Genomic DNA, 56,713 nt, shown 5'->3' on the forward strand with positions numbered 1-56,713 from the left:
CTGCTCTGGTTGCTGCGGTCGCGGCCGGTGTGGTGGCAGCGGGTGACGCTGGCCGGCGCGAGTGGCGGGCTGATTCTCGCCGGGGCCGTGCTGTCCCGGAACCCCTGGCGATCTGTCGACGGCTACGTCGGGTTCTCCGCGGGGGTGCAGCTGCTGGCTCTGATCGCGGTGGGGCTGGTGGCCGCCTCGGTGGTGAGGTTCGGCGAGGATTCCGCCCACGAAGGGCGATCGGGCTTCTAGCATCGGCACGGTGGCTGACTTGAACACCGCGGGCGGCGTGATCGACACCGGCGACCTCGGCGTGACCCTGATGCACGAGCACGTCTTCATGATGACCACGGAGATCGCGCAGAACTATCCCGACGCGTTCGGTGACGAGGCGCGGCGCGAGGCTGACGCGGTGGCGCGGCTCAACGAGCTGAAGGCGCGCGGGGTGGACACCATCGTCGATCTGACGGTGATCGGGCTGGGTCGGTACTTGCCCCGCATCAAGCGCATCGCCGCCCAGACCGAGCTCAACATCATCGTCGCCACCGGGCTCTACACCTACAACGACGTGCCGATGTACTTCCACTACCTCGGGCCCGGCGCCGAGCTGGGCGGCCCCGAGATCATGGCCGACATGTTCGTTCGCGACATCGAAGAGGGCGTCGCCGACACCGGGATCAAGGCCGCAATCCTCAAGTGCGCCACCGACAAACCGGGCGTGACTCCCGGCGTCGAACGGGTGCTGCGGGCGGTGGCCGTCGCGCACCGGCGCACCGGGGTGCCCATATCCACCCACACCGACGCCGCCACCCGCCGCGGACTCGAGCAACAGCGGATCTTCGCCGAGGAGGGCGTGGACCTGTCGCGGGTGATCATCGGGCACTGCGGCGACACCACCGATCTGGACTACCTCGAGGAGCTCATCGCCGCCGGCTCCTACATCGGCATGGATCGCTTCGGCATCGACGTCTACCTGCCGTTCGAGGACCGAGTGAACACCGTGGCGCAGATGTGCGAGCGCGGGCATGCCGACAAGATGGTGCTCTCTCACGACGCGGCCTGCTACTTCGACGCCCTGCCCGAGGAGACCATTCCCTTGGCCCTGCCCAACTGGCACTACCTGCACATCCACACCGACGTCATCCCCGCCCTGCTGGAACGCGGTGTCACCCAGGAACAGATCGACACCATGCTGATCACCAACCCCCGCAACATCTTCGAGCGGCGCGGCGGCTACTGAGATGACCGACACCATCCCCGTGCAGCTGGCCGCGCTGGCTGCCGCGGATCCCGACGCCCCGGCTGTCACCTGTAGTGGCCGCACGGTGAGCCGGGGTGAGCTGGACAGGTCCACCAACCGGCTGGCCCGGGCGTATGCCGCGTTGGGCGTCGGTCAGGGATCGTATGTGACGGTGGCCGTGGCGAATTCGATCGAGTGGGTGCAGGCCGTGATTGCCTGCTGGAAGCTGGGTGCGGTGCCGCAGCCGCTGTCGCCGCGGTTACCGGACGCCGAGTATGCGGCGCTGCTGGATCTGGTGCCGCGGGCGCTGGTGGTGGGCCGGCCCGATCCGCGGGGTGTGGTGGCGTCGGTGCCTGCGGGGCTGGAGTCCTCCGAATCCGAGGACCCGCTACCGGAGGTGGAGTCGCCGGTGTGGAAGGCGATGGCCTCCGGTGGCAGTACCGGGCGGCCGAAACTGATCGAGGCCGGTGGCGGCAGCCGGGTCCCCGCGGCCATCGGCTATCCGCTGGGCGCCGAACCCGGGGATGTGAACCTGGTCTCGGTTCCGTTGAGCCACAACACCGGATTCACCACCGCCGTGATGGGGCTGCTGCTGGGGCATCATCTGGTGCTCATGCCCCGCTTCGAGCCGGCCGAGTTCCTCCGGTTGGTGACCGAGCACGGGGTGACGTTCCTGGCCACCGTGCCGACCATCATGCAGCGGCTGCTGCCGGTGTACCGCGCCGCGCCATCGACCTACGATCTGTCGTCGATCCGGCGCTTCTGGCATCTGGCCGCCCCGTGTCCGCCGGCGGTCAAGGAGGCCTGGATAGAGCTGGTAGGCCCCGAGGCGGTGTGGGAGCTTTACGGCGGTACCGAGTTACAGGCACTGACGTTCATCTCCGGGACGCAGTGGCTGACCCATCGCGGTTCGGTGGGTGTGGTGGTGGCCGGGGAGATGACCGTGCTCGACGACGACGGCCGGGTGTGTGCGCCCGGTGAGGTCGGCGAGATCTACATGCGGCCGGCGCCGGGCAGTTCGCCGACCTACCGGTATGTGGGGGCGTCGGCGAAGTCGCGTGACGGATGGGATTCGTTGGGCGATCTGGGCTACTTTGATGCCGACGGCTTCCTGTATCTCAGCGACCGGCGGGTCGACATGTTCACCGTCGGCGGTCGCAACACCTATCCCGCCGAGATCGAGAACGCACTATCAGCGCATCCAGATGTGTTGTCCTGCCTGGTTGTCGGCGTGCCCCATGACGATCTGGGCCAGGTGCCGTATGCACTGGTGCAGCCGCTGGGCCCGCTGAGCGCCGAGGAGCTCCTGTCATTCGTCGGGTCACGGCTGGAAAGCCACAAGGTGCCGCGGACCATCGAGTTCGTGGACCGGCCCCTGCGCGACGATGCCGGCAAGGCGCGACGCTCCGCCGTGCGTGACGAGATCCTGGCCCGCCTGTAGGCCTCATCCCTGTTGCCGAGCGTGCGTGTTTGTACGGGGGCGCGCCGTGGTTTGTGTGCAGTGTGCGCACGCTCGGCACGGGTGAGTCCGGCTCTGGCACTTCTGCAGGGCGGTGCGGGTGTCGGTTGCTCGAGTGTGGAGTTGTGACCCACTTTCTGAGGCGCGGCGCGGATCAAGTCCACACTCGGGCCGTGCCCCACCTCTACCGCCGAGCGTGCGTGTTTGTACGGGGGCGCCGTGGTTTGTGTGCAGTGTGCGCACGCTCGGCACGGGTGAGTCCGGCTCTGCCACTTCTGCAGGGCGGTGCGGGTGTTGGTTGCTTGAGTGTGGAGTTGTTACCCACTTTCTGAGGCGCGGCGGGGATCACGTCCAGGGCGTGTCAGATGGTTTGTGTAGGAGCTGCATGAGCCAGATGGAGCACGATGATGTCCATGGTTGTTCGGCAGGACAGTCAGGCCGGTGACGGCGATAACGGCGAGGAAGTAGACCGGCTGGAGTCAGGCCGGCAGGCGTTCGAGGCGTTGAAGGCCTCGGGCGGTTTCGACGACGTACTAGCCAAGATCGACGCGGGTGAGCTGCAGTTGACTGGCGAAGGTGGCTTTCTGCAGGAGATGGTCAAGGCGGTCCTGGAGCGCGGCCTGCAGACGGAGCTGACCGGCCATCTCGGCTACGACAAGGGCGATCCCGCTGGGCGGGTACTTCCCAACGCCCGCAACGGTTTCAGCGCCAAGACAGTCTCCAGCGAGGTCGGCGACGTCACCCTGGCCATTCCACGTGACCGCGACGGCAGCTTCATTCCGATGCTGGTTCCGAAGGGCTCGCGGCGCATCGGTGGACTGGATTCGATGATCATCAGCCTCTATGCCGGCGGGATGACCGTCCGCGACATCGAGCATCACCTGGCCACCACGATCGGCACCGAGATCTCGCGGGAGACGATCAGCAAAATCACCGACGCGGTGCTCGAAGAGGTCCTGGAGTGGCAGCGCATGCCCCTGGATCCGATGTACCCGATCGTCTATCTGGACGCTCTGGTGATCAAGATCCGCGACGGTCATCAGGTCCGAAACAAGTCCGCTCACATCGCTGTCGGAGTCGATATGGACGGGATCCGCCACGTGCTGGGGATTTGGGTCCAGCCCACCGAGGGAGCGAAATTCTGGGCTGGAGTGTGCGCTGAGCTGGCCAATCGTGGCGTTAAGGACGTGCTCATCGCCTGTGTGGATGGGCTAACCGGCTTCGGCGACGCGATTGCCGCGACGTGGCCGCAGACCATCGTGCAAACATGCACGGTGCATCTCCTTCGGTCGTCGATGCGTTTTGTTGCCTACGGCGATCGCAAACAGGTGGCCTCTGCGTTGCGCCTCATTTACACCGCACCCACCATCGATGCCGCGGAAATCGCTCTGCACGAGTTCGCCGCGTCCGCTTGGGGGAAGAAGTACCCGACTACGGTTCGAGCCTGGGAGGCGGCCTGGGACCGCTTCATTCCGTTTCTGTCGTTCCCGCCGGCCGTCCGCAAAATTATCTACACCACCAACGCCATCGAGTCGCTGAACTATCAACTCCGCAAAATCATCAAGAATCGTGGTCATTTCCCGAATGATCAAGCGGCAGTGAAGCTTTGTGGCTTGCGATCTGCGATATCGAAGACAAACGCTCCCGAGAACGCGTTCGTCACCGCGACCGAACGACGCCCCAGCGGTACAAGCAAAGTAACCGTCTCGTCGAAGGCGCCATCGTCACTGGGTGGAAGCACGCACTAGGCGCCCTGGTCCTGGCCTACCCAGACCGGCTAGAGCCATACATTTACTAACCAACGTACTAACCAACGCGGCTCATACACAAAAGTCTTGACAAGCTCCACGTCCACACTCGAGATTCGTGCAAAACTCATCTGTCACTGCTGTTTTCGGCGGCCAGTTTTTGTCGGACCCCGTCGTTATCGTGGAGGCATGTTCGCAGGGTTGCCCGATTGCGCAGCGCGGTCGCAGATGACCGACGTGCAACTCGACGATGCGATCACCACCTACACCGCCCTGGCCGCCACCGTCGCCGCCCACCGGCTGCTGTTCATCGCCGAGAAGACCAGCCGCACCTACACCGACGACTACGACACCCGTCGAGGACACCGAAGCCGCCTGGAAGTCCGCTGCCGCGGAGATCTCGTTGGCCAGCGACACCAGCCACGGCCGCGCGTCCAACGACATGGAAATCGGCCTCGCGCTGGCCACCCGGTTGCCCAGGATCGCTGAACTGTTGCTGGGCGGGCAGATCTCGGAATACATCGCCCGACGCATCGTGCACCGCACCACCAACATCATCGACCCCGACGTACTCGCCGTCGTCGAAACCCACCTCGCCGAGGCCGCCACCACCTGGGGTGCCCTATCGGTCAAGAAACTCGACAACGCCATCGACATCTGGGTGAATCGGTACGACCCGGCGGCGGTGCGCCAGGTGCGGGTGCGGGTCCGCGACCGCGGTGTGGAGATCCTGGAAACCAAAGACGGGGTCACCGAGGTCCTGCTGCGCCTCACCGGTGCCGATGCCGCGTTGTATTGGCAGCGGATCACCGCGATGGCCAAAGGGGTCTGCACAGACGACCCCCGGACGCTGAATCAGCGCCGCGCTGATGCCCACGGGGCGCTGGGGGCGGGGTTCTTCCACCTGGCGTGTCAGTGCGGGAACCCGGACTGCCCCGCCGCCGCCGACGATGATGGCCGGGCCTCGCAGGTGGTGGTGCACATCTACACCGAAGCGGCCACCCTCGACGCACAGCCCGATCCGTTGATGGACGGCGACACGCCGCTGCCGCCAGACCCTGGCCAGCCGCGCAGTGACATCACCCTGGTCTACCCCGACGGCACCCGCGTCCCCCTCGACGGCGAACCAGAACCCGCCCGCGAACAGGAGAGCACCAACGATGGCTCACCTGCCGAATGCCGGCCCGCGGAAGAACACGAAGCGCCCGGCGTGGATCAGGCTTCGCCCACCGAGACCGGGCCCGAGCCCGAGGTGGACGGGGAGGCCGGCAAGGCCACACCAGAACACGACGTTCCCGTCGCGGAACAGGATGCACCTGTCGAGGCCGACCATGCCGTGCCAGCACCCTGCGTGCCCAATCCGCCCCCGGGCATCCTGGTGGGCTTCGGGGCGATGCCGGCGCCGCTGATCGCCGCGCTCATCGCCCGCGGCGCACCAGTCCGCCACCTCACCGCACCGGGAACGGACCCCGAGCAGCGGTACCGCCCGTCAACAGCCCTGCAGGAGTGGACCACCGCCCGCGACCTGACGTGCCGGTTCCCGAACTGCGACCGCCCGGCCCAGTTCTGCGAATGGGACCACACCACCCCGTGGCCGGCCGGCAAAACTCACGCCTCCGGCGGCAAGATGTACTGCAAGCTGCATCATTTCGGCAAAACGTTCTGGGCCGGGTGGACCGACAGCCAAGCCCCCGACGGCACCATCACCATCACCACCCCCACCGGGCAGACCTACACCAGCAAGCCCGCCAGCCGCCTGTACTTCCCGGCCATCAGCACCACCTCAGCTCCGATCAACACGCCCCTGCCGACACCCACCCCGCCCGGCAAGATCAACCACATCCCCACATACCGAAAACGCAACCACGCCCGACAACGCGCCTACCGCATCAACGCCGAACGCAAACTCAACGACGCCCACGTCACCGAATGGAACAGACCACCACCGTTTTAGAGCAGCCGGATCGGCGCACCCCGCAGCCAGGCGTGGATGTCTTCCACCGCCTGGGAGTAGGCCGTGCTGTAGGCCGCATCGGTGACGAACCCGATATGCGGTGTCGCAACCACATTCGGCAGCGTCCGCAGCGGGTGATCGGCGGGCAGCGGCTCGGCATCGAATACGTCCAGCGCGGCGGCACCGAGAGTTCCCGAGGACAGCGCCGCCACCAGTGCAGCCTCGTCCACCAGCGGGCCCCGAGAGGTATTCACCAACAATCCGGTCGGGCCCAGCGCCGCCAGCTCCGCAGCACCCACCACCCCACGTGAGCGTTCGCTGAGCACCAGATGCACTGTCACAACGTCGGATTCGGCGAACAGCCGCTCTTTGGTCACCGGCTCCACACCCAGCTCACGAGCATGGGCGGCATCGAGGTTGGCGCTCCACGCCAGTACCGTCATCCCGAACGCCTGCGCATACCGCGCCATCTGACTGCCGATGTGCCCGAGGCCGACGATGCCCAGCGTCCGTCCGTGCAGTTCGGCCCCGACGGAGATCTGCCAGCCACCGGCCCGCAGGTCGGCCACCTCAGCGGGAATGTGGCGGGCCGCCGCCATCAGCAGCGCCCAGGTGTGCTCGCCGGCGGCATGCCGCGACATCCCGGTACCACTGACCACCACCCCACGCTCGGCCGCCGCGGCCAGATCGATGGCCGCATTTCGGGTGCCCGTGGTGACGATCAGCTTCAGCTGCGGCAGGGCTTCGATGACACTGCGGCCCAGGGAAGTGCGTTCCCGCATGGCCACCACCACCTGGGCGTCGGTCAACTCGGCCACCGTCTCGGAGTCAGAGGCAAAAGCCCGGCGGAACACCCGGATGTCGAAATGCGGACGCAGTGAGTCGAAGTCACCGAAGGACAACGCCACATCCTGGTAGTCGTTGAGAATGGCCAGCACGGGTTTCATCGCGCCTCCGCGGGTTCCGGTGTGTCGGTGACGGAGCTGTCCAGCGGCGGCGGCCTGCGCCGGTACTCCCACCGCCGCAACGCCTGCCGGCACGGCTGCTCCACCAAGGCATAGGACACCGCCGCCAAGGCGAACCCGAGCAGCAGTGTCAGCACCAGCACCGTGGGCATGTGCCCGTTGAACGCGAACTCACCGATCATCGGGAACACCATGGCCAGCGCGGCCAGATGCCACACGAACAGGCCATAGGACCACCGACCCAACGTCACCATGAGCGGGCTACCCAGAATGCGGTGGCGGGTGCCGGGCTCGTCGAGCACCAGCGGCGCCAACAGGGCCGCTGCCAGCACCGCGCCCATGGCGGTCTTGACGGCGAATTGCAAGGCGGTGCCCGGCACCAGCCCCTCGGGTCCGGCCACCGGCGACGCCGCCACCAGGAACGCGGTCACCGCCACGGCCGCCATCAGCAGCCGTCGTCGCGCCAACCGGTGCCACCACCCGACGGGGCTGACCGTCAGCTCGGCCACCAGCATGCCCGCGGCGAACCAGGAGGCGAACGCCGGCGGCCAGTTCAACGGATTCAGCCCGTCGGGGGCCACGTCCAGAGCCGACACCACCCACGCCCAGCCCCAGCTGGCCACCGCGACGGAGGCGATGGCGGGGATGCGGGCCCGCACCGGCAGCCACCGCGCGCACAACGCCAGCAGCGGCAGCACCAGGTAAAAGCTGACTTCGACCGACAGACTCCACATCTGGGTCAGCCCGGCGGTCAGCGTCAACGGCACATAGATCTGGGTCAGTGTCAGATTGGCCCACCAGACCGTCCAGCTGGCGCCGGTGGCATCGGGCATCAGCAGCAGGATGACGACCACGGCCACCAGGTACCCCGGCATGATGCGCACCAGCCGCGACCGCAGATAGTGCCCGGTGGGCGGAGTGCGGCGCAGACCGCGGGCGGCGGCGGCGTGCCCGCGCCAGAGCAGAAAGCCGGACAGGGCGAAGAACACGGCCACCGCGAGGTCGAAGCGGCCGAGCAGGCGACCGTCGACTCCGGAAGAATGGCCGGTCTGGAACGCAACATGGGTGACGACCACGCCGATCGCGGCGCACGCACGCATACCCTCGACGGCAGGAAGGAAGCTGCGCGTGCTCCACTCCTGCCGGTGTTCGGGACCTGTAGACATCGGGTCCAGTGTGCCAAGGGGTAACGAAGTCGGGTAAGCCAGCGCCTTAGAGTCTGCTGTTAGGGTCAACGGGGTTTGCCCCACCTGCGGTGCTACGAAAGGAAGGTACGCACAACGTGAACCGAGCAGTCATGTTGCGTATCGCCGCATGCGGCATCTTGGGTCTGGGCGCAGCCCTGCTGATCGCTGCGTTGCTGTTGACCACCTACACATCGGGCAAGATCGAGCAGATCCCGCTGAACATCGACAACTCGTTGATCAGCGACGGCACCGGGACCGCCCTGGACCCGGCGTCCCTGTCCGGTGAACGGTTCGTCATCGACCGCGACGTTCCTGTCGTCTCGCAGCAGCAGGTCAGTGTCGAGTCGCCGTCCAACGCCGACGTGGTGACGCTGCAGGTGGGCACCACGGTGCGCCGGACCGACAAGCAGCAGGACAACGGCCTGCTGCTGGCCATGGTCGACACCGTGACGCTGAACCGCCAGACGGCCATGGCGGTCTCCGACGACACCCACCCCGGTGGGTCGGTGCAGAAGCCGCGCAGCATCGAAGACACCAAGCCGCCGACCAACGTCGCGCTGCCCCACGACGGGCTGTCCTACCGGTTCCCGTTCAACACGGAGAAGAAGACCTACCCGTACTTCGATCCGATCGCCCAGCGCGCCTTCGACGCCAACTACGAAGGTGAAGAGGACGTCAACGGCCTGACCACCTACCGCTTCACCCAGAACGTCGGCTACGACGCCGATGGCGAGCTGGTGGAACCGGTCAAGTACGCGTCGCTCTACGACAACAACGAGGACAGCGAGACCACCGCCCGCGCCGTGCAGTGGGGCGTCGAGGCCGCCGATCCCGAAGAGCCGATCACCATGACGCGCTACTACGCCGCGCAGCGCACCTTCTGGGTGGACCCGGTGTCCGGCGTCATCGTCAAGGCCGAAGAACACGCCAACCACTACTACTCCCGCGACGAGCTGCGGCCCGAGGTCACCATGGCCGACTACACCGTGACGTCCAACGAGGAGACCGTCGAGTCGCAGGTGGCCGCGGCGCGCGACGAGCGCGACCGGATCGGACTGTGGTCGTCGGTGCTGCCCATCACCTTCACCGCCGCCGGGCTGATCGCCCTGGTGGGCGGCGCGCTGCTGGGCTCGTTCAGCCTGCGCGCCGAATCCGCCCTGATCGATCCGGGCGAGGGCGAATCCGGCGGCTTCTTCGCCGGGCTGGGTGGCAGGCGCGCCGAGGACACCGGTCCGATGCCCGCCGCCGAGGCCGAGACCGAGAAGCTGCCCGCGCAGCGACCGGACCTGCATCCCGACCCAGGTCCGCCCGACCGTCGGTAACCGGGTGGTGCCGGGGTGCGCGCTGGCACTGAGCCTGCTGATCACGGCACCGTTGCTGGCGCCCGGGTACCTGCTCCTGCGTGACGCGGTATCCACCCCGCGGTCCTACTTCTCCGACGCCGCCCTGGGGCTCACCGAGGCCGCGCCGCGGGCGCTGCCGCAGGACTTCGCGCTGGCCCTGGCGTCGCCACTCGTCGACGGCGGACTGCTGACCAAGCTCCTGCTGATCGCCGGCCTGTGGGCGGCAGGTTGGGGCGCCGCCCGGCTGGCCGGACACGTACTGAACGCGGGCCTGCCCGGGCAGCTCGTCGCAGCAACCGTCGCGGTGTGGAACCCCTACGTGGCAGAGCGCCTGCTGCAGGGGCACTGGAGTCTACTGCTGGGTTACGGCGCGCTGCCGTGGGTGGCGGTGACCGTGCTGCGCCTGCGCGCCGCCGAACCGGGGTACCTCAAGCTGGCGTTCTGGCTGGCCACGGCGGGTCTGACGCCCACCGGTCTGCTGCTGGCCGCGGCGGTGGCGGCGGTGTGTGACGGCTCCAGGGTCGCGACGAAGGCTGCCACTCGCCGCGGCGGTGACGGGCCTGTCTGTGCTGGCGGCGCTGCCGTGGCTGGTGGCAGCGGCGGTGGCGTCGTCGTTGTCGACATATCAGGCGGCCGGCGTACCCGGGGTGGAGGCGTTCGCGGCCCGCGCCGAACCCGGTCTCGGGACACTCGGCAGCCTCGCCGGGCTGGGTGGAATCTGGAACGCCGAAGCGGTGCCGGGATCACGCTCGACGCTGTTCGCATTGCTGGCGACGGCCGTGCTGCTGGTGATCGTGGCCCTCGGCGTCCCGGTGGCCGCCCGGGTGCGGGCCGCGGTGCCGCTGCTGATCTTGGCCGCGGTGGCGGTGGTGGTGCCTGCGGTGATGGCCACCCCGCCCGGACTGGCAGTCACCCGCGCAGTGGTGGAGACCCTGCCCGGGCTGGGGGTGTTGCGTGATGCCCAGAAGTGGGTCGCGCTGGCGATGCCCGGATACGCGCTGGCCGCGGCCGGGGCCGTGCAGACGCTGGCCCGGCTCCGGGTGAAACCAGCCGTTGCCGCGGTGGCGTGCTGCACAGCGGTGATCGTTGTCCTCCCCGATCTGGCCTGGGGCGTGTGGGGCAAGGTGACGCCGGTTCGCTACCCCGCCGGCTGGGCCGCTGTGGCCGAGCAGATCAACGCCGACCCGCGGCCGGTGGCGGTGCTGCCCGCAGACTCGATGCGGGTGTTCGAGTGGTCCGGGCCCGCGCCGGTGCTCGACCCGCTGCCCCGGTGGGTGCGGGCCGACGTGCTGACCACGGGTGATCTGTCCATCTCGGGTGACACCGTGCTGGGCGAGGGCGGGCATGCGCGGGCGGTGCAGAATCTGCTGCTCGAGGGCGCCGACCCGCAGCGGCTCGCCGACGCAGGCGTTGGCTGGGTGGTCTCGGAGACCGGATCGGCCGGCGAATTCGGTTCGGCGGCAAGCACTCTGGAGCGCCTTCCGGTGACCTACCAGGATGAGCAGATGACGCTGCACCGCGTCGGCGGTGATGCTCCCGGCGCCGGGACCGCCCAGCGTGCGGTGGTGCTGGCAGCGCACTGGGTGTGGCTGGCACTGCTGCTGGCGGGGCTGGCCGGGTTCTTGCCCGCCGTCACACGACGCCGCTGAGCCGCTGCCCGCGGTGCACCGCGTCCAGCACCGTCCGCATGGCCGCGGCGCTCTGCGGCCAGGAGAAATCGCCGCTGCGGGCCTGGGCCTTGTCGCCGAGCCCGGTGCGCAACTCGGCGTTACGCAGCAGTTCCTCCAGGCGCTCCACCAGCTCGTCGGGGTCGGCGACCAGGACACCGGTCACCCCGTCGACGATGGAGTCCGACAGACCACCCGAGGAGGCGTAGCCGATGGTGGGCACGCCGTGCTGGGCTGCTTCCACCACGGCCAGTCCCCAGCCTTCCTTGCGGGACGGCAGCACGTGCACCCAGGACCGTTGCACCACTTCGTGTTTGGTGGCGTCGTCGACGTGGCCGTGGAAGGTGACGGCATCGGAGATGCCGAGCAGCTCGGCGTAGTCCACCAGAGGTTGGTGCCACCACCCGCCGCCGACCACATCCAGGTGCAGGTCGGGGATGCGCGGGCGCAGCGCGGCCACCGCATCCAGGGCGTCCTCGATCTGCTTGTGCGGCACCAGCCGGGACAGCACCGCCACCCGCGGCGTCTCGGACCGGCGCACCTGCAGCGATCCCGGCGGCACCTCGTCGAGGCCGTTGCGCACCACGGCGATCCGGTCCTGACCGACCCCGAGCGCCGTCAGATCCCGCGCCGACGGCAGCGACACCGTGACGTACTGGTGACGGCGGTGCATCCACGGCGAGAGCCGCGACTCGATGAACCACCCCACCCGGCCCAGCACCGGACCCGCCACCGGCCACTGCTCGCGGTGACAGTGGTGCACCAGCAGGATCACCCGCCGGCCATAGGCCAGCCGGGCCAGGAACGGAATGCCGTTCTGGGTGTCGATCACCACATCGGGGCGCGCCCTGCGCAGCGGTCCCAGTCCGAAGCGGGCGGCCACCATGGCCAGGCCCGCCCAGATGTAGAGCGTGTAGGGGCTGCCGCCGCGGCTGATCCGCACCCCGTCGACGGTCTCCGACCGCGCGGCACCGTCATACCGGGCGGTGCGCAGCGTGACCTGGACGCCGGCCGCGGCCAGCTGCGCGCCGATGCGCTGCAGGTAGGCCTCGCTGCCGCCGCCCTGCGGGTGGCCGCTGTCCCGCCAGCACAACAGCAGCACGGAGCGGACTCCGTGCTGCTGGTCGCCGGCGAGTGTCATCGCCAGCCAGCCTAACCGGGTTGATTCGGTCGGCCCTGTCTCCCCGGCTCCTCCGTCGCCGCCTCGACGACCGACCGCGTAGGGTCCCCTCCGATGACGGCCACGGACCTGTTCGCGAGGCGCGCGACGCTGGCGAGGTCGCTGCGGCTGCTGTCACAGTTCCGCTTCGAGCAGAGCGATCCCGCCCGGTTCTACGGGGCGCTGGCGCAGGACACCGCAGTGATGGTCGACGACCTGTGGCGCGGTGTCACGGGGAGCGCCCTGGCCGGACGTACGGTCCTCGACGTGGGCGGCGGCCCGGGATACTTCGCCGACGCCTTCGCCGCGCGCGGTGCCGCCTACATCGGTGTGGAGCCGGACCCGCGGGAGATGCACGCCGCCCCCGGCCGGCTCGGGGGCGCGGGTACGTTCGTCCGCGCATCGGGCCTGGCGCTGCCGTTCGCCGACGGCAGCGTCGATGTCTGCCTGTCGTCCAACGTCGCCGAGCATGTCGCCCAGCCGTGGCGGTTGGGTGCCGAGATGCTGCGGGTGGTACGCCCCGGCGGGGTGGCCATCCTGTCGTACACGGTGTGGCTGGGGCCGTTCGGCGGGCACGAGATGGGCCTGACGCACTATCTGGGCGGGGCTCGGGCGGCCGCCCGCTACACCCGCAAGCACGGCCACCCACCGAAGAACAACTACGGATCGTCGCTTTTTGCGGTGTCGGCTGCCGACGGCCTGGATTGGGCGGCGAACACCGGCGCGCTGGTGGCCGCATTTCCCCGCTACCACCCGCGATGGGCCTGGGCACTGGTAGCCGTACCCGGGGTCCGGGAGTTTCTGGTGAGCAATCTGGTGCTGGTGCTGCGCCGGCCCTGAATTCCAGAACTGCAACAGGTTCTCGTTGCGCCGGATTCTCGGTAGTGTGACGCTCATGACACAGAGCGTTGATGCCGCGTACAAAACCGAGTACGACAAGCTGTTCATCGGCGGCCAGTGGACCGAACCTGCCACCGGCGAGGTGATCGAGGTCTTCTCCCCCGCCACCGGCGAGAAGGTGGGTCAGGTGCCGTTGGCCTCTGCGGCCGACGTCGATGCCGCCTGCGCGGCCGCCCGCAAGGCCTTCGACGAGGGCCCGTGGCCCACCATGGCACCGGCCGAACGCGCCGCCGTGATCGAGCGCGCGACCAAGCTGATCGAAGAGCGCGCCGACCTGTTCAAGCACCTGCTCACGCTGGAGACGGGACAGCCCGCGACGATCGTCGACATGATGCAGTACGGCGCCGGGATGTCGACGCTGCAGTACTACGCGGGTGCGGCCGACAAGTTCACCTGGCAGGACATCCGCGACGGCATCTACGGCCAGACGCTGGTGCTCAAGGAGCCGGTGGGTGTGGTGGGCGCGGTGATCGCGTGGAACGTCCCGTTCTTCCTGGCCTGCAACAAGCTGGGTCCCGCGCTGCTGGCCGGCTGCACCGTGGTGCTCAAGCCCGCGGCCGAGACCCCGCTGTCGGTCAACGCGATGGCGGAGGCCTTCGCCGAGGCCGGCCTACCCGAGGGCGTGCTGTCGATCGTGCCCGGCGGCGTGGAGACCGGCCGTGCGCTGGTGAACAATCCCGAGCTGGACAAGCTGACCTTCACCGGCAGCTCGGCGGTGGGTAAGGAGATCGGCAAGGTGGCGGCCGAGAAGCTCAAGCCGTGCACGCTCGAGCTGGGCGGCAAGTCCGCGGCGATCATCCTCGAAGACGCCGATCTGGACTCCACCCTGCCGATGCTGGTGTTCTCCGGACTGATGAACTCCGGGCAGGCGTGTGTGGGGCAGACCCGGATCCTGGCGCCCCGGTCCCGCTACGACGAAGTGGTGGAGAAGCTGGCCGCGGGCGTCGCGGGCATGCAGGCCGGGCTGCCCGACAATCCCGCCGCGATGATCGGCCCGCTGATCTCGGAGAAGCAGCGCGACCGGGTGGAGGGCTACATCAAGAAGGGCATCGAGGAAGGCGCCCGCGTGGTGGTGGGCGGCGGCCGGCCCGAGGGGCTCGACAGCGGGTGGTACGTGCAGCCCACGGTGTTCGCCGACGTCGACAACTCGATGACCATCGCGCAGGAGGAGATCTTCGGCCCCGTTCTGGCGGTGATTCCTTACGACACCGAAGAGGACGCGATCCGCATCGCCAACGACTCCGCCTACGGTTTGGCGGGCAGCGTGTACACCACCGATTTCGCGCGGGCGATCAAGGTGGCCAAGCGGATTCGCACGGGGACGTATGCGGTGAACATGTACGCGTTCGACCCCGGCGCCCCGTTCGGCGGCTACAAGAACTCCGGCGTCGGCCGGGAGAACGGCCCCGAGGGCATCGCGTCCTACACCGAGTCCAAGAGTGTGCTGCTGCCGTTCGGCTATACGCCGGAGTGAGTCCGAGCCGCTGAGGGACGAAGCGGCGAAGGAGCTCACGACCAGACAACCCGGAGTGAGTCCGAGCCGCTGAGGGACGAAGCGGCGAAGGAGCTCACGACCAGACAACCCGGAGTAGTCAGCTCAGCGGGAACGAGTGGTGCTCGTGGGCGACCAGCCAGCGTCCGTCGTGCTTGCGCAGTCCCAGGGTGAGGCGTAGGCGCAGCGCTGGTCTGGCGGTCAGCTCCACCGGTGTGCCACAACGCAGCAGGGCATGGGCGTACGCCACGCGGTCACCGGCGGTGATGTCGAGGTCGACGAGATCGAAGAAGGCCCCGCCGGCGATGTAGTCGAAAAATGGTTCCCAGCATTCGCGGTACGCGGCCATGCCCCGTACACCGTCGTAGGGCGGCGGGACGTCGAACATGACGATGTCGTCGGCATGGCCGGCGAGCGCCCCGTCCAGGTCGCGGGACTGGATGGCGCTGACCCATCCGTGCACCAGGTCACGGATGGCACAGTGGTCGTCGCTCATACCCGGATAGACCGCGCGGGCCCGGCGAACTCATCGCCGATCCCAGCGGGCCACCACGAAGTCACCGTTGGTGGCCGACTCCGCGAGTCGCCATTCCGAGCGCAGCGGCAGCACCGGCGCGCCGGCGCCCAGCGTGCACGGCGCATAGCTGACGATCATTGTGTCGATCAGCCCCTCGGCGACGAACTGCGCCGCGATCTGCCCGCCTCCCATCACCCAGACATCCTTGCCGCCGGCGGCCCGCACCAGTTCCGGGTGCAGATCCGCGGCGCTGCCGGCAAACGGCTGCACCGGATGCCCGGCGGCGATGATGTCCGGGCGGCGCGTCATCACCCAGGAGGGCACGTCATACATCCAGTCCCCCGGCTGATTCTCCAGCAGCCATTCGTAGGTGGCCGAACCCATCACGAGTGACCCGATGGACGCCATGAACGCGTCGATGCCGAACGGCCCCTCGTTGTCGATGGCGCGGGTGACCAGCCAGTCGAGGCTGCCGTCTGGGTCGACGATGAAGCCGTCCAGGCTCGACGCGGTGTAGTAGACGGTGCTCACTCAGTGTCCCCTCATCCATTCCAGTGGGTCGCCGCGATGGGTCTGCACGCCGAGCCCGGCCAGCATGGCGCGGGCCAGGTGTCGGCGGTGGGCCGAGTAGGTCAGAACGTGGGCCACGATCCCGAAGAGCTGGAACGACTCCGGCGGCTCGCAGAGCGCGTCGATCACCGTGTCGCCCATCCGGCCGTCGGCAGCCAGCCGGGTGATGGTGGCCTCCCAGTGCGCGCCGATCTGGTCGTGGTGGGCGGCCAACTCCCGGGGACTCGTGACAGCGGGGTCGGTGGCGTCGCGGGTCGGGAAGTCACGGCCTTCGATGCTGGCCAGCCACACCTGCTTGGACCACACCAGCGCACACAGCACCGCGCCCACGCTGGGCTCCGGCCCGTCCCATTCGAGCACCGTCTGCCCCGGTGAAACCTCATGGCGCCATTGCTCTTCGGTGAGCGCGGCGGCACGGCCGATGAGGTAACCGGTATCGGCGACGTCATGGGCCATCATCAACGCACCCACATCGGTCTGGACCGGGGTCGGCGAATCCAGCCACAGCGAGTGCGGCGGATGGAAATGCAGACCGTTGGGGGCGGGCAGGCGGAACTGCGCACCCACCTGCGACGGCGGGGTGCCGAAGCTGCGGCGGAAGGCGCGCGAGAACACCTCGGCCGACGACCAGCCCTCGGCGGCGGCGACGGCGGCCACCCCTTCGCCGCGTTGCAGCCGCCAGGCCGCACGCTCGAGCATGATCCGCCGCCGCAACGCGGCCGGGGGTTCGCCGGTGAGTCTGCGGACCTCGCGAGAGAAGTGGAACTCCGAGACGTAGGCACTGCGGGCCATGCCTTCGACGTCCTCGTTCTCGCCGGAGACGACCGCATCCAGCAGTTCCCGCAATCGGTCCCGGCCCCGCGGCGACGGTTGCACTGTCACACCCCGAGTATCACCACCGGCGCACCGCTTGGACATGACGATTCCTGCGCAGCCACGCGCTATGTTGGCAATCCGATGCAGGTGGACTGCCCGACCGACGAAGTGAGGGCGCGATGACCGAACTGACCGACTTGCGCACCCAGGTGCGCGAATTCGTGGCCGCCGACCGCGTCGAGCACGGCTGGACGCCCGAGATCGACGCCTGGCTGTGTGGCGCCGACCCCGGCTTCAGTTCCCGGCTGGGTGCGGCCGGGTTTCTGGGTCTCACCATTCCCGAGAAGTACGGCGGCCACGGGCTCGGGCATCTGCACCGCTACGTCGTGACCGAGGAGCTGCTGATCGCGGGGGCTCCGGTGGCCGCGCACTGGTTCGCCGACCGGCAGGTGGCACCAGGGCTGCTGACCTACGGCAGCGAGAAGCAGCGCACCCGCATCCTGCCGGAGATCGCCGCAGGTCGCTTCTATTCGGGTATCGGGATGAGCGAGCCGCAGGCCGGGTCGGACCTGGCCGCGGCATCCACGCGGGCCACCCGCACCGACGGCGGCTGGGTCCTCAGCGGCCGCAAGGTGTGGACCAGCAGCGCTCATCTGGCGCACGAGATCGTGGTGCTGGCACGCACCAGCCCGGCCGATCCCGAACACCGCCACGCCGGTTTCAGCCAGTTCCTGGTGCCCACCGACGTCGCGGGCCTGAGCATCGATCCCATCGTCACCACCGACGGCGAACACCACTTCAACGAACTGGTCTTCGAGGACGCGTTTGTCTCCGACGACGCGTTGCTGGGTGAGGAGGGCAACGGCTGGCACCAGGTGACCGCGGAGCTGTCGTTCGAGCGCAGCGGCCCCGAGCGCATCCTGAGCACCGCGCCCCTGCTGCTGCCGTTACTGCGTGCGCTGTCGGGCCGGGCCGACATCGACGACGGCACCGCTGCCGACATCGGCCACCTGGTGGCGCGGCTGGTGTCGTTGCGGCAACTGTCGGTCTCGGTGGCCCACGCGTTGGCCGCCGGTGAGCCCGCGGCCAACCAGGCCGCACTGGTCAAGGACCTGGGCACGCGGTTCGAACAGGAGTCGGTGAATCTGGCCGCCGAGTTGGCGGAGTTCGTGCACCGGGGTGACCGGGCGTACGCGGATCTGGCCGTGCTGCTGCGGGCGTCGCGGCTGCACTCACCGATGTTCACGCTCCGGGGTGGCACCAACGAGGTGCTGCGTGGAGTGATCGCGCGGGGAATGGGGTTGCGATGAGCGCGAGCGCGTTGTCCGGAGGGGTGTTCGCCGCCGGCTCGAACGACGAGCTGGCCGAGCTGCGGGCGCTGGTGAACGACATCGGTGAACAGGCGGCCGGGCACCGGCTCCCGGAGAGGTTCGACGTCGGCGTCTGGGCGCACCTCGAGGAGACGGGGCTGAGCCGGCTCACCACCGCCGAGGGCGCCGGCCCGGTGGAATCCGCTGTGGTACTGCGGGAACTGGCCCGGCATGCGGTGGCTGCGCCGGTGGCCGAAACCGACCTGCTGGCCGCGTGGCTGGCCGGCGCCACCGGCGTGGACGTGCCGCCCGAGGGACCTCTGACAGTGGCCATCGGCGACGCCGAGTCCGACGGCCGGCGACTGAGCGGAACCGTCGACGACGTGCCGTGGACCCGGGCGGCGGCGCGGGCACTGCTGGTGCTGTGCGCCGGTGGGCGTTGGTACGTCGCCGCGGTGGAGCCCGGTGATCTGGACATCTCCGACGGATACAACATTGCCGGTGAGCCCAGGGACACCGTGGGTTTCGAAGTCACCGGCACCGAGATCGACGCCGAGGTGGTGGCCGAACTGCGACGCCGGGGAGCCTGGGCTCGGTGTGTGCAGATCATCGGGGCGCTGGACGCGGCCGCGGAGATGTCGGTGGCGCACACCAGGGATCGGGTGCAGTTCGGCAGGTCGCTGAGCAAGTTCCAATCGGTTCAGCACGTGCTGGCCGGGATGGCGGGCGAGATCGAACGCGCCCGCGCCTCGGTGGAGCTGGCCGTGACCACCGCCGCCGAACACGGATTCGCTGATCCGGCAACCGATTACGCGGTGACGCTGGCCAAGGTGGTGACGGGCGAGGTGGTGCCGGTGGTGAACACCGCCGCACACCAACTGCACGGCGCCATCGGCGTCACCATCGAGCACCGACTGTGGACGTCGACCAACAGGTCCTATGCGTGGGCCGGTGAGTTCGGCAGCACGCGGACACACGCGCGCCGACTGGGCCGCGCTGCGTTGGCGGGCTGCCCGGACGACGGTGCGCTCTGGGATGCCCTGACCGGCAACGATCTGCGGGCCTGGTCCTAGGCAAGCCCGTCAGATCACCTCGGTGATGCGTTGGTGCACGTCGCCGAGGCCGCCCACGTCCAGACCGTACGTGCCCATCAGCACCTGCAGCACCTCGCTGGCGTTGCGTAGCTCCGTCTTGTCGGTATGCCCGTCGCGGTGGTGCACGCGCAGATGTCGTCCACCGAGGTTCCAGCGGGCGTCGTCGGTGACCATGGAGGCGGACAACCCGGTGACGAAGTGCGACTCGGGATAGGTTGACACATACCAACTTCCCACCTCGAGGTCGATCTGCGGAACGGGCCGGTCGGCGAACACGTACAGCGGGTGCCAGCGATCGCCGATCTGGGTCTCCAGCACCCACTCCAACCCGAGTGCGCGCAGCCGGTACGGCTCGTGGCGCGTCTGCTGCACCCGGCCCGGGGTGAAAGTCAGCGCCGCGGTCGGGGTCTGGCCGCCGAACCCCACGTCCACCAGGTAGCGCTGCTCGACGCCGGGGATCCGGACCGACAGCAGTTGGTGGGTCTGCGCCGCCGGCGGTCCGTCCAGCCCGTCCGGTCTCATCCACACCACCCGCGCGCCGCGGGCCTCGGCGTCGAAACCGAGTTCGGTCAGCACCACGAGGAACAGGCCGTTCTGCTCGAAGCAGTACCCGCCGCGGGCCCGGTGCACCATCTTGTCGAACAGGGCGTCGCCCCCGAGATCGACGACGGGGGCACCCATCAGCGGGGTGAGGTTCTCGAACACGATGCTGCGCTGATGCGCGGCGATCAAGGCATCGAGCGTGTCGACGGTCGGCTTCAGGGTGCCGTCGTAGCCGATGCGTTTCAGGTAGGCCGCAATGTCGACGCCGTGGGACATGGGCACCATGATGTGCCCTCAACCGGAGTTGAGGTCAAATGATTTCCGGGCCGCTGCGCGCGCTGCGTTAGCGTCAAGGCATGGATGATGACCTGGTGTCACGGATCGCCGGCGAGGATTTTGTCGCGCTGACGACGTTCAAGCGGGACGGCACGCCGGTGTCGACGCCGATGTGGATCGCGCGCGATGGCGACCACCTGGTGGTCTGGACACCGCGGGAGTCCTGGAAGGTCAAGCGGGTGCGTCGTGATCCGCGGGTGGAGATGAGGCCGTGCAGCCGGATGGGCAAGACCGAGCCCGGCGCACCGGTCCTGGCGGGCACCGCGGTGGTGATCGACGAGCCGGGTCATGTGTCACGGGCGGCCGGCCTGGTCAAGGCCAAATACGGGCTGCAGTTCCGCGTGATCACCGTCATCGAGGCGATCCTGGCGCGCGGGGCCAAACCGCGGGTGGCCTTGCAGATCACCCCGGCCGGGTGACCGCCGCTGCGGGGCCACCGGTACGATCGAAAACTAGAACACGTTCCACTTCGCCGAGGGGTGCCGATGAGCAGCGACGTCGCCAAATGGGATCCCGGCTTCACCGAACGGGTCATCGGCCTGCTGCGGCCACTCGTCAAGGGGTACCACCGGGCCGAGGTGCGGGGTCTGGAGTCCTTCCCCACCGCCGGTGGCGCGCTGGTGGTCGGCAACCACTCCGGCGGGCTGTTCGCCATGGACATGCCGGTCTTCGCCACCGGGTTCTACGACCACTTCGGGTATGAGCGACCGGTCTACACCCTGAGTTTCGACCTGATCTTCACCGGCCCCACCGCCGACTTCTTCCGGCGCATCGGCTTCATCCGGGCCAACCACGAGAACGCCGAGGAAGCCCTGCGCTCGGGTGGTGTGGTCCAGGTGTTCCCCGGCGGCGACTACGACGTGTACCGTCCCACCACCGAACGCAACAAGATCGACTTCGACGGCCGCACCGGATACGTGCGGGCCGCTCTCAATGCGGGTGTGCCGATCGTGCCGTCGGTGGCGATCGGCGGCCAGGAGAGCCAGATCTATCTGTCCCGGGGCACCTGGCTGGCCAGGACTCTGCGGCTGGACAAGCTGTTGCGGGCCAAGATCCTGCCGGTGGGTATCGGCTTCCCGTTCGGCCTGAGCGCGGTGGTCCCGGTGAATGCGCCCCTGCCGACCAAGATCGTGATGCAGGTACTCGACCCCATCGACATCACCGCTCAGTTCGGCGACGAGCCGGATATCGACGAGGTGGACGCCCACGTCCGACTGGTGATGCAACGGGCGCTCGACGAACTGGCTGCGCAGCGCCGCCTTCCGGTGATCGGCTAGCCGTGGCCGACCTCGCCTCCATCGCCGGCTTGGTGTCCACCATGGTGCGCGCCGGCGTCATCGCGCCGCTGCGACCCGACAAGTACCTGCGCATCATGGCCGCCGCCCGGCGTGACGGTCTCTCGGTGACAAGCGGTTTCGCGATGTCGGCACAGCGCTGCCCGGACCGGGCCGCGCTGATCGACGAGTTGGGCACGCTGACGTTCCGCGAGGTCGATCAGCGCAGCGACGCCCTCGCCGCGGCGTTGCAGGCGTTGCCAGGTGATACCGGCACCATCGCCATCATGTGCCGCAACCACCGCGGATTCGTCGAGTCGTTGGTCGCCGCCAACCGGGTGGGCGCCGACGTGTTACTGCTGAACACGTCCTTCGCCGGGCCCGCCCTGGCCGAGGTGGTGACCCGCGAGGGCGTCGACGTGGTGATCTACGACCAGGAGTTCGCGCCGAGTGTGGACACCGCGCTGGCCGGTCTGGACAACACCGTGCGGATCCTGGGGTGGACGGACTCCGATGCCGGCGACGTGGCGACCATCGCGGAGCTGATCGAGCAGCATGCCGGGCAGCATCCGCACAAGCCCTCTCGCGCAGGCAAACTGATCCTGCTGACCTCGGGCACCACCGGCACCCCCAAGGGCGCCGCCCGCACCGGTGGTGGGGTCAACGAACTGCGCGCCATCCTGGAGCGGGTGCCGTGGCACACCGACAAGACGGTGGTGGTGGTGGCTCCGATGTTCCACGCCTGGGGCTTTTCGCAGCTGGTGTTCGCGGCCTCCATGGCGTGCACCGTGGTGACCCGGCGCAAGTTCGATCCCGAGGCCACGCTGGCCCTGGTCGATCAGCACCGCGCCTACGGATTGTGTGTGGTGCCGGTGATGTTCGACCGCATCATGGACCTGCCCGCGGACGTGCTGCGTCGCTACAGTGGACGCACCCTGCGGTTCGCCACCGCGTCGGGGTCACGGATGCGTCCCGACGTGGTGACCCGGTTCATGGACACCTTCGGCGACATCATCTACAACAACTACAACGCGACCGAGGCAGGGATGATCGCCACGGCCACCCCCTCCGATCTGCGCGCCGCACCCGACACCGCGGGAAAACCGGTGGCGGGCACCGAGATCAGGATCCTCGACGACAGCTTCACCGAGGTGCCCACCGGGGAGGTGGGGCAGATCTTCGTGCGCAACACCAGCCAGTTCGACGGGTACACCTCCGGGACGACGAAAGACTTCCACGAGGAGTTCATGGCCTCCGGTGATCTGGGCCGCGTCGACGCCGAAGGCCGGCTGTTCGTGGTGGGCCGCGACGACGAGATGATCGTCTCCGGGGGCGAGAACGTTTATCCCATCGAGGTGGAGAAGACCCTGACGAACCATCCCGCGGTGGCCGAGGCCAGCGTGATCGGCGTCGACGACGAGACCTACGGGCAGCGCCTGGTGGCGTTCGTGGTGCTGCGCGACGAGGCACCGGTGGAGGACCTCAAGCAACATGTCCGCGACAACCTGGCCAATTACAAAGTGCCGCGTCAGGTCACGGTGCTCGACGAGTTGCCTCGCAACAACACCGGAAAAGTGCTGCGGCGGGAGTTACAAGCGATGGTCGATGGCTGAACGCATCCGGCGCAGGCGGTACCCCTTGGTGCGCGCCGCCGTCGAACTGGCCAACGCCGCCAACGGCTTTCGTCCCCTGGCCCGCAAAGGTTACGTCACCATCCCGGTGTTCTTCCTGGGGTGGCCCACCGGCGAGATGGCGCCGCTGTACCTCGCCGGGTCGGTTCTCGACGCGATCCGGCGCGGGGTCCGCGGCGACTTCCGCAGCACCCAGGGCCGCCTGGCGTTGGGAGTGACCACCGTCGCCTGGGCTGTGCTGGTGGCCATTCACCGCCGCAATGTGGCCGGTAAGCCGATTTTCGAGTCCGCCCTGCGTGATTCGCTCGGCGACGACTACCGGTCGGTGGCAGCGGCGTCGCAGCCGGCGCGCAAGCACGGCGGGGTATTCGCCACCGGGTGGTCGCGCCGCCGCTACGTCGAGAGCACCGTGCGCTACGGCCCGCACGGGCGGGCCAACCTGGCCGACATCTGGCGTCGTGCCGACCTGCCCCGCGACGGCAAGGCACCGGTGCTGCTGCAGGTCCCCGGCGGCGCCTGGTCCATCGGGATGCGCCGGCCACAGGCCTATCCGTTGCTCAGCCACCTCGCCGAACGCGGGTGGATCTGCGTGTCGATGGCCTACCGGGTGAGCCCACGGCACACCTGGCCGGACCACATCGTCGACGTCAAACGCGCGCTGGCCTGGGTCAAGGACAACATCGCCGACTACGGTGGGGACCCCGACTTCGTGGCCATCAGCGGCGGATCGGCAGGCGGACATCTGACCGCGCTGGCCGCACTGACGCCGGGAGAACCCCAGTGGCAGCCCGGTTTCGAGGACGCCGACACCTCCGTGGTGGCCGCGGTTCCGGTCTACGGCCGCTACGACTGGTACAGCACAGACGGCGAGGGCCGCCCGCAGTTCATCAAGTTCCTGCAGAAGTTCGTCACCAAGACGTCTTTCACCGGACACCGTGACGTCTACGTCGACGCCTCCCCCATCGAGCGCCTGCGTTCGGATGCCCCGCCCTTCTTCATCCTGCACGGTGCCGACGACTCGATCATCCCTGTGCCCGAGGGCCGCGAGTTCGCCGAGGCGCTGCGCGCGGTTTCGGGCAACACGGTGGCCTACTGCGAAGTGCCGCACGCCCAGCACGCTTTCGACTTCTTCGGCTCACCGCGGGGGCACTACACCGCCGAGGCCATCGAGCGGTTCCTGTCCTGGGTGCACGCCAAACGCTAGGCCGGCGTCTCAGGCTTGAGCCATGGCCTTGTCGATCACCGAGAGCTCGACCGAAAGCCCGGCGGCGCGCCGGATCTCGACGAACTCCTCGAGCATGGCGCCGGTGATCTCGTGCGGGTCGGCCACCGTGGCGCCGTCGGTGATCACCGAGATGTTGAACTCGTCGACGTAGCTCCACACCGTGATGTTGATGCCGCTGCCCGCCGTCAGCGGGCCGACGCTGTAGATCTCGGTAACCAGGGCGCCACCCACGCGCCCGTGCTCACGCGGGCCCGGCACATTCGAGATGTTCAGGTTGAACATCTTGCTCAGCCCGTCCTTCTGGTCGAGGCGCCGGAACATCACCTCGGCGGCCACGGGTGGCATGTAGTTCGACCACCGACTGATCAACTCCGGGCCGATCAGGTTGTTGCTCTCCTTGGCCAGCACCGCGGCCTCGTGCGCCAGGCGAACCCGCTCCAGCGGGTCGGCGTGCTGCACCGGGATGGTCATCAGCACACCGGTGAAGAAGTTGCCCGAAATCCGGTCCTTGGAGAAGTCGAAGCTCATCGGCACCGACGCCAGGAGCGGGTGGTCAGCCTTGCCGTCGTACTGCAGCAAGAGCTTTCGCAGCGCGCCGGCGGAGATGGCCAGCACCAGGTCGTTGATGGAGACCCCCAGGTGCTTGCTGGTCTCCTTGATGTCGGCCAGCGCCAGCGAGGCGGTGGCGAACATCCGCCGGGAGGTCAGCGGGTGGTTGATGAAGCTCGGTGGCGGGGTGAAGGGGCGGGTGAGTTCCGGGGAGAGTTTGTGGGAACTCCTGCGCACCCGGTTGATGCCGGCGGCGGTATAGCGCACAGTGGCGGGCACCCGGGCGATCTGGCGGAGGTGGTCGCGGAATGCGCTGCGCGCCAACTGCGCTCGGGTGGGCGCCGGGTCCGCGATGTAGGCGGACTCTTCGGGGTCCGGGCCGGGCTGCAGGTCCATACCGTGTGCCATCAGGTTGGCCGACGCCACACCGTCGGCCAGGGCGTGATGGATCTTGGCAACCACGGCGATGCGTCCGTCGGCCAGTCCGTCGACGAAGTACATCTCCCACAGCGGGTGGTCGCGGTCCAGCGGGGTACTGGCGATCTCTCCGATGGCGTCGTCGAGTTCGCGTCTGCCACCAGGAGCGGGGAGGGTGAGCGGCCGGATGTGGTACTCGAGATCCACCTCGCAATTCTCCCGCCACATGGGGCGGTGGAACTTCCACGGGATGTCGACCAGTTGGTAGCCGAACGGCGCCAGCTTGTGCAGACGGCTGCCGATCACCGCCCGGAACTCCTCGACACCGAAGGTCCGACCACCGAGATCACCGATCTCGATGATCGCGATCTTGAGCGTGTGCATGTGCACGGTGGGCGTCTCGCCGTAGAGCAGCATCGCGTCCCACCCGCTCAATCGCTTCATAGGAGCGACGATACAAGCGGGGGGCCCTCAGATCACCTCTTTGGCGGGGATGGTGGTCGTGGTGCGGTGGATGTGGTTCAGGAACAGCCCGATTGCCGTTGCCATGGCTCCGGTTCGGGCGCCGTCGGTCATGTCGAAGGCGTGCCCGGCGCCCGGCAGTTCCACGTAGCCGACCACCGAGCGCGACACCGCACGCAGGCGCTCGACGAAGCTGCGGGCCTGCGCCACCGGGATCACCGTGTCACCGGTGCCGTGGATCACCAGGAACGGCGGCGCGTCCGGATGTACCGCCGCCATCGGGGAGGCCTTGCGGAACACCTCCGGGTGGCGGTCGATCCGGCGTTTGACGACCACCCGCTCCAGGAAGTCGACGAAGCGGGCGCGTTCCACCGAGGAGCGGTCTTCCCAGCAGTACCTGCCGTAGATGCCCACCACCGCGTCCACGGAGGTGTCGGCCCCGTCGGTCAGATCGGCCTGGAAGGCCGGATCATCGGGCGTCAGTCCGGACAGTGCGGCCAGGTGGCCGCCGGCCGAGCAGCCTGCGATGGCGATGAAGGACCGGTCGCCGCCGAACCGGTCGACGTTGGCCCTGGCCCACGCAATGGCGGCTTTGACATCGTTGATGTGTTGCGGCCAGCGGTGATTCGGCGATACGCGGTAGTCGATCGACAGGCACACCCAGCCCTGGCCGGCCATGTGATCCAGCAGCGCGTACCCCTGCAGGATCCGGCTGCCGTGCACCCAGGCTCCACCCGGGACGAACAGCAGCACGGGTGCGGGTTCGGCAGGGAGTTGCGCAGGCCGCCACACATCCAGCCGTTGGGCCGGGCTGTCGCCGTACTGCACCGACGACCGGTAGATGCGCTTGCGGTGTTGCAGTGCCTTCCACAACGGCGGCGTGCGCTCGGGAGCCGGCCAGTCGATGTCGAGTTCGGCCGCGGGCACCACGCCGCGCAGGGCGGCATCGGAGGCGGCGTGTGTCTGATCGCGTTCCCGCTTCTTGATCTGGCCCGTGCCCGGTGTGAACCAGGACTTGACACTGGCTTCCAGGAATTCGGGAGCGTGGCGCACACCCCAGATGCTCATGGCGGTGATACCGCCGAGCGGTTCGAGATACCTGCCGACCATCGGCAGCGACGCCGCCCCCACCGTCAAGGCCAGCAGGTGGTCGGAGAGCCGAGCCTTCGTCACGTGGAGCTCCCCCTGGTCACCTGCCCGGTAGACACCGTCGCAAATCTGTCTACCACACCGCAGCCGACACCGCACCCCGGATCCGTGGCTTGCGACAGTCATTGATACAGAATGACTTTGGTGATTCCGGCAGATTCCGTGCCGGCGCTTGTACCCTCGGCGTGATGCCTCTCGCCGACGTCCATCCCGAACTGCGCACCGCCGCCCGCCGGCTGCCCAGCACCCTGATCAGCCCCGCGACCGTGCGCGCGGTGCGATGGCTGGAACGCCTGCAGCGGTTCCGGTCCTCCCCCGCGGTGGAGGAGCTGACCACCACCGAGGACATCACAGTCCGGCTCCATCGTCCGCCCCAGGGCGGCGACAGCGGTCCGGCGCTGCTGTGGATCCACGGCGGCGGCTACGTCGTCGGCACCGCGCGCCAGGACGACCGGCTGTGCGCCAAACTGGCCCGGGAACTCGGCATCACCGTCGCCTCCCCCGACTATCGGCTGGCGCCAGAGCATCCGTACCCGGCCGGGCTGCAGGACTGCTACACGGCACTGCAGTGGCTGGCCCGCCTGCCTGCCGTCGACCCGTCGCGCATCGCCATCGGCGGGGCCAGCGCCGGCGGCGGTCTGGCGGCCGCCCTGGCATTCCTGACCCGGGACCGCGGCGAGATCACCCCCGTTGCACAACTTCTCGTGTATCCGATGCTCGATGACCGCAGCGTCGGGCACACCCATCTCGACGCGCTCGAGACCCGGCTGTGGAACCGTCGCTCCAACCGGTTCGGCTGGTCGTCCTACCTCCGCGGGGCCGATCCGGCCATCGCCGTGCCCGCCCGGCGCACCGACCTGGCCGGCCTGCCGCCGACGTGGATCGGGGTGGGCACCCTGGATCTGTTCCACGACGAGGACGTCGCCTACGCCCAACGGCTGCGCGCAGCCGGCGTGCCGTGTGAACTCCAGGTGGTCCCCGGTGCCTTCCACGGGTTCGACCAGATCGTGGCGGGATCGTCCATCGCCCAGCAGTTCTTCGCGCACCAGACCGGCCATCTGCGTGCGGCGTTCGCCGGCTGAGTCCGCCGGATCCCACCGAAACCCTGTGACAACCCCGGTGCGGTGATAGACACGAGGGCGGGCGTTCGACGGCAACAGAGGAGAACCGGGCATGCGATTTCGGTATCTGGCAGCGGTGGGCGCGCTGGTGGCGGCAGTGTGCGCCACGGTGCCTGCGCACGCTGAGCCGCCGCCGCTGATCCCCATCGCCGACGGCAACTACGACTTCATCCAGGAGGGGATGCCACCGGCGGTGTGGGAGATCAGCACCGTCTGCATCCAGGTCAACGGCACCCGCGCCCAGCAGGACTACAGCGACATCAACATCCAGAGCATGGGCTGCAGCAGCCGGGTGACCAGCCGCACCGACAACAAGCTCGGCGAGGTCGAGGGGCTGCTGAACACCGCAGGAGACGCCCGGCTCGCCGGGGGGCTGTGGACGTTCACCAACAACTGGAGTTCCGGGCGGGTGTGCCCGGACGGCCGCAAAGTGCCGGTGACCGACACCTTCGCCTACGACGCCCGGGCGCTCACCGGAATCCGGACCACACTGTGGGGAGATGAGTGCGGCACCCCGGCGGGGATGACGAAGGTGCCGTTCACGCTGCGGCTACGCGAACTGCGTGACCCACCCGTGGTGCACCGCTTCCCGGACACCTGCAACTATCTGGTGGGCCGGCCCAGCATCTGCTCCTGACGTCAGGGCGCAGAGTACTTCGCCACCAGCGACTGCTTGTACAGCTTGCCGGTGTCGGTGCGCGGCAGCTGCGTCTCGAAGGAGATGGAGCGCGGGCACTTGTAGTGGGTCAGCCGGTCCCGCAGCCAGCCGACCAGCTCGGCGGCGAACTCGTCGGTGGCGTCGGCGGGATCGACGGTCTGCACCACGCCCTTGACGCTCTGGCCCATCTCGTCGTCCGGGATGCCGAACACCGCGGCGTCCATCACCTTGGGATGGGTGATGAGCAGGTTCTCCGCTTCCTGGGGGTAGATGTTCACCCCGCCGGAGATGATCATGTGGTGGCGCCGGTCGGTCAGGTAGAGGAACCCCTCCTCGTCGACATAACCGATGTCGCCCACCGTCTTCCAGCCCTGCGGGTGTCGTGACTTGGCGGTCTTCTCCGCGTCGTTGAGGTACTCGAAGTCGAAGCCACCCTCGAAGTAGATCTCACCGGGCTGCCCGGGCGGCAGTTCGTTGCCGTCCTCGCCGACGATGTGCAGCGCACCGGCCAGCGGACGGCCCACCGAGCCGGGGTGGGTGAGCCATTCTTCGGCCGAGATCAGCGTGGAACCGTGGGCTTCCGAGGACGCGTAGTACTCGTCGACGATGGGCCCCCACCAGTCGATCATCTGCTTCTTGATGTCCACCGGACACGGTGCGGCAGCGTGCATCACGCGCTCGAGGCTGGACACGTCGTAGGACGCGCGCACCTCTTCCGGGAGCTTGAGCATGCGGGTGAACATCACCGGCACGAACTGGCCGTGGGTGACGCGGTGCCGGGCGATGGCATCCAGGCAGCCTTCGGCGTCGAACTTCTCCAGGATGACGGTGGTGATACCGCCGGCCTGGGTCTGCATGGACCACACCGACGGAGCCGTGTGATAGAGCGGCGCGGGGCTGAGGTACACCGCGTCCGGGTGCATCCAGAACGAGACCAGCGCGGCCATCAGCCCGGGCACCTCGGCCGGCGGCAGGTGCGGCAGTTGACGTTTGATGCCCTTGGGCCTACCGGTGGTGCCCGACGAGTACTGCAGCAGATCGCCTTCGATCTCGTCGGCGATGGGCGTCACGGGGTGCTGCTCCACGGCGTCGGGGTACCGCTGCCAGCCGGGGAGGTCGCCATCGGCGATGAGCAGCAGCCCGGGCAGTCCGTCGGGCAGGTGCTCGGCGAGGTCGGCCAGGGTCTTGGACAATGCGGCCGAACCGACAATGGCCTTGGCATTGCTGTTGTCGACGATGTAGGCCGCCTCGGCCGGGGCCAGATGGCTGTTGATCGGCACGTAATACAGCCCGGCGCGGCGCGCGGCCCACATGACCACATGCATGTGGGCGTTGTTCTCCATCAGGATCGCCACCGCGTCGCCCTCGACCAGTCCGGCCGCGCGGAAGTGATGCGCGAGTTGATTGGCGCGGGCTTCCAGCTCACCGAACGTCACCGTGGTCCCGGAGGGATACATGATGATGGCCGGCTTGTCCGGAGTCGACTGGGCGGTTTCACGGATCTGCATGTGCCGACTTTACTGTGCCCTAGTTGACACGTGTCAAGAGCGGGTGCGCCGAGAACGACGCCGGGCCCGCAAGCGCGTACGCTTCCGGGCCCGGGCGTGGGGATGGCGGGGTGTCAGTCCGCTTCGGCGAGGCGGGTTTTCAGCGCGTCGAACTCGTCGCGGATGCCGGTGGGCAGCTTGTCGCCGACGAACTCGAACCACTCCTCGATCAGCGGCAGCTCGGCACGCCACTCGTCGACGTTGACCTCGAGCGCGGCATCAACATCCTCGGCGTCGACATCGAGGCCGGCGAGATCCAGATCGGCGGCGGTGGGCACGATGCCGATGGGCGTGGAGGAACCGTTGGCCTTGCCTTCGACGCGCTCGACGATCCACTTCATCACGCGACTGTTCTCACCGAACCCGGGCCACAGGAAACGGCCGTCGTCGCCGCGGCGGAACCAGTTGACGAAGAACACCTGCGGCATCTTCGACTCATCGGAGCTCTTGCCGATGTCGATCCAGTGCTGCATGTAGTCGCCGACGTGGTAACCCATGAACGGGATCATCGCCATCGGATCGCGGCGGACGGTACCCACCTTGCCCTCGGCGGCGGCCGTCTGCTCGGAGCCCAGCGTGGCACCGATGAACACACCGTGCTGCCAGTCGCGGGCCTGGGTCACCAGCGGCACCGTGGTCTTGCGGCGCCCGCCGAACAGGATGGCCGAGATCGGCACACCCTGGGGATCCTCCCACTCCGGCGCCAGCGTGGGGCACTGCGACATCGGGGTGCAGTAGCGCGAGTTGGGATGGGCCGCTTTGTCTTCGGATTCGCGGTACCAGTCCTGACCCTTCCAGTCGATCAGGTGGTCGGGATCGCCTTCCAGGCCTTCCCACCACACGTCGCCGTCGTCGGTCTTGGCCACGTTGGTGAAGACGGTGTTGCCGGCGGCGATGGTCTTCATCGCGTTGGGGTTCGAGCTCCAGTTGGTGCCGGGAGCGACGCCGAAGAACCCGTATTCGGGGTTGGTGGCATACAGCCGGCCGTCCTTGCCGAACCGCATCCAGGCGATGTCGTCGCCGACGGTCTCGGCCCGCCAGCCGGGGATGGTGGGCTGCAGCATCGCCAGGTTGGTCTTGCCGCATGCCGACGGGAACGCCGCGGCGACGTAGTAGGCCTTGTCCTCCGGCGAGATCAGCTTGAGGATCAGCATGTGCTCGGCGAGCCAGCCTTCGTCGTGCGCCATGGCCGAGGCGATGCGCAGCGAGTAGCACTTCTTGCCCAGCAGGGCGTTGCCGCCGTAGCCCGAGCCGTAGCTCCAGATCTCCCGGGTCTCGGGGAAGTGGGTGATGTACTTGGTGTCGTTGCAGGGCCACGGCACGTCCGCTTGGCCGTCCTCCAGCGGTGCCCCCAGGGAGTGCAGCGCCTTGACGAAGAAGCCGTCCTCACCGAGCTTGTCCAGCGCGGCCTGACCCATCCGGGTCATGGTGCGCATGGAGACCACCACGTACTCGGAATCGGTGATCTCGACACCGAGCTTCGGATCCTCGGCGCCCAGCGGGCCCATACAGAAGGGCACCACGTACATCGTGCGCCCGCGCATCGAGCCGCGATAGAGGTCCTTCATGATGGAGCGCATCTCGGCGGGGTCCATCCAGTTGTTGGTGGGCCCGGCGTCGGCTTCCTTCTGCGAGCAGATGAACGTGCGCGATTCCACGCGGGCCACGTCAGACGGATCGGAGAGCGCCAGGTAGGAGTTGGGCTGCTTCTCGTCGTTCAGTTTCTCGAACGTGCCGGCCTCGACGAGTTTGGCGGCGAGCCGCTCGAATTCGGCTTCGGAGCCATCAGCGAAGACCACCCGGTCCGGTTGGGTCAGTTCGGCGACCTCCTGCACCCAGGACAACAGGCCCTGGTGTTTGGTCGGTGCTGTGTCCAGACCTGGAATGGTCGCTGAGGTCATGAATTTCTCCTGATTAGGTTTTCCCGCCAAGACGTAATGCCCTTACCGCGCAAGGCGGATGCCCCGATGGCGAACACGAACGTCCCTGGTTATAGAGGTTAACCCCGGTGACATACCCGGCGATAACTGTGGGTATGTCCATTGACTCACAGGAACGATTCAGATTGTCCTGATCTGGGTGATTCATCGATTCAGTACGGCGGTCGACAATTCTTCTGAAACGATTCAACGGAATTCGTCTGTTTTTTCCCGACGGTTACTCATCGGTAGAGACAACCGCGTCCAGCTCTGCCCGCACCCGCGCCAGTGCCCGTTCCAGCTCGGGCACGGCCCGCGCGCGTTCCGCCCCCGCCCGGGCCCGCGTCAACGCCTGCTCGCGCAACCGGGCATCGAATTCGGCGATCCGTTCGGCCGTCTGCCGGGTGGCGGCCTCCTCCCGATCGGCCAGCGCCGTGGTCAGTTCCGCCTCCGCTGCCAGCACCCGGGTGGCCACCATCTGATCGGTGATGGCCCGAACCCTGGTCATCACCTCGCCGACCCAGCGGTCGAGCACCGCCCGGTCCTGCAAAAGACCGCGGGTGCCCACCACCCACATCGTCACCACCACGCCCAGCACCGCCCCGAGGACGGCGCCGGCCAGCGTCAGCCCCGGCGCGAGATCGGCCACCAACCGACTCGCCGTCACCGCCACCCCGAGACCGAAACCCGCACCGAGCAGCGTCACCAACCGTGTCTCCAGTCGGCGTGACCGCAACGGCGGCGTGCCCACCGGCGCCGGCGGCTCGGCTGCGGCACCGGGATGCGACACCGGCGGCAGGTCCAGGCCCGCCGTCACGTCGGCGAAGTGCGCCCTGATGCCGCCGTCGACCTCGTCGATCACCTCGTCGGCCCGGCGTTGCACGTACCCGGGGAACTTGCCCACCCCCCGCCGGCGCATCGCTGCGGCGTCCCCTTGCAGTTCCGCGAGCACCGAGGCACACCGGCTGCGGCTGAAGTAGCCCAGCTGGACCCGGGCCTGCTGCAGCGCATTACGCACCGCGATGGCCCGCTGGGTGCGGTCCACCCGGCGCTCGGCGAGCACGTCGGCGCGCCTGACCCGGATCCGGTTGGCCACCTCCTCCTGGTCATCGGCGGCGGCATCATGGGCCCGACATTCGGCGACCAGGGCATTTTCCCACTGCCGCAGGCGGTTTCGCCGCCCCAGCTGCGGATCGGCGAACTCCGAGCGGACCCACTCCACCAGGGCGTCGATCTGCGGCTCGCCGAGTTGCGGCGCCGCCGCCACCCCCAGCCACGGCATGCCCCGGTAGCGGCAGTGGTGCCCGCTGAGCAGTTCCCGGTTCGTCTCGAGCACCTCACGCCAGCGCTGGTGCACATCGATTTTCGACACCACGCCGATCACGGCGTCGGTCTGCGCTGCGGCGATATCCAGGCGCGCACAGTCCGATTCGGCCAGCGGCGCGGCGGCCGACACCACAAAGATCACCACGGTCGCAGCATCGCCAGCGGCCTCGGCCGACTCGACGACCGTGAGCTCCGGCAGCCGTTCCCGAAGTGCGGCAACCACACTCGTGACACCGGCCAGCCACGGACCGGTCACCAGCACCGTGTCGCAGCTGCCTACCGCAGGCACCGGCACGCCGTCCGCCAGCGCGCCGATCACGTCGTCGACGTCGTTCACCGCCTGCTCCACAACACCAGCTCCCCGGCGGTGAGGTCGCGTGCGCAGCTGCGGTGCAGCGCCGCCACCGGTCCACGCGCATAACGCTGCCAGTGCCGGGCCCGGTCCAGGTGTCCGGTCGGGCCGTCCGCCACACCGGCCGCTGCCAGCACGTCCAGCGCGACCGCCATCGTGGTGAGCACCACCTCGTCGGACTGCAGAGCGGCGGCCGTCGCCGCATCGGTGATCGCGGCGAACTCCAGCGTCTCGAGCGCCTCCCGCAGCCGGCGATACCGGGCGGGCGCGGCGAGTTCGGCGATGCGGTACGCCAACCCGTCGATCTCGCTGACACGGCGCAGCACGTCGCGCACCTCCCCGACGCCGGCGGCCGGGTCACTGCGCAGCGTCACCACGGCGTGGGCGATCCCGAAGAGATCCAGCGCCTGCACCAACTGCCGGCGCACGTCGGAGCAGACGGAGTGCGCGCCGTGCACGAACGCCTCGGCGGTGCGCAGATCCGCCGGCTCCCCGGCCAGCACCCGCAGCGCGGTGATCAGCTGCTCGTCGAGGACCGCAGGGTCCAGCGCCGCCACCGCCAGCAGCCCCGCCACCGGCAGCACCGGCGCCCCAGCGGCCGCAGCCAGCGGTGCGCAGTGCCGACGGGCGGTCTCGACCGGGCCGCCGGGGCCCAGCGCGTGGGTGTCGGCTTTGGTCAGCGCCACCAGCACCGGACCCCGCCCGGCCTGCTGCACCGCGGACACGTCCTCGGGCTTGACCGCGTCGGCGACCACACGGACGGTGACGTCCGGCGGCTCGCCGCCGTTGACCAGTTCGCCGCCGTTGACCTCGAACCCGCCCAGCGCCTCCAGCGCCGCCACCACCGCACCCGTGCCCACCCCGGGCCGGCCGTGCACGGCCACCGTCGCGCGGGCGGCCGCCTCCATCTGCTGCACCACATTCATGTGGTGCCCATCGTGGCATCCCACCCCGGGTGGCGCGAGCCACTGCCCTGCGGGGCTGTGAAGCATCCGATGACAACTGTTGGGTATCAAATCGCACCACGATGCGTGAGCACCCGTTCCGATGAGAGACCATGGACGGATGTGTGCCCAACGAGGAGCCGAGTCGGTGGATGAATCCACCCTGGGCCCCGCGGACGGCTCCGGCCGTTACCTGCACCGGCGGGTGACCAGCTTCCGGTCCCGGCGCTCGACCCTGACCGACACCCAGCAGAGCACCTGGGACCGGCTGTGGCCGCAGCTCGGGACCCAGGCCCGGTGGGGCGAGGAAGCCCCGGCCGAGCCGCTGGACGCCCAGGCATGGTTCGGCCGCCGCGCGCCGCTGGTCCTGGAGATCGGCTGCGGCACCGGTACCTCCACCTTGGCGATGGCCCAGGACGAGCCGCAGATCGACGTCATTGCCGTCGAGGTCTACAAGCGCGGACTGGCTCAGCTGCTCTCGGCGATCGATCGCGAGCAGGTGCCGAACATCCGGCTGGTCCGTGGGGACGCCGTTGACGTGCTCGAACACCTCCTGGTCCCCGGCATGCTCACCGGCGTGCGGGTGTTCTTCCCGGACCCCTGGCCCAAGTCGCGGCACCACAAGCGCCGCTTCCTGCAGTCGGCCAACGTCGCGATGATCGCCGACCGGCTGCGCCCCGGCGGAATCCTGCACGCCGCCACCGACCACGCCGGCTACGCCGAACAGATCGCCGCGGTGGGCGACGCCGAACCGCTGCTGCGCCGCGTCCCCGCCGATCGGGTGGCGACCCTGCCCATCTCGGTGACCCGCCCGGTCACCAAGTACGAGGGCAAGGCCCAGCACGCCGGCAGCGCGGTGGCCGAGCTGCTCTGGGAGCGCGTGTGAGCATCGTCGAAGACCAAGAGGACCTGGAGCACGAACCCGAGGCGGCGCCCCGTCACGACCGGGTGCTGCTGGTGTGGGACGCCCCCAACCTGGACATGGGGCTGGGCGCCATCCTGGGTGGCCGACCCACCGCCGCGCACCGCCCCCGCTTCGACGCCCTGGGTCGCTGGCTGCTGGGCCGCACGGCCGACATCTCCCCCGGCCGGGGAACGCTGGAGCCGGAGGCCACCGTCTTCACCAATATCGCCCCTGGCAGCGCCGATGTGGTGCGGCCCTGGGTGGAAGCACTACGCAACGTGGGGTTCGCGGTGTTCGCGAAACCCAAGGTCGACGACGACAGCGACGTCGATGTCGACATGCTCAACCACATCTCGCTGCGGCGCAGCGAGGGTCTGGCAGCGCTGATCGTGGCCTCCGCCGACGGTCAGGCGTTCCGCCAGCCGTTGGAGGAGATCGCCCGCGACGACGGGACCCCGGTGCACGTGCTCGGATTTCGCGAACATGCGAGCTGGGCGCTAGCGTCGGATACCTTGGAGTTCGTCGACCTGGAGGATATTCCCGGCGTGTTCCGGGAACCGCTTCCGCGAATAGGACTGGATTCGCTTCCAGACGAGGGAGCGTGGCTGCAGCCGTTTCGGCCGTTGTCGTCGTTGCTGGCGTCCCGGGCTTAAAACTTCAGAGCCATACAGGCGCGAGAACGCGCTGATACTTGCAGTGAGGGTTAGGAGCTTACGTGTTCGCCTGGTGGGGTCGCACGGTGTACCGCTTCCGATATCTGGTCATCGGAATCATGGTCGCGCTCTGCGTCGGCAGCGGCATCTACGGGTTCAGCCTGGGCCAGCACGTCACGCAGAGTGGCTTTTACGACGAGGGCAGTGATTCCGTCCACGCGTCGGTGGTCGCCGACGAGGCCTACGGCCGCGACACGTCGTCGCACATCATCGGGGTGTACACCGCCCCCGAAGGCAAGACGGTCGAGGACCCGGCCTTCCAGAAGGAGATCGTCGACAGCCTCGACAAGCTGCAGGCCGACCATCCCGATGAGGTGCTGCGGTCGATCGGCTACTTCCGCAGCCCCGAGCTGCTGGACAACATGTCCGACGCGGACAAGAAGCACGCGTTCATGTCGATCCAGCTCAAGGGCGACAACGACGACACCATCCTGAACAACTACAAAAAGGTCGAACCGGACCTGCTGAAGTTGCGCGACGAGGGCATCGACGTCCAGTACGCCGGTCTGCAGCCGCTGGCCAACGAACTCACCGGCACCATCGGCGAGGATCAACAGCGCGCCGAGGTGGCGGCCATCCCGCTGGTGTCCGTCGTGCTGTTCTTCGTGTTCGGCACCGTGGTCGCCGCCGCCCTGCCGGCGTTCATCGGCGGCCTGACCATCCTGGGCGCTCTCGGCATCATGCGGTTTGCCGCCGACTTCATCCCGGTGCACTTCTTCGCCCAGCCCGTGGTGACGCTGATCGGTCTCGGCATCGCGATCGACTACGGCCTGTTCATCGTGAGCCGGTTCCGCGAGGAGATCGCCGAGGGCTACGACACCGAGGTGGCCATCCGGAGAACCATGATGACCTCGGGCCGCACCGTGGTGTTCTCCGCAGTCATCATCGTGGCGTCCTCGGTACCGCTGCTGCTGTTCCCACAGGGCTTCCTGAAGTCCATCACCTACGCGATCATCGCCTCGGTCATGCTGGCGGCCATCCTGTCGATCACCGTGCTGGCCGCCGCACTGGCCATCCTCGGTCCCCGGGTCGACGCACTCGGTGTGAAGATGCTGCTGCGGTTCACCGCTCCGGACACCATCCATTCGGATCCCGCGGCCACCAAGACCAACCCCTTCGCGGTGGCCGCCATGCCGCTGGGGCTGCTGCTGCCGCCCGTCGGCATCGCCGCCGGCCACCTGGCCCGCCACCAGATCCGCCGCACCCAGGACAAGGGTGCCCAGTTCGCCCTCATCGGGCTGATCCTCGGCTATGTCAGCATGGCCGCCTGGGTCGGCTACGGCCTCTATGAGCTGTACCGCTCGGGCTCCGTCAGCTCGGTCATCGTGTGGCTCCTGGTCGGTATCGCCGTCTTCGTCTTCGGCGCCGTTCTGTTGCTCTCGATTGCGCGGTACGTCCCAGGGTTCCGCAAGCCGTTCGAATGGTGGCTGAACTGGCTGGCCGAGAAGACGCAGAAGACCAAGACCCGCGAAGAGGTCGAGAAGGGCTTCTGGGGAAAGTTGGTCAACCGCGTGATGAAGCGGCCGGCCATGTTCGCCATCCCGATCATCATCGTCATGGTGGTGCTGGTGATCCCGCTGGGTCAGCTGGCCCTGGGCGGTATCAGCGAGAAGTACCTGCCCCCGGACAACTCGGTGCGCGTGGCACAGGAGGAGTTCGACCGGACCTTCCCCGGCTTCCGCACCGAGCCCCTGACCATGGTCATCCAGAGCGACGACGGCTCGCCGGTCACCGACGACGAGATCGCCGCCGTGCGCAGCAAGGCCATGGACGTCCCCGGCTTCATCGACCCGGACAACGATCCGGACAAGATGTGGACCGAACGGCCGTATCTGGATGGCGCGTCGAAGGACCCGTCGGTCCGGGTGATCCAGAACGGCCTGGAGAACCGCAACGACGCCGCCCAGAAACTCGAGGAGTTGCGCGCGATCGCCCCGACTCCCGGGGTGACCGTGTCCGTCGGCGGCACGCCGGCCCTGGAACAGGACAGCATCCAGAGTCTGTTCGACAAGCTGCCACTGATGGTGGTGGTGCTGATCGTGACGACGACCATCCTGATGTTCCTGGCGTTCGGCTCGGTGGTGCTGCCCATCAAGGCCGCGCTGATGAGTGCGCTCACCCTGGGATCGACCATGGGCATCTTGACGTGGATGTTCGTCGAAGGCCACGGATCCGGGCTGATGAACTACACCCCACAGCCGCTGATGGCACCGATGATCGGCCTGATCATCGCGGTGATCTGGGGGTTGTCCACGGACTACGAGGTGTTCCTGGTGTCCCGCATGGTCGAGGCCCGCGAACGCGGGATGTCGACAGCGGAGGCCATCCGGATCGGCACGGCCACCACCGGCCGCCTGATCACCGGCGCTGCCCTGGTGCTGGCGGTGGTCGCCGGTGCGTTCGTCTTCTCCGACCTGGTGATGATGAAGTACCTGGCCTTCGGCCTGCTGATCGCACTGCTGTTGGACGCCACCGTGATCCGGATGTTCCTGGTCCCCGCGATCATGAAGATGCTCGGCGACGACTGCTGGTGGGCGCCGCGCTGGATGAAGCGCATCCAGGTCAAGATCGGGCTGGGCGAGACCCACCTGCCCGACGAACGCAAGCGTGTGGTGGCTCCGGAGAGCGACGACCGCGAACTCGTGGGCGCGGGCACGGCGGCGGCCCCCCGCAACCGTCCGCCGCATGACCCGACCCATCCCGCACCCGCCGGGCCGCGCCCGCGGCCCAGTCGCCCGCTCCCGCCGCCCGGCGAGGCCGGTGCCACCACCCGGATCCCCACCCCGCCCCCGGCGGCTCCCGGCGATCCGCGCCTCGGCAACGACGACGCCCCCACCACGCGGTTCTCGTCAGCCCGTAATGCCGTGCGCAACGCCGTCTCCGGTGCGGGCACCCGGGCGCCGCGCCCGCCGCAAGGCGGCGCCGGCGAGCGGGAGATCGAGTCCTGGCTCGGCGAGCTGCGCGGCAAGCCCGGTGCCGGCGCTCAGCAACCACCGGTGCAGCCGCCGTCGGCGGAGCCCACCCGCTCGATGGGCCCCTCCGGCGACGACGCCGAAGGCGCCACCACCGCGTTCGCCGCGCAGCCGCAGGCCGAGGCTGACGACGAGACCGCCACCCGGGCCATCCCGGTGGCCAAGCCGCGCGATGCGGATGCGGCCACCGAGAAGATGAACGCCCGCGGCGAGTCCGAGGAGAAGCGGCAGCGTCGCGGCGGCGGAGTCAGTGCTCAGGACCTGCTGCGCCGCGAAGGCCGCAAGCTCTAACAGTTCTCGTTGATACTGCGCTCACCGCGACAACGTCCGAGTGGCGGTCGCGGTGAGCGCAGTGTCAACGATCGGGGGTGGGGACCTCGTCGGGTTCGGCGTCCACGATGGGCCCGTCGTCGGCCTCCATCGTGGCCTTGACCGCGTGCGGATCGTCGGCCACCAGCACGCGGATCGCGCTGTTGAGGAATGCGATGATGGGCACCGCCAGCAGCGCACCGACGATGCCGGCGATCACGGCACCGCCGGCGATACCCAACACCACCGCCAGCGGATGGATGGACACCGCGCGGCCCATCACCAGCGGCTGCAACACATGGGCTTCGAGCTGCTGCACCGCGATGATCAGGCCCAAGGTGATGGCCGCGTAGACGACGCCCTTGGCCAGCAGTGCCACCACCACTGCCAGGAACCCGGTGATGACGGCGCCGACCAGAGGAATGAAAGCGCCGAGGAACACCAGCGACGCCAGCGGCAGAGCCAAGGGGATCTGCATGATGGCCAGGCCGGTACCGATGCCGATGGCGTCGACCAGGGCCACCAGGAACGTCGCCCGGATGTAGCCGATCAACGAGTGGAACCCGGCGCGGCCGGCTTCGCCGACCCGCGGGCGGACCGTGCCGGGGATGATCCTGGTGACGAACTCCCAGATGTTGCGGCCGCCGTGCAGCAGGAAGATCAGGGTGAAGAACACCAGCAGTGCGCCGGTGACGATCTCGGTGACGGTGGCCGCGGTGGACAGAGCACCGCTGGTCAGGCGCTCCTGGTTGTCGCGCACCGCCTGGATGGCCGAGTTGCCGAAGTTGTCGATCTGCTCGCGGCTCAGGTGCGCGGGCCCTTCGATCAACCAGGTGCGCGCGCTGTCGATGCTGCGAGTGACCTCGTTGACCAGCTCGGGCAGACCCGAGGCGAACTGACTGATCACGAAGGTCAACAGCCCGCCCAGGATGGCGAAACTACTGAGCAGCACCAGTGCCACCGCTCCCCCGCGGGGCGCACCACGGCGGTCCAGCCAGTCCACCAGGGGCATCAGCAGGGCTGCGAGCATGGTGGCCAGCGCCACCGGTACGACGATGACCAGCAGCTCATTGAGCACCCACAGCAACGCCAGGATGGCACCGAAGAGGACAAGAAGCCGCCAGGACCAGGCGGCTGCTTTGCGGACCAGAGGTGTGACCGATGCGTCCTCGGCCGCGGGCGGCAGCATCCGGTCACTGTAACGGGCGTGCGGCACGCCGTGCGCCAACGTGGCAATGCCATCAGCCTGCGCCGTTACTCTGATGGTCGTGTCCTCCGACGCACCGGCCACGCAACCGCAGGAGGCGACCCGCGGCAGATACTGGTGGGTCCGCTGGGCAGTGCTGGCCGTGGTGCTGATCGTGCTGTCGGTCGAGGCGGCACTGGTGTGGGACCAGCTGGCCAAAGCCTGGCGCAGCCTGCTCGACGCCAACTGGTGGTGGGTGCTGGCCGCAGTGGCCGCCGCGATGCTGTCGATGCACAGCTTCGCCCAGATCCAGCGCACCCTGCTCAAGTCCGCCGGGGTGCCGGTGCGGCAGTGGCGCTCGGAAGCGGCCTTCTACGCCGGCAACTCACTGTCGACCACACTGCCCGGCGGACCGGTGCTCGCAGCGACATTTCTCTACCGGCAGCAACGCATGTGGGGTGCGTCGCCGGTGGTGGCCTCCTGGCAGCTGGTGATGTCGGGCGTCCTGCAGGCGGTGGGCCTGGCGCTGCTGGGCCTCGGCGGTGCATTCCTGTTGGGCGCCAAGAACAATCCGTTCTCGCTGCTGTTCACCCTCGGCGGGTTTGTCATCCTGCTGCTGCTGGCCCAGGCGGTGGTGTCCCGCCCCGAACTGCTCGACGGCATCGCGGTGCGGGTGCTGTCCTGGGTCAACCAGGTGCGCAACAAACCACTCGACACCGGGGTGGCCAAGTGGCGCGAGATCCTGGCGCAGCTGGAGTCGGTGAGCATGAGCCGGCGCACCCTCGGCACGGCCTTCAGCTGGTCGCTGTTCAACTGGATCACCGACGTCGCGTGCCTGGCGTTCGCCGCCTACGCCGCGGGCGGACACCCGTCGCTGGCCGGCCTCACCGTCGCCTACGCCGCCGCACGCGCGGTCGGGTCCATCCCGCTGATGCCGGGTGGGCTGCTGGTGGTGGAGGCCGTGCTGGTGCCCGGCCTGGTGTCCAGCGGCATGACCCTGCCCGCCGCCATCTCCGCGATGTTGATCTACCGGCTGGTCAGCTGGATCTTCATCGCCGCCATCGGCTGGGTGGTGTTCTTCTTCATGTTCCGCACCGAGAGCCAGATCGATCCGGACCTGGAAACCTCCGCCAAGTCCGACGATCCCGACGAAGCCGAGGGCTCCTGATGCGCGCCACCTTCTGTGTCACCGTTGCTGCGGTGTTGCTGACCGGCTGCGCGTCGGACACCGAGGCGCCGCCAACCACCGAGACCGGGCCCGCACCGATGCTCACTCCCCTGGTCGGGTCCGCCGTGGCCGAACCGGTGCCCGTCCCGGCCACCGACGGGCGCATCCACCTGGCCTACGAGTTGACGCTGTCGAACACCCTGTCCACGGAGGTCACGATGACCTCGCTCTCGGCGAGATCCGGTGACCAGACGTTGGCCACGTTGCGTGGCGACGACCTGGCATTCTGGACCCGCGCATTCGGTGCCGGCGCCGAGCCCACCGACGTGGTGAAGCCCGGTCAGACCGTCACCGTCTGGATGGATGTCGCACTGGACGCGAACGCACAGCTGCCCACGGAACTGACCCATTCGGTCGATCTCGCGGTGGACAAACCCATCCCCGGCCTGGTGCCGGCCACCCTGACCCAACCGGTGGCCCCGGTGCCGGTGTCCGACCGCACCCCGGTGTCGGTGGCCGCCCCACTGGACGGACCGAACTGGCTGGACGGCGACGGCTGCTGCACCATGTCGGCACACCGGAAGGCACTCAACCCGATCAACGGAAAGCTCTACGGCGCAGAACGTTTCGCCATCGACTACGTGCAACTGCGTGACGATCTACGGCTGTTCTCCGGCAGCGCCACCACCCCGGAGAGCTACCCCGGTTTCGGCGCGCAGATCCATGCGGTCGGCGACGGCACAGTGGTGGCGGTGGTGAACGACCTGCCCGAGCAGGTGCCGACCAAGGCGCCGCAGGGACTGCCGCTGGACCAGTACGGCGGCAATCACGTGGTCCAGGACCTCGGCGACGGCAACTACGCCTTCTACGCGCACCTGCAACCCGGGACCATCACCGTCAAACCGGGTGACGATCTGAGCACCGGGCAGCCGTTCGCCGAGCTGGGCAACTCCGGCAACAGCGACGCACCGCACCTGCACTTCCACGTCATGGACGGTCCGGATCCGTTGATGGCCAACGGCTTACCGTTCGTCATCAAGAACTTCCAGCTGAGCCGGCGGGTGTCCTCGCCGGCCGCTCTGGACGCCGTGCTCACCGGCAAGCCGGCGGCGATGCAACCGGGCTTCGCCGCCAGGGACGAATCCGAGGTCATGCCCCTGGACCTGGATGTCATGAATTACTCTGTCGGACAATGAAAGCTGACAAGACCATCACCGCGCTGGCCATCGACACCGCGGCGGTCATCACCTTCTGCACCATCGGGCGGCGCAGCCACGCCGAGGGCCTGACCCTCTCCGGGATCGCCACCACTGCGTGGCCGTTCCTGACCGGCACCGCGGTGGGCTGGGTGGCCAGCCGCGGCTGGCGCAAGCCGACCGCGCTGGTGCCGACCGGGCTGGTGGTGTGGGTGTCGACGGTGGTGGTCGGCATGCTTCTGCGCAAGCTGACCTCGGCGCCGGTGGCCGCCAGCTTCATCGTGGTGGCCTCGTCGGTGACGGCGGTGTTCCTGTTGGGTTGGCGCTCAATCGTCGGTTGGCGGGGCCACCGCAACCGTCAGCGTCGCGCGTAGGCCGCCCAGCGGGCCGTCGGACAACTCGATGGTGCCGCCGTGCAGCACCGCCTGCTGCTCCACCAGCGCCAGGCCCAATCCGGAGCCACCCACCGCGGCGGTGCTGCCGCGGGAGAAGCGTTGCAGCACCGCGGTGTGCTCCTCGACCGGCAGACCGCGGCCGTTGTCGTCCACCACGATCACCATCGAAGCGCCCGCGCGGGCGGCCGACAACACCACCCGGGTGGCGTGCCCGTGGGTCACGGCGTTGCGCACCAGGTTGTCCACCGCCAGCCGTAGGCCGGTGGGCCAGCCCAGAATGGTTCCGGCTCCCTCACAGTCGACGCTGATCTCTGCGGCTGCGGTGGCGCGGCTGCTGTTCTCCCGGGCCACCCGGTCCAGCAGCTCCTCGACATCGATGACCTCGACGTCGGCGGTCTGGGCCAGCTGACCGGAGGCCAGCTGGCCCAGTGCGGTGATGGTCGCCTCCACCCGGCGCTGGGCGCGGGACAGGTCGGCCACCACCTCGGCGCGCTCGTCGGCGGGCAGGTCGTGGATGCGCAGGGTGTCCAGATCGGCACGCATGGCGGTCAGCGGGGTGCGCAGCTCGTGAGCGGCGTTGGCGGCGAAGTCCTGAGCGGCCTGCAGCGAGTTGGTGGTCGACTGTTGCGCGGCGGCCAGGCGTTTGAGCATGCCGACCATGGCCTCGGACAGATCCTCGGCCTCTTTGGTGCCGTGCACCGGGGTGATCTGCTCGACGCCGCCGTCCCCGAGTTGGCGGGTCTGCTCGGTCAGTTTGCGCAACGGGCGCGTTGCCGCGCCGGCCAGGAACCAGCCGAGCCCGCCGGCGAGCAGCACGGCCACCACCCCGACCAGGATGTAGATGGGGATGCGCTGGCTGGAGAGCAGGATGCTGTCGGCCCGGATGCCGATCGACATCAGCACATCGGAGCCCTGCTGCTCGAGCCGGACCGTGCGGACCCGGTAGTCCACGCCGTTGACCGTGACGGTCTCGGTGCCTTCGGGAAGCTCGGGCAGCTGAAAACCGCGCTGGAACACCACGTCTCCGCTGGCCGGCGCCCGGCCGGTGGTGAGCACGCCGCGGCGCGGGTCCTGCGCCTGGTCGGGGTACATGCTGGCGTCGACGATGGAGTCGAGCCGGCGGTCCAGCTGGGCCTCGTCGTTGTTGGCCAGCACCACCGAGGTCAGGATGGCGAGCACCGCCACCACCAGCGCCGACGCGATACCCGCGGCCAGCGCGACCCGGGTGCGCAGCGACACCCGGTAGGTGAACCGGCGCCACAGGGACAGCGAACCCGTGGGGGCGTCCGGATCGGCGGTCACGCTCAAGTGTCGTCCCGCAGCACGTACCCGATCCCACGCACGGTGTGGATCACCCGGGGCACGCCGTCGCGTTCGAGTTTGCGTCGCAGGTAACTGATGAAGACATCGGCGACGTTGGTGTCGACGTCGAAGTCGTAGCCCCAGACCAGCTCCAGCAGACGCTGCCGGGACAGCACCACCCCGGCGTTCTCCGCGAGGACGGCGAGCAGGTCGAACTCCCGCTTGGTCAGCTCCACCCGCTCGCCCGCCACGAAGACCAGGCGGCGGGCGGTGTCGATGGTCAGCGGCCCGACCGTCATGGCGTCCGAGCGTTCCTCCGAGGCCGCCCGGCGGCGCAGCAGCGCGTGCAGGCGCGCCACCAGCTCACCCAGATCGAACGGCTTGGTCAGGTAGTCGTCGGCGCCCGCCTCCAGCCCGGCAATCCGGTCATTGACGGTATCGCGCGCTGAGAGCACGCAGATCGGGATGTCGTTACCCAGCGCACGCAGGGCCGTCACCACGGCGACGCCATCGAGTTCGGGCATCTGCACATCCAGGACCAGCGCGTCGTGCGTCTCGTTGGACAGCAGCCGCAGCGCTTCCTTGCCGGTGGCCGCCACCCGCACGTCGAAACCCGAATGGCGCAGGCCTCGGGCTACCGAGGTGCGCACATCCGGGTCGTCGTCGACCATCAACACCATGTGGCCCGCCGTCCCCTTGGCGGGCGAGTCAGTTCCGCCAGGCACTAGAGAATGTCGACGTCGCCATCACCGTCGGTGTCCCCGCAGCGCAGCCGGATGTCCTGCAAGGGCTTGCGGATGTTGGTGAGCTCACCGGCAACCACGGGGTTGGCCGCGAAGTACTCCTCGACCTGGGGCCGGATCTCTTCGTGGGACTGGCCGTGCAGGCTGGTGAAGAAGTTGTTCACGTCCGGGTGGGTGAACAGGTAGGCAGAGGTGGCTGCCGAGACACCGGAGGCGACGCCGGACAGGTCGGCGGCGGTGCAGTTCGGCGGCGGCACCGGCTCGGCAAACGCCGAGGGGGCGACGGTGAGAAGCATCGCTCCGCTGATCGCGCCGGCTCCTACGACTCCGACAACCGCGCGACGGGCTGTGAGCAACATTGATCGGCTCCTTTGAGAGGGGTCCGTGATTCTGACCTGCAAAGCTAATCAGATTCCTGGGCCAGTTTCCTGGGTTGTGCCCACACCAGCGTGCTCGCGCCGGGATGACCCGGGACGCACCGACCTCAGCGCAGGCCGTTTCCGGTGCCTACAGGCAGTGCTGCCGCAGCCGGCGCGCCACCGATGACGGCGTTGGCCGCATCCGGCAAACCTGCAGGTAGACCGCTTTGTGCACCGCCCTGCTGGGCCGCCTGCATCAGACCGAGAACCTGTGGCAGCGAGATCGGCAGCTTGCACTTGGCGGTCAGCGACGTCAGCGGTTGCTGAATGGCCTCCAGATCCTCGGCCGCCTGCGGGTCGCGTTCGAAATACAGCTTGAGCGCGGCAATGGAGTTGGGCCCGGCGGGCTGGGCGGCCAACATGGTCAGTACCTCGTTGGTCTCGGGATGCGCCTCGAGATAGATGCCGGTGTTGGTGCCCACCGAGCCGACGGTCCGGGCGATCTGGCTGGCCGCACACGGGTTCGGGGCGGCCACCGCGCTCGGGGCGGCCAGCAGGGTGGCGGCAGCGGTGCCGGCCCCGGCCAGTACCGCGGTGATGACGGAGATCTTGACGGCCATGCGGGCACTCCTGACGCAGTCGACTTCGGTCCCTGATCCCCCGACCTGGTCTGTTGTCCCCACAGATAGTGCCATCCGCAGGAGCCGGCGTGCCAATTCAGCACACCTGATCGAGATCTCGCCGAGACTCAGCGCACAGCCTGCTGCGGTACGCTCGCACCACTCGGGGACGAACACGGGGAGATCGCCATCCAGCAGTTCATGATGCGACTGAGCAGCCTGTTACGCAGGTTCCGCTGGTTGGTCTTCGCGGCGTGGGTGCTGGCGCTGGTGCCGGCCGTCTGGCTGATTCTCACCCAGTCGAGCAACCTGACCGGCGGTGGTTTCGAAGTCGAGGGTTCGCAGTCGCTGCACGTGCAGTACGAGATCGAGGATCACTTTCCCGACGAAGGCGCCTCGCCGCTGGCGCTGGTGGCCGCTCCGCGCGCCGACGCCAGCTACCAGGACATGACCGCGGCGGTGGCCGAGCTGGAACGCATGGCGGCCGAGGTGCCCAGCGTCACCATCGTGCCCAACCCCGTCCAACCTCCGCCGCAGCCCGACCGGCCCTATGTGGTGTCGCTGAAGCTGGGCTTCGACAACAGCGGCGCGGTCGACACCGCCAAGCAGCTGCGCGAAAAGGTCGGCATCAGCGGCGAGCAACCCGGTGAGACTGCCGAGGGCAAGGTTCGGCTGTACGTGATCGGCCAAGGCGCGTTGGGCGCGGCCGCCTCCGAGTCCACCAAACACGACATCGCCGAAGCCGAGAAGTGGAACCTGCCGATCGTCCTGGCGGTGCTGCTGGCCGTGTTCGGTTCGCTGGCCGCGGCGGCCATCCCGCTGCTCATCGGCATCTGCACCGTGGTGGTGACCATGGGGCTGGTCTTCCTGCTGTCGATGTTCACCACCATGTCGGTGTTCGTGACCTCCACGGTCACGATGCTCGGCATCGCGTTGGCCATCGACTACTCCCTGTTCATCCTGATGCGGTTCCGCGAAGAACTGCGCGCGGGTCGCGACGTCCAGCAGGCCACCGACGCCGCGATGGCCACCTCGGGTCTGGCGGTGGTGCTCTCCGGTGCCACCGTCATCGCTTCGGTGACGGGGCTCTATCTGATCAACACCCCGGTGCTGAACTCGATGGCCACCGGCGCCATCCTGGCGGTCGCGGTGGCGGTGCTGACGTCGGCGACCCTCATCCCGGCGGTGCTGACCACCTTCGGCCGCGCCGCCGCCAAACGGTCCCGGGTGCTGCACTGGGGCCGGCGGGCCGAAACCACCCAGTCCCGGTTCTGGACCCGGTGGATCGGCGGGGTGATGCGCCGGCCGTGGCTCTCGGCGCTGGGCGCGACGGTGGTGTTGCTGGTGATGGCCGCGCCGGTGCTGTCGATGTCGCTGGGCAACAGCATGCTGCGCCAGTTCGACGCCACCCACGAGATCCGCGGCGGTGTGGGCGCGGCGGCCGAGGCACTGGGACCCGGTGCGCTGGGCCCGGTCCGCGTGCTGGTCACCTTCCCCGAGGGCAACGCCGGTGCGCCGCCGAACATGGCCGTCGTCGACGCCATCGGCGCGGAGATGGACCGGGCGGTCAACGTCGTGTCGGTGACCCCCGCGGTGGTCTCCGATGACGGGCGCAGCGCCCTGCTGTCCGCCGTGCTGGCCGTCGACCCCGAGGACATCGCCGCCCGCCAGACCATTGACCTCCTGCGCGACCAGTTGCCCCGCGTGCCCGGCGCCGAGGGGGTGTCCGTCGACGTCGGCGGCCCCACTGCGTTGATCAAGGACTTCGACGACCGGGTGTCGCACATGGAGCCGTGGGTGTTCGTGTTCGTCGCCCTGATCGCGTTCCTGATGTTGCTGGCCGCCATCCGCTCGGTGTTCCTGGCGCTCAAGGGCGTGGTGATGACCGTGCTGTCGGTGGCCGCGGCCTACGGCAGCCTGGTGGTGATCTTCCAGTGGGGCTGGCTGCAGGACCTGGGCTTCGAACCGCTGGGCTCCATCGACAGCACCATCCCGCCGCTGGTCCTGGCGCTGACCTTCGGGCTGTCGATGGACTACGAGATCTTCCTGCTGACGCGGGTCCGCGAGCGGTTCTTGCAATCCGGCGACACCAAGGACGCGGTGGCCTACGGGGTGTCGACCAGCGCCCGCACCATCACCAGCGCGGCTCTGATCATGATCGCGGTGTTCATCGGCTTCGCGTTCGCCGGTATGCCGCTGGTGGCCCAGCTGGGGGTGGCGTGTGCGGTGGCCATCGCGGTGGACGCCACGGTGGTCCGACTGGTGCTGGTGCCCGCCCTGATGGCGATGTTCGACCAGTGGAACTGGTGGCTGCCCAAGGGGCTGGGCCGCATCCTGCCGTCGGTGGATTTCGAGAAACCGCTGCCGAAGGTCGACCTGGGCGACCTGGTGATCATCCCCGACGACATCTCCGCACTGGTGGCGCCCAACGCCGATATGCGGATGGTGGTCAAGTCGGCCGCCAAGCTCAAGGACCTGGCTCCCGACGCCATCACCGTGGCGGACCCGCTGGCGTTCAGCGGGTGCACCGGGCTCTCCGCCCTGACCACCGCCTTCAAGGCCAAGGTGAAGGGGCTCGACGAGGCCCGCGCGGTCAGCGCCCGGCAAGCCCGCCTGGGGCTGCCGCTGCGCCGCAACCGCAGCGACCGGGCCCAGGCGTCCGAGGGCAACGGCCAGGCCACGGTGCGGGTGCACCGGCCGGTCCACCCGGTCACGATGTGGCGCGGGCGGCTGTCGGTGGCGCTCGATGCCCTCAGCGTGCAGAACGACCCCGCCGGCGACTATCACCACGCCCTGCGTCGACAGTGCCCGCTGGAGACCACGAATGTGCAGTTGCCCACCGGGGACCGGCTGCGCATCCCCACCGGCGCGGAGACCATTCGGCTCAAGGGCTACCTGATCATGTGCCGCAACCACCGTCGCGACTTCGCCGACTTCGCAGACCTGGTGGATGCCATGGAGCCGCAGACGGCGGCGGTCGCGCTGGGCACCATCGACAGGTACTACTCTGGGCAACCGACCGATCGACAGTGGGTCGCCACCCAGTTGCTCCGCAGGCTCTCCGATCCCCATCCCGATGATGCGGGCGACGACGCCGGTCCCGACGCTGAGGCAGACTGGGAGAAGGTCAGGCAGCGGTGTCTGGCAGTGGCCGTGGCGATGCTGGAGGAGGCGAGGTGACGTTGTCCGCAGATGCTCGTCGGCCGGACCTGCAGGCCGGTCCCGGCGTCCCCGCCGACCGTCCGGTCGAATTCTGGTCCACCGCCGCCATCCGGTCGGCGCTCGAAACCGGCGACATCACCGTCTGGCAGCGCATCGTGGTCGCCATCAAGCGTGATCCGTTCGGCCGCACCGCACGTCAGGTCGAGGAAGTGCTGGAGAAGTCCGAACCGCTGGGGATCTCCAAGGCACTGTCGGAGGTCCTGGTGCGCAGCCGTCAGCACCTGGAGGCCAACGAGCGCGCCGAAGCCGCCCGGCACGTCCGGCTGTTGCTCAACCGTTCCGGGCTCTCGGAACAGGAATTCGCTTCGCGGATCGGCGTTCCCGTGGCCGACCTGACGGTGTACCTCGACGGTGAGGTGTCGCCGCCGGCGTCGCTGATGATCCGGATGCGCCGATTGTCCGACCGGTTCGCCAAGATGCGCACACCCCGTCCCGGGCCCAGCTGACACTGCCATGACACTCGAGGAAATCCTGCGGCAGACCCGCACGGTGGCGGTGGTGGGCGCGTCGGCCAACCCCGCGCGCCCGAGCCACGGCGTGTACCGCTACCTCAAGACCCACACCGACTACGACGTGTACCCGGTGAACCCCACCATCAGCGACCTCGACGGCGACCCGGTGTATGCCACGCTGGCGGATCTGCCGGTGGTCCCGGACCTGGTGGACGTGTTTCGCCGCGTCGAGGAGCTGCCGGCGGTGCTCGCGGACGTACTGGCCCTGCCGTCGCTGCCGGCCACGCTGTGGTTGCAGCAGGGCCTCTTCCACGAGCAGGTTGGCCGCGACGCGCACGCCGCGGGTCTGCACGTGGTGATGGACCGTTGCCTGAAGGTGGATCACGCGCAGTGGGTCGGCCGCTGAGCGGCACCGTGTCGCGGGTGGTCACCAACCTGGGTTAACCTCAACCTACTGGTTGGTTGAGTGCTGGGAGAGCGATGACGACGACGAGCCACGACAGCTTGAGCTTTGTGGTCGAGACGGTGGGTCGACCGGACCCCGCCCGCATGCATCTGTCGGTGTATCCGGTGACCAAGACCATCAGTTCGCGCTACGCCGACCTCGACCCCAACGGGCACCTGAACAACGTCGCGCTGACGGCGATGCACGAGGACATCCGCGCCACCCTCAACTATCAGATCTTCCCCCTGGTCCACATTCCGGGCGCGGACACCGTCCGGCTTCTCATCTCGCAGAACGTGGTTCACTTCCTGGCCGAGGCGCACTGGCCGGCGACGATCGAGGCGGGGATCGGGGTGGCGCGCATCGGGCGCACCTCATTCGTGCTGTCCTCAGCACTGTTCGACGACCAACGCTGCATCAGCCTCAGCGACACGGTCGTGGTGACCGCACAGGACAGACCCGTGCCGCTGAGCGAGGCCACCCGGTCCGCCCTCGAGGCTCTGCAGCTGCGCGGCTGACGCGTCAGGTCAGGCGCCCACCGGTGCCACGTCGACCACCAGCCAACGGTCGTCGACCTTGGTGAACGCCACGCGCAGGGCCAACACGGCGCGGCTCTGCTGCTGACCCGGGACGTTCTGGGTGCCCCGCATCACCACCACCACGCTGGCGACGTCCGGGCCGATGGCCTCGACGCCGGCGGAGATGGTGCGCGCCTGCGCCGAGATGTTGCGCCGCGCAAGGTCTTCGGTGGCCTGGCCGAAATTCGCCTTGAACGCGTCGGCGGCCTCGGGTGCCATCAGCGCCGCCGCCCGGTCGATCGACGACGACGGGTCCTGCGGTGAGAACGTCGCCGTCGCCTCGGACACCGCCGTTGCCAGGCGCACCACCTCACCGGAGTCGTCGGTCAGGCCGGCGTCGGCCACGGTCCACTGCGTGTATCCCACCGCGGTGGCGGCAACCAGGGCCGTCGCGGCGAGCCCGACGATGCCGAGCCGGAGCGCCGGACCGTCGTCGTCGGTGCCCGCAGTCACCCGGTCGCGGCGCAGCAGGACGTAGTTGACCACCATCGCCTCGACGATCAGCAGGCACAGCATCGCCGCCACGGCCACCCACCACACCGGCCAGCCCAGGAACACCCCGATCAACAGGATCGCGGCGATGGTGGCCAGCGGCGCCGCCACGTCGAAAATCACTACCCGCCAGGCGTTCCTCATCGCAGGGACTCCAGCCGGGAGATCAGCAGGCGGTCATCCACGCGGGAGACATCCAGGCGCAGGTTCCACCGCACGGTCTGGGGCTCTCCCCCGGCGTTCTCACTGACCGAGGTGGCCACCACCACCACGGTGTCGGTGCGGGTCGCCATCCCCGGCGACAGCGAGGGCTGTTCGGGCGGCGGCCCGCTGCCGGGCTCAGCATCGAGATTGTTGTGCACCTCTTCGACGGCCACGGCAAAGATGTCGCCGGTGGTGCTGGAGTTCAGCGCCTGCACAACGTCGCGGTACGGCGCCACGGCGGCGTCGAAGTCAGCGTTGAGTTCGCCGACCGTGCCCTCCTGCAGGGTCTGCAGGCTGGGCTCGACATTGCCCGCGTTCATGTTGATCAAGACGCGGGTCCAGTCCGCGGCCGCCTGCATGGCTGCCGCGCGGTCGCGCAACTCCGTCTGGTCGGCGCGGTGCTGGGTCCAGATCAGCGACATCAGCACCACCGCACCGACGCACAGCAGCCCCAGCACCGCTGAACCGATGCCGTATCCGGTGATGGACCGAGCCTCGGGCTCCTCGTCGGGCATGGCGGTGAGGCTACCTGTTCACTCTCAGGCGACTGAGCCACCGCGCGGCGTCTGGAAGACTGGGGCAGTGACGGTAGAAGCTATTCGCTCAGGCATCGACCTGAGCCACGTCGACCCTTCAGCCCGGCCCCAGGACGATCTGTTCGGACACGTCAACGGCCGCTGGCTCACCGACTACGTGATCCCGGCGGACCGGGCCACCGACGGCGCGTTCCGGTCGCTGTTCGACCGCGCCGAGGAGCAGGTGCGTGACCTGATCACCGAAGCCGCCGCCTCGGGCGCGCAGCCCGGTACCGATCAGCAGCGCATCGGCGACCTCTACAACAGCTTCCTCGACGAGGAGGCAGTCGAGCGCCGCGGTGTGCAACCGCTGCTCGACGAGCTGGCCCAGATCGATGCGGCGGACAGCCCGCAGGCGCTGGCCGCAGTGCTGGGACGCTTGCAGCGCACGGGCGGAGGCGGCGGTGTCGGGCTCTACATCGACACCGACTCCAAGGACTCCACCCGTTACCTGGTGCATGTCAGCCAGTCCGGTCTCGGCCTGCCCGACGAGTCCTATTACCGCGACCCGCAGCACCAGACCATCCTGGCGGCGTATCCCGAGCACATCGCCGCGATGTTCGGGCTGGTGTACGGCGCCTCCCCGGTGGACTACGCGGCCAGTGCCGCTACCATCGTCGCGCTGGAGACCAAACTGGCTGCGGCGCACTGGGATGTGGTGAAGCGCCGCGACGCCGATCTGACCTACAACCTGCGCCGGTTCGCCGATCTGGAGACCGAGGCGCCGGGCTTCGACTGGGCCGCGTGGATCGGCGCGCTGGGCACCTCGCCTGACAACGTTGCCGAACTCGTGGTGCGCCAACCGGATTACCTGACCGCGTTCGCGTCGCTGTGGGCAGCGGAGTCGCTGGAGGACTGGAAGTTGTGGGCCCGCTGGCGGCTGATCACCTCCAGGGCCGGGTACCTGACCGATGCGCTGGTGGCCGAGAACTTCGCGTTCTACGGCCGCACCTTGAGCGGCACCGAGGCCATCCGCGACCGATGGAAGCGCGGCGTGTCCCTGGTCGAGAGTCTGCTGGGTGATGTGGTCGGAAAGCTTTATGTGGAGCGGTATTTCCCACCGGAGTCCAAGGCCCGGATGGACGTGCTGGTGGACAACCTGCGCGAGGCCTACCGGGTGAGCATCAACCAGCTGGAGTGGATGACGCCGGAAACCCGGCGCAAGGCGCTGGCCAAGCTGGACAAGTTCACCCCGAAGATCGGCTATCCGGCCACCTGGCGGGACTACTCGGGGCTGGTGATCGAGGCCGACGACCTCTACGGCAACTTCCGGCGCGGGTACGAGGTGAGCTTCGACCGTGAGCTCGCCAAGTTGGGCGGACCGGTGGACCGTGACGAGTGGTTCATGACCCCGCAGACCGTCAACGCCTACTACAACCCGGGCATGAACGAGATCGTCTTCCCCGCAGGCATTCTGCAGCCGCCGTTCTTCGACGCCGAGGCGGACGACGCCGCCAACTACGGCGGAATCGGGGCCGTGATCGGGCATGAGATCGGGCACGGCTTCGACGATCAGGGCGCCAAGTACGACGGCGACGGCAACCTGGTGGACTGGTGGACAGACGCCGACCGCACCGAATTCGGCGCACGCACCAAGGCGCTGATCGAACAGTACGAGCAGTTCTCGCCCCGCGATCTCGATGACGCCCACCACGTCAACGGCGCCTTCACCGTCGGTGAGAACATCGGCGATCTGGGCGGGCTGTCCATCGCCCTGCTGGCCTACCAGATCTCGCTGGACGGCAAGGAGGCGCCGGTGATCGACGGCCTCACCGGGGTGCAGCGGGTGTTCTTCGGCTGGGCCCAGGTATGGCGCACCAAATCCCGCGACGCCGAAGCCATTCGGCGCCTGGCCGTGGATCCGCACTCTCCGCCGGAGTTTCGGTGCAACGGCGTCATCCGCAACATGGACGCCTTCTACGAGGCGTTTGACGTGACCGCCGACGACGCACTGTTCCTGGAGCCCGAGCACCGGGTCCGCATCTGGAACTGATTTTCGCGAGCAGACGCGAACTCGGGCTCTGAGAGTTCAGATCACCTGAGTTCGCGTCTGCTCGGCAGTGTCAGAACAGCTGCCAGTCCTGGGCGCCGTCGTTCTGGTCGTAGAGACCGGTGGAGTTCTTCACCACCACCGGGTCGCCGCTGCCGAAGTTGTCGTAGAACCACTGGGCGTCTTCGGCACTGAGGTTGATGCAGCCGTGGCTGACGTTTCGGACGCCCTGGTCGGCCTCCGACCACGGTGCGCCGTGCACGAAGATGCCGCTGTTGTCGATGCGCACGGCGTCCTCGACGTCGATCTTGTAGCCCTCGGCGGCCGAGACCGGCACCCCGTAGGTCGAGGAGTCCATCACGATGTCGGCGAACTTCTCCAACACGTAGTAGGTGCCGTTTTTGGTCTCGTACCCGGACTTGCCCATCGACACCGGGAAGGTCTTCACCAACTCACCGTCGCGCATGATCTCCATCTGCTTGGTGTCGTTGTCGACGGTGGCCACCAGCGACTCCCCCACCCGGAAACTCGACTTGGTGCCGGCGGCGTCGATGTTGACGACGGTGCCCTTGGGCCAGAAATCCTGCGGGCGCCAGCGCACCTGCGAATCGCTGAGCCAGTAGAAGCGGCCTGGAACCGGCGGGTTCGACGAGATGTGGATGGCGTCCTCGGCCATCTGCCGGTTGGCGATGGGCACCGCGAAGTTGATGATGATCGGTTTGGCCACCCCGACCATGGAGCCGTTGACCGGGTTGAAGGTCGGCGGCCGGAACGGCGGTTCCCCGGTGAAGGGCAGCGGGTTCTGACCCGCTGCGGTGCCTGTGGTGACACCCGGGGCGCTGGAGGCGGCTCCCGGCATGGGTGCGGCCAGGGGGTCGGCCGCCGGCGCCGGCGCCAACAGGTTCGGCGGCGGCGGCGGGAACCCGAAGGGTGCGGGCGCGGGGGGCGGCGGTGGCGGGGGTACCGGTTCGGCGGCTGCCGGCGCCGCCGACAACACCATCGACGCGGCCACCCCGGCCGTACTCAACATGGCCACCACAGTGCGACGCATAGCCATCCCTCCGATCGCTCGAGGACCAGTTTGGCACAGTCCCGTCACCACACTCATCGCCCGCCAGTGGTCAAGTGACACAAATCCCAGCTCAGAGGGCGTGTCAGTGAACTTCCGGGCGCCGCTGCCCGGCCCTGATATGTCAGTCTGGAGTCATGCTCATTGCTTTCAGCATCAGTCCCACCGGCGGTGACGAGACCGGCGGGGTCAGCGCCGCGGTGGCCGAGGCGGTCCGCGTGGTGCGCGCGTCCGGGCTGCCCAACGAGACCAACGCGATGTTCACCAACATCGAGGGTGAGTGGGATGAGGTGATGGCCGTGGTCAAACAGGCCGTGGACGCGGTGGCCGCGGCGTCACCGCGGGTGAGCCTGGTGCTGAAAGCCGACATCCGTCCGGGGTTCACCGGACAGCTGACGGCCAAGGTGGAGCGCCTGGAGCAGCAGCTCGAAGGTTAGCTTCTGACCAGCCGGGCGATTGCCGCCGACGCCTCGGCCAGCTTCTTGTCGGCCTCGACGCCGCCCTCGGCCACCGCGTGGGACACACAGTGGCCCAGGTGCTCGTCCAGCAGCCCCAGCGCCACCGACTGCAGCGCACTGTTGACCGCGCTGATCTGGGTCAGGACGTCGATGCAGTACTTGTCCTCGTCGATCATCTTCGCGATGCCGCGGACCTGACCCTCGATGCGGCGCAGCCGCTTGGCGTAGGCGTCCTTGCTCGGCGAATAGCCGTGCGGTGCGGACTCATCCGTCATCAACTACCTCCGAGCATGGTCTTCATCTGGTCGATCTCCGCCTGCTGGCCGTCGATGATGTGCTGCGCCAACGCCTTGGCGTCGGGGTTGGTGCCGTCGGCCAACTCGGTCTTCGCCATCGCGATGGCACCCTCGTGGTGGGCGATCATCGACTGCAGCCACAGTGTGTCGAATTCGGCGCCCTGCAGCGACTCGAGCCGGGTCATGGTGGCCGCGTCCACCAT

51 protein-coding genes and 2 pseudogenes (2 of these 53 cut by a window edge) are annotated in these 56,713 nt (G+C 68.5%); 30 read left to right on the forward strand and 23 right to left on the reverse strand.

What is annotated here, in order from left to right:
* The 6 genes and pseudogenes from G6N58_RS05180 to G6N58_RS05205 all read left to right on the forward strand — a co-directional run.
* Positions 1-240, forward strand: the 3' portion of a protein-coding gene (locus tag G6N58_RS05180; RefSeq protein WP_115279476.1) for an alpha-(1->3)-arabinofuranosyltransferase. The gene continues 3,918 nt to the left of window position 1, outside the view; the window shows 240 of its 4,158 coding nt (coding positions 3,919-4,158); its start codon lies beyond the left edge, outside the window; its stop codon occupies positions 238-240.
* A gap of 10 nt (positions 241-250) precedes the next feature.
* Positions 251-1,228, forward strand: a complete 978-nt coding sequence (locus G6N58_RS05185) for a phosphotriesterase family protein (RefSeq protein ID WP_163907920.1) — start codon at positions 251-253, stop codon at positions 1,226-1,228.
* Position 1,229: 1 nt separating this feature from the next.
* Positions 1,230-2,669, forward strand: a complete 1,440-nt coding sequence (locus G6N58_RS05190) for an AMP-binding protein (protein ID WP_115279475.1) — start codon at positions 1,230-1,232, stop codon at positions 2,667-2,669.
* Between the two features lie 431 nt (positions 2,670-3,100).
* Positions 3,101-4,485: pseudogene (locus G6N58_RS05195) on the forward strand (IS256 family transposase).
* A 139-nt stretch (positions 4,486-4,624) separates the two neighbouring features.
* Positions 4,625-4,924 (forward strand): hypothetical protein, encoded by a 300-nt coding sequence (locus G6N58_RS05200; RefSeq protein WP_163907922.1) that lies wholly within the window; start codon positions 4,625-4,627, stop codon positions 4,922-4,924.
* Positions 4,839-6,389, forward strand: a complete 1,551-nt coding sequence (locus G6N58_RS05205; RefSeq protein WP_163907924.1) for a DUF222 domain-containing protein — start codon at positions 4,839-4,841, stop codon at positions 6,387-6,389. The genes G6N58_RS05200 and G6N58_RS05205 overlap by 86 nt, the downstream gene beginning before the upstream one ends.
* On the opposite strand, the gene G6N58_RS05210 is transcribed toward G6N58_RS05205, so the two are convergent.
* Together G6N58_RS05210 and G6N58_RS05215 are read right to left on the reverse strand one after the other, a co-directional pair.
* Positions 6,386-7,336 carry a D-2-hydroxyacid dehydrogenase family protein gene (locus tag G6N58_RS05210; protein ID WP_115279472.1) on the reverse strand — a complete coding sequence of 317 codons (951 nt, stop codon included), beginning with the start codon at positions 7,334-7,336 and terminating at the stop codon, positions 6,386-6,388. The genes G6N58_RS05205 and G6N58_RS05210 overlap by 4 nt on opposite strands.
* On the reverse strand, positions 7,333-8,520 hold the full coding sequence (locus G6N58_RS05215) for an acyltransferase family protein (RefSeq protein WP_115279471.1): 1,188 nt from the start codon (positions 8,518-8,520) through the stop codon (positions 7,333-7,335). Before G6N58_RS05215 ends, G6N58_RS05210 begins: the two co-directional genes overlap by 4 nt.
* 116 nt (positions 8,521-8,636) lie before the next feature.
* Between G6N58_RS05215 and pgfA the strand changes: the two genes are divergently transcribed.
* On the forward strand, positions 8,637-9,863 hold the full coding sequence (pgfA, locus tag G6N58_RS05220; protein ID WP_068920179.1) for a cell envelope lipid trafficking protein PgfA: 1,227 nt from the start codon (positions 8,637-8,639) through the stop codon (positions 9,861-9,863).
* Between the two features lie 7 nt (positions 9,864-9,870).
* Positions 9,871-11,533 (forward strand): annotated as a pseudogene (locus G6N58_RS05225) (MmpA family trehalose lipid delivery protein).
* Here G6N58_RS05225 and G6N58_RS05230 read toward each other — a convergent pair.
* Positions 11,517-12,692, reverse strand: a complete 1,176-nt coding sequence (locus tag G6N58_RS05230; protein ID WP_115279469.1) for a glycosyltransferase family 4 protein — start codon at positions 12,690-12,692, stop codon at positions 11,517-11,519. The pseudogene G6N58_RS05225 and the gene G6N58_RS05230 sit on opposite strands and share 17 nt — an antisense overlap.
* Positions 12,693-12,785: 93 nt before the next feature.
* Between G6N58_RS05230 and G6N58_RS05235 the strand changes: the two genes are divergently transcribed.
* Both G6N58_RS05235 and G6N58_RS05240 read left to right on the forward strand, forming a co-directional pair.
* Entirely contained in the window at positions 12,786-13,550 is a 765-nt protein-coding gene (locus tag G6N58_RS05235) for a class I SAM-dependent methyltransferase (protein WP_115279468.1), read from the forward strand.
* 55 nt (positions 13,551-13,605) lie between these two features.
* Positions 13,606-15,084 (forward strand): aldehyde dehydrogenase, encoded by a 1,479-nt coding sequence (locus G6N58_RS05240; protein ID WP_068918890.1) that lies wholly within the window; start codon positions 13,606-13,608, stop codon positions 15,082-15,084.
* A 118-nt stretch (positions 15,085-15,202) separates the two neighbouring features.
* On the opposite strand, the gene G6N58_RS05245 is transcribed toward G6N58_RS05240, so the two are convergent.
* From G6N58_RS05245 to G6N58_RS05255, 3 genes are read right to left on the reverse strand one after another with little or no spacing between them, the layout of a single operon-like run.
* Positions 15,203-15,598, reverse strand: a complete 396-nt coding sequence (locus G6N58_RS05245; RefSeq protein WP_115279466.1) for a YybH family protein — start codon at positions 15,596-15,598, stop codon at positions 15,203-15,205.
* Positions 15,599-15,628: 30 nt separating this feature from the next.
* Complete coding sequence (locus G6N58_RS05250; protein ID WP_115279465.1) at positions 15,629-16,150, reverse strand: dihydrofolate reductase family protein; 522 nt, start codon at positions 16,148-16,150, stop codon at positions 15,629-15,631.
* Positions 16,151-17,107 carry a helix-turn-helix domain-containing protein gene (locus G6N58_RS05255; protein ID WP_115279464.1) on the reverse strand — a complete coding sequence of 319 codons (957 nt, stop codon included), beginning with the start codon at positions 17,105-17,107 and terminating at the stop codon, positions 16,151-16,153.
* Between the two features lie 77 nt (positions 17,108-17,184).
* On the opposite strand from G6N58_RS05255, the gene G6N58_RS05260 reads away from it, so the two are divergent.
* Together G6N58_RS05260 and G6N58_RS05265 are read left to right on the forward strand one after the other, a co-directional pair.
* On the forward strand, positions 17,185-18,315 hold the full coding sequence (locus tag G6N58_RS05260) for an acyl-CoA dehydrogenase family protein (RefSeq protein WP_115279463.1): 1,131 nt from the start codon (positions 17,185-17,187) through the stop codon (positions 18,313-18,315).
* A complete protein-coding gene (locus tag G6N58_RS05265) occupies positions 18,312-19,388 on the forward strand; it encodes an acyl-CoA dehydrogenase family protein (RefSeq protein ID WP_115279462.1) in 1,077 nt (358 codons plus the stop codon). Before G6N58_RS05260 ends, G6N58_RS05265 begins: the two co-directional genes overlap by 4 nt.
* 9 nt (positions 19,389-19,397) lie before the next feature.
* On the opposite strand, the gene G6N58_RS05270 is transcribed toward G6N58_RS05265, so the two are convergent.
* Positions 19,398-20,228 carry an arylamine N-acetyltransferase family protein gene (locus G6N58_RS05270; RefSeq protein WP_232067736.1) on the reverse strand — a complete coding sequence of 277 codons (831 nt, stop codon included), beginning with the start codon at positions 20,226-20,228 and terminating at the stop codon, positions 19,398-19,400.
* 80 nt (positions 20,229-20,308) lie between these two features.
* On the opposite strand from G6N58_RS05270, the gene G6N58_RS05275 reads away from it, so the two are divergent.
* The 4 genes from G6N58_RS05275 (at position 20,309) to G6N58_RS05290 (ending at position 24,397) form a co-directional block, all read left to right on the forward strand.
* The gene (locus G6N58_RS05275; protein ID WP_115279460.1) at positions 20,309-20,707 is read left to right on the forward strand and encodes a PPOX class F420-dependent oxidoreductase; all 399 of its coding nucleotides are present in this window, start codon (positions 20,309-20,311) and stop codon (positions 20,705-20,707) included.
* Between the two features lie 66 nt (positions 20,708-20,773).
* Positions 20,774-21,565: a lysophospholipid acyltransferase family protein gene (locus G6N58_RS05280; RefSeq protein WP_115281795.1), complete on the forward strand. Its 792-nt coding sequence runs from the start codon at positions 20,774-20,776 to the stop codon at positions 21,563-21,565.
* A 41-nt stretch (positions 21,566-21,606) separates the two neighbouring features.
* Positions 21,607-23,175: an acyl-CoA ligase FadD12 gene (fadD12, locus tag G6N58_RS05285; protein WP_115281794.1), complete on the forward strand. Its 1,569-nt coding sequence runs from the start codon at positions 21,607-21,609 to the stop codon at positions 23,173-23,175.
* Positions 23,168-24,397, forward strand: a complete 1,230-nt coding sequence (locus G6N58_RS05290; protein ID WP_115279459.1) for an alpha/beta hydrolase — start codon at positions 23,168-23,170, stop codon at positions 24,395-24,397. Before fadD12 ends, G6N58_RS05290 begins: the two co-directional genes overlap by 8 nt.
* A gap of 9 nt (positions 24,398-24,406) precedes the next feature.
* On the opposite strand, the gene G6N58_RS05295 is transcribed toward G6N58_RS05290, so the two are convergent.
* Complete coding sequence (locus G6N58_RS05295) at positions 24,407-25,828, reverse strand: WS/DGAT/MGAT family O-acyltransferase (RefSeq protein ID WP_115279458.1); 1,422 nt, start codon at positions 25,826-25,828, stop codon at positions 24,407-24,409.
* Between the two features lie 27 nt (positions 25,829-25,855).
* Entirely contained in the window at positions 25,856-27,019 is a 1,164-nt protein-coding gene (locus G6N58_RS05300) for an alpha/beta hydrolase (RefSeq protein WP_232067737.1), read from the reverse strand.
* Between the two features lie 164 nt (positions 27,020-27,183).
* Between G6N58_RS05300 and G6N58_RS05305 the strand changes: the two genes are divergently transcribed.
* Both G6N58_RS05305 and G6N58_RS05310 read left to right on the forward strand, forming a co-directional pair.
* Positions 27,184-28,077: an alpha/beta hydrolase gene (locus G6N58_RS05305; protein ID WP_115279457.1), complete on the forward strand. Its 894-nt coding sequence runs from the start codon at positions 27,184-27,186 to the stop codon at positions 28,075-28,077.
* A gap of 91 nt (positions 28,078-28,168) precedes the next feature.
* Positions 28,169-28,753, forward strand: a complete 585-nt coding sequence (locus tag G6N58_RS05310) for a hypothetical protein (protein ID WP_115279456.1) — start codon at positions 28,169-28,171, stop codon at positions 28,751-28,753.
* Positions 28,754-28,755: 2 nt separating this feature from the next.
* Here G6N58_RS05310 and fadD4 read toward each other — a convergent pair whose 3' ends face one another.
* The 4 genes from fadD4 to G6N58_RS05330 all read right to left on the reverse strand — a co-directional run bounded on the left by fadD4 (position 28,756) and on the right by G6N58_RS05330 (position 34,844).
* Entirely contained in the window at positions 28,756-30,282 is a 1,527-nt protein-coding gene (fadD4, locus tag G6N58_RS05315) for a fatty-acid--CoA ligase FadD4 (RefSeq protein WP_115279455.1), read from the reverse strand.
* 113 nt (positions 30,283-30,395) lie between these two features.
* Positions 30,396-32,222 (reverse strand): phosphoenolpyruvate carboxykinase (GTP), encoded by a 1,827-nt coding sequence (locus tag G6N58_RS05320; protein ID WP_068918901.1) that lies wholly within the window; start codon positions 32,220-32,222, stop codon positions 30,396-30,398.
* A 256-nt stretch (positions 32,223-32,478) separates the two neighbouring features.
* Positions 32,479-33,915 carry a hypothetical protein gene (locus G6N58_RS05325; protein ID WP_115279454.1) on the reverse strand — a complete coding sequence of 479 codons (1,437 nt, stop codon included), beginning with the start codon at positions 33,913-33,915 and terminating at the stop codon, positions 32,479-32,481.
* A complete protein-coding gene (locus tag G6N58_RS05330; RefSeq protein ID WP_115279453.1) occupies positions 33,900-34,844 on the reverse strand; it encodes a hypothetical protein in 945 nt (314 codons plus the stop codon). The genes G6N58_RS05325 and G6N58_RS05330 overlap by 16 nt, the downstream gene beginning before the upstream one ends.
* Positions 34,845-34,965: 121 nt before the next feature.
* Between G6N58_RS05330 and trmB the strand changes: the two genes are divergently transcribed.
* From trmB to G6N58_RS05345, 3 genes are all read left to right on the forward strand, one after another.
* Positions 34,966-35,748, forward strand: coding sequence for a tRNA (guanosine(46)-N7)-methyltransferase TrmB (trmB, locus tag G6N58_RS05335; protein WP_068918904.1), 783 nt, complete (start codon positions 34,966-34,968; stop codon positions 35,746-35,748).
* 2 nt (positions 35,749-35,750) lie between these two features.
* On the forward strand, positions 35,751-36,419 hold the full coding sequence (locus G6N58_RS05340; protein ID WP_068920186.1) for an NYN domain-containing protein: 669 nt from the start codon (positions 35,751-35,753) through the stop codon (positions 36,417-36,419).
* A 62-nt stretch (positions 36,420-36,481) separates the two neighbouring features.
* On the forward strand, positions 36,482-39,742 hold the full coding sequence (locus tag G6N58_RS05345; RefSeq protein WP_163907926.1) for an MMPL family transporter: 3,261 nt from the start codon (positions 36,482-36,484) through the stop codon (positions 39,740-39,742).
* A gap of 64 nt (positions 39,743-39,806) precedes the next feature.
* Here the strand turns inward: G6N58_RS05345 and G6N58_RS05350 are convergent, their stop codons facing one another.
* Positions 39,807-40,949 (reverse strand): AI-2E family transporter, encoded by a 1,143-nt coding sequence (locus G6N58_RS05350; protein ID WP_115281790.1) that lies wholly within the window; start codon positions 40,947-40,949, stop codon positions 39,807-39,809.
* 79 nt (positions 40,950-41,028) lie between these two features.
* On the opposite strand from G6N58_RS05350, the gene G6N58_RS05355 reads away from it, so the two are divergent.
* From G6N58_RS05355 to G6N58_RS05365, 3 genes are read left to right on the forward strand one after another with little or no spacing between them, the layout of a single operon-like run.
* A complete protein-coding gene (locus G6N58_RS05355) occupies positions 41,029-42,114 on the forward strand; it encodes a lysylphosphatidylglycerol synthase transmembrane domain-containing protein (RefSeq protein WP_232067739.1) in 1,086 nt (361 codons plus the stop codon).
* Entirely contained in the window at positions 42,114-43,310 is a 1,197-nt protein-coding gene (locus G6N58_RS05360) for a M23 family metallopeptidase (protein ID WP_068918907.1), read from the forward strand. The genes G6N58_RS05355 and G6N58_RS05360 overlap by 1 nt, the downstream gene beginning before the upstream one ends.
* Positions 43,307-43,684 (forward strand): DUF3054 domain-containing protein, encoded by a 378-nt coding sequence (locus G6N58_RS05365; RefSeq protein WP_068918908.1) that lies wholly within the window; start codon positions 43,307-43,309, stop codon positions 43,682-43,684. Before G6N58_RS05360 ends, G6N58_RS05365 begins: the two co-directional genes overlap by 4 nt.
* Here the strand turns inward: G6N58_RS05365 and G6N58_RS05370 are convergent.
* The 4 genes from G6N58_RS05370 to G6N58_RS05385 all read right to left on the reverse strand — a co-directional run bounded on the left by G6N58_RS05370 (position 43,637) and on the right by G6N58_RS05385 (position 46,729).
* Positions 43,637-45,007 carry a sensor histidine kinase gene (locus tag G6N58_RS05370; RefSeq protein ID WP_435406165.1) on the reverse strand — a complete coding sequence of 457 codons (1,371 nt, stop codon included), beginning with the start codon at positions 45,005-45,007 and terminating at the stop codon, positions 43,637-43,639. The genes G6N58_RS05365 and G6N58_RS05370 overlap by 48 nt on opposite strands.
* A gap of 2 nt (positions 45,008-45,009) precedes the next feature.
* Positions 45,010-45,687 (reverse strand): response regulator transcription factor, encoded by a 678-nt coding sequence (locus G6N58_RS05375; RefSeq protein WP_115279451.1) that lies wholly within the window; start codon positions 45,685-45,687, stop codon positions 45,010-45,012.
* Positions 45,688-45,731: 44 nt separating this feature from the next.
* Positions 45,732-46,109: a heme-binding protein gene (locus tag G6N58_RS05380; protein WP_115279450.1), complete on the reverse strand. Its 378-nt coding sequence runs from the start codon at positions 46,107-46,109 to the stop codon at positions 45,732-45,734.
* Between the two features lie 125 nt (positions 46,110-46,234).
* A complete protein-coding gene (locus G6N58_RS05385; RefSeq protein WP_115279449.1) occupies positions 46,235-46,729 on the reverse strand; it encodes a hemophore in 495 nt (164 codons plus the stop codon).
* Positions 46,730-46,930: 201 nt separating this feature from the next.
* Between G6N58_RS05385 and G6N58_RS05390 the strand changes: the two genes are divergently transcribed.
* From G6N58_RS05390 to G6N58_RS05405, 4 genes are all read left to right on the forward strand, one after another.
* Complete coding sequence (locus tag G6N58_RS05390; RefSeq protein ID WP_115279448.1) at positions 46,931-49,909, forward strand: MMPL family transporter; 2,979 nt, start codon at positions 46,931-46,933, stop codon at positions 49,907-49,909.
* Positions 49,906-50,397 (forward strand): hypothetical protein, encoded by a 492-nt coding sequence (locus G6N58_RS05395; protein WP_068918913.1) that lies wholly within the window; start codon positions 49,906-49,908, stop codon positions 50,395-50,397. The genes G6N58_RS05390 and G6N58_RS05395 overlap by 4 nt, the downstream gene beginning before the upstream one ends.
* A gap of 7 nt (positions 50,398-50,404) precedes the next feature.
* Positions 50,405-50,809 carry a CoA-binding protein gene (locus G6N58_RS05400; RefSeq protein WP_115279447.1) on the forward strand — a complete coding sequence of 135 codons (405 nt, stop codon included), beginning with the start codon at positions 50,405-50,407 and terminating at the stop codon, positions 50,807-50,809.
* A gap of 74 nt (positions 50,810-50,883) precedes the next feature.
* Positions 50,884-51,366 (forward strand): acyl-CoA thioesterase, encoded by a 483-nt coding sequence (locus G6N58_RS05405; protein WP_115279446.1) that lies wholly within the window; start codon positions 50,884-50,886, stop codon positions 51,364-51,366.
* A gap of 9 nt (positions 51,367-51,375) precedes the next feature.
* Here G6N58_RS05405 and G6N58_RS05410 read toward each other — a convergent pair whose 3' ends face one another.
* Together G6N58_RS05410 and G6N58_RS05415 are read right to left on the reverse strand one after the other, a co-directional pair.
* Positions 51,376-52,062 (reverse strand): hypothetical protein, encoded by a 687-nt coding sequence (locus G6N58_RS05410; RefSeq protein ID WP_115279445.1) that lies wholly within the window; start codon positions 52,060-52,062, stop codon positions 51,376-51,378.
* Positions 52,059-52,637 carry a hypothetical protein gene (locus G6N58_RS05415; protein ID WP_115279444.1) on the reverse strand — a complete coding sequence of 193 codons (579 nt, stop codon included), beginning with the start codon at positions 52,635-52,637 and terminating at the stop codon, positions 52,059-52,061. Before G6N58_RS05415 ends, G6N58_RS05410 begins: the two co-directional genes overlap by 4 nt.
* 67 nt (positions 52,638-52,704) lie before the next feature.
* Between G6N58_RS05415 and G6N58_RS05420 the strand changes: the two genes are divergently transcribed.
* Positions 52,705-54,690 carry a M13 family metallopeptidase gene (locus G6N58_RS05420; protein ID WP_232067740.1) on the forward strand — a complete coding sequence of 662 codons (1,986 nt, stop codon included), beginning with the start codon at positions 52,705-52,707 and terminating at the stop codon, positions 54,688-54,690.
* A gap of 70 nt (positions 54,691-54,760) precedes the next feature.
* Here the strand turns inward: G6N58_RS05420 and G6N58_RS05425 are convergent, their stop codons facing one another.
* The gene (locus G6N58_RS05425; protein WP_083230933.1) at positions 54,761-55,738 is read right to left on the reverse strand and encodes a L,D-transpeptidase; all 978 of its coding nucleotides are present in this window, start codon (positions 55,736-55,738) and stop codon (positions 54,761-54,763) included.
* A gap of 155 nt (positions 55,739-55,893) precedes the next feature.
* Here G6N58_RS05425 and G6N58_RS05430 point away from each other — a divergent pair, with 155 nt between their 5' ends.
* Positions 55,894-56,193, forward strand: coding sequence for a thiamine-binding protein (locus G6N58_RS05430; protein WP_068918921.1), 300 nt, complete (start codon positions 55,894-55,896; stop codon positions 56,191-56,193).
* Here G6N58_RS05430 and ricR read toward each other — a convergent pair.
* Both ricR and G6N58_RS05440 read right to left on the reverse strand, forming a co-directional pair.
* Positions 56,190-56,489 (reverse strand): copper-sensing transcriptional repressor RicR, encoded by a 300-nt coding sequence (gene ricR, locus G6N58_RS05435; RefSeq protein WP_068918922.1) that lies wholly within the window; start codon positions 56,487-56,489, stop codon positions 56,190-56,192. The two genes, G6N58_RS05430 and ricR, sit on opposite strands and share 4 nt — an antisense overlap.
* On the reverse strand, positions 56,489-56,713 hold the 3' portion of the coding sequence (locus G6N58_RS05440; RefSeq protein WP_068918923.1) for a DUF305 domain-containing protein. Its footprint extends 396 nt past the window's final position; 225 of the gene's 621 nt are visible here — the last part of the coding sequence; its start codon lies beyond the right edge, outside the window; it ends in the stop codon at positions 56,489-56,491. The genes ricR and G6N58_RS05440 overlap by 1 nt, the downstream gene beginning before the upstream one ends.

The sequence above is a fragment of the Mycolicibacterium tokaiense genome (assembly GCF_010725885.1).
GTDB classification, from domain to species: Bacteria; Actinomycetota; Actinomycetes; order Mycobacteriales; family Mycobacteriaceae; genus Mycobacterium; species Mycobacterium tokaiense.

What these genes read in the sequence shown, in the direction of transcription:
- G6N58_RS05190 (WP_115279475.1), top strand. Translation starts at nt 1,230, where the DNA reads ATGACCGACACCATCCCCGTGCAGCTGGCCGCGCTGGCTGCCGCGGAT.
- G6N58_RS05200 (WP_163907922.1), top strand. Translation starts at nt 4,625, where the DNA reads ATGTTCGCAGGGTTGCCCGATTGCGCAGCGCGGTCGCAGATGACCGAC.
- G6N58_RS05210 (WP_115279472.1), bottom strand. Translation starts at nt 7,336, where the DNA reads ATGAAACCCGTGCTGGCCATTCTCAACGACTACCAGGATGTGGCGTTG.
- G6N58_RS05215 (WP_115279471.1), bottom strand. Translation starts at nt 8,520, where the DNA reads ATGTCTACAGGTCCCGAACACCGGCAGGAGTGGAGCACGCGCAGCTTC.
- G6N58_RS05230 (WP_115279469.1), bottom strand. Translation starts at nt 12,692, where the DNA reads ATGACACTCGCCGGCGACCAGCAGCACGGAGTCCGCTCCGTGCTGCTG.
- G6N58_RS05235 (WP_115279468.1), top strand. Translation starts at nt 12,786, where the DNA reads ATGACGGCCACGGACCTGTTCGCGAGGCGCGCGACGCTGGCGAGGTCG.
- G6N58_RS05240 (WP_068918890.1), top strand. Translation starts at nt 13,606, where the DNA reads ATGACACAGAGCGTTGATGCCGCGTACAAAACCGAGTACGACAAGCTG.
- G6N58_RS05245 (WP_115279466.1), bottom strand. Translation starts at nt 15,598, where the DNA reads ATGAGCGACGACCACTGTGCCATCCGTGACCTGGTGCACGGATGGGTC.
- G6N58_RS05255 (WP_115279464.1), bottom strand. Translation starts at nt 17,107, where the DNA reads ATGTCCAAGCGGTGCGCCGGTGGTGATACTCGGGGTGTGACAGTGCAA.
- G6N58_RS05260 (WP_115279463.1), top strand. Translation starts at nt 17,185, where the DNA reads ATGACCGAACTGACCGACTTGCGCACCCAGGTGCGCGAATTCGTGGCC.
- G6N58_RS05265 (WP_115279462.1), top strand. Translation starts at nt 18,312, where the DNA reads ATGAGCGCGAGCGCGTTGTCCGGAGGGGTGTTCGCCGCCGGCTCGAAC.
- G6N58_RS05270 (WP_232067736.1), bottom strand. Translation starts at nt 20,228, where the DNA reads ATGTCCCACGGCGTCGACATTGCGGCCTACCTGAAACGCATCGGCTAC.
- G6N58_RS05275 (WP_115279460.1), top strand. Translation starts at nt 20,309, where the DNA reads ATGGATGATGACCTGGTGTCACGGATCGCCGGCGAGGATTTTGTCGCG.
- G6N58_RS05280 (WP_115281795.1), top strand. Translation starts at nt 20,774, where the DNA reads ATGAGCAGCGACGTCGCCAAATGGGATCCCGGCTTCACCGAACGGGTC.
- fadD12 (WP_115281794.1), top strand. Translation starts at nt 21,607, where the DNA reads ATGGTGCGCGCCGGCGTCATCGCGCCGCTGCGACCCGACAAGTACCTG.
- G6N58_RS05290 (WP_115279459.1), top strand. Translation starts at nt 23,168, where the DNA reads ATGGCTGAACGCATCCGGCGCAGGCGGTACCCCTTGGTGCGCGCCGCC.
- G6N58_RS05295 (WP_115279458.1), bottom strand. Translation starts at nt 25,828, where the DNA reads ATGAAGCGATTGAGCGGGTGGGACGCGATGCTGCTCTACGGCGAGACG.
- G6N58_RS05305 (WP_115279457.1), top strand. Translation starts at nt 27,184, where the DNA reads ATGCCTCTCGCCGACGTCCATCCCGAACTGCGCACCGCCGCCCGCCGG.
- G6N58_RS05310 (WP_115279456.1), top strand. Translation starts at nt 28,169, where the DNA reads ATGCGATTTCGGTATCTGGCAGCGGTGGGCGCGCTGGTGGCGGCAGTG.
- fadD4 (WP_115279455.1), bottom strand. Translation starts at nt 30,282, where the DNA reads ATGCAGATCCGTGAAACCGCCCAGTCGACTCCGGACAAGCCGGCCATC.
- G6N58_RS05320 (WP_068918901.1), bottom strand. Translation starts at nt 32,222, where the DNA reads ATGACCTCAGCGACCATTCCAGGTCTGGACACAGCACCGACCAAACAC.
- G6N58_RS05330 (WP_115279453.1), bottom strand. Translation starts at nt 34,844, where the DNA reads ATGAATGTGGTGCAGCAGATGGAGGCGGCCGCCCGCGCGACGGTGGCC.
- trmB (WP_068918904.1), top strand. Translation starts at nt 34,966, where the DNA reads ATGAGAGACCATGGACGGATGTGTGCCCAACGAGGAGCCGAGTCGGTG.
- G6N58_RS05350 (WP_115281790.1), bottom strand. Translation starts at nt 40,949, where the DNA reads ATGCTGCCGCCCGCGGCCGAGGACGCATCGGTCACACCTCTGGTCCGC.
- G6N58_RS05360 (WP_068918907.1), top strand. Translation starts at nt 42,114, where the DNA reads ATGCGCGCCACCTTCTGTGTCACCGTTGCTGCGGTGTTGCTGACCGGC.
- G6N58_RS05365 (WP_068918908.1), top strand. Translation starts at nt 43,307, where the DNA reads ATGAAAGCTGACAAGACCATCACCGCGCTGGCCATCGACACCGCGGCG.
- G6N58_RS05375 (WP_115279451.1), bottom strand. Translation starts at nt 45,687, where the DNA reads ATGGTGTTGATGGTCGACGACGACCCGGATGTGCGCACCTCGGTAGCC.
- G6N58_RS05380 (WP_115279450.1), bottom strand. Translation starts at nt 46,109, where the DNA reads ATGTTGCTCACAGCCCGTCGCGCGGTTGTCGGAGTCGTAGGAGCCGGC.
- G6N58_RS05385 (WP_115279449.1), bottom strand. Translation starts at nt 46,729, where the DNA reads ATGGCCGTCAAGATCTCCGTCATCACCGCGGTACTGGCCGGGGCCGGC.
- G6N58_RS05390 (WP_115279448.1), top strand. Translation starts at nt 46,931, where the DNA reads ATGATGCGACTGAGCAGCCTGTTACGCAGGTTCCGCTGGTTGGTCTTC.
- G6N58_RS05400 (WP_115279447.1), top strand. Translation starts at nt 50,405, where the DNA reads ATGACACTCGAGGAAATCCTGCGGCAGACCCGCACGGTGGCGGTGGTG.
- G6N58_RS05405 (WP_115279446.1), top strand. Translation starts at nt 50,884, where the DNA reads ATGACGACGACGAGCCACGACAGCTTGAGCTTTGTGGTCGAGACGGTG.
- G6N58_RS05410 (WP_115279445.1), bottom strand. Translation starts at nt 52,062, where the DNA reads ATGAGGAACGCCTGGCGGGTAGTGATTTTCGACGTGGCGGCGCCGCTG.
- G6N58_RS05415 (WP_115279444.1), bottom strand. Translation starts at nt 52,637, where the DNA reads ATGCCCGACGAGGAGCCCGAGGCTCGGTCCATCACCGGATACGGCATC.
- G6N58_RS05425 (WP_083230933.1), bottom strand. Translation starts at nt 55,738, where the DNA reads ATGCGTCGCACTGTGGTGGCCATGTTGAGTACGGCCGGGGTGGCCGCG.
- G6N58_RS05430 (WP_068918921.1), top strand. Translation starts at nt 55,894, where the DNA reads ATGCTCATTGCTTTCAGCATCAGTCCCACCGGCGGTGACGAGACCGGC.
- ricR (WP_068918922.1), bottom strand. Translation starts at nt 56,489, where the DNA reads ATGACGGATGAGTCCGCACCGCACGGCTATTCGCCGAGCAAGGACGCC.